Source organism: Dactylosporangium salmoneum (assembly GCF_039532525.1).
GTDB classification, from domain to species: Bacteria; Actinomycetota; Actinomycetes; order Mycobacteriales; family Micromonosporaceae; genus Dactylosporangium; species Dactylosporangium salmoneum.
The window spans coordinates 1-56,615 of record NZ_BAAARV010000073.1 but is presented as its reverse complement, the minus strand read 5'-3'; the positions used below and the strand labels follow the sequence as shown (position 1 = coordinate 56,615).

The window sequence follows — 56,615 nt, the reverse complement described above, 5'->3', positions numbered from 1 at the left end:
GGCCCACACGCGCAGGTCCGCCCCGCCCGTCCAGCCCGCCGCGAGCAGGGTGCGCAGGATCGTCGGCGGCACGTTCATCACGTTGACGCGGTGCTCGGCGATCTGGCGGCCGAGGCGGTACCCGTCCACCGCGCTGTCGCGGTCGACGACCACGCAGCAGGCGCCGACGCCGAGCGCGGACCAGATCTCCGCGCACGAGATGTCGAAGCTGAGCGTGGCCACGGCGAGCATCCGGTCCCCGGGCCCGAAGCCGGGCTCGAAGCGCAGCGCCTCGGTGAGCGCGGCGACGCTGGCCTGCGCGACGGCCACGCCCTTCGGCTTGCCGGTCGAGCCCGAGGTGTAGAGCAGATAGGCCCGATCGCCGGGCCCGACGACGGGGAGCTCGGCCACGGGCGCGGCCGGCGCCCGGTCGAGGTCCAGCGCGCCTGATCCGGCCGCGGCGGCGGTCGTGGACCGGCAGAGCACGGTCTTCGCGCCGCCGTCCGCGGCGAGCCAGGCCAGGCGCTCGGCCGGCAGCTCCGGCTCCAGCGGCAGGTAGGCCGCCCCGGCCCGCCACACCCCGAGCAGCGTCGCCGGCATCCGGTGGTCGCGCGGCAGGCACACGCCGACGACGTCGCCGGGCTCGATGCCCTGGCCGAGCAGGACCGCCGCGATCGCGGCCGAGTCGTCCCACAGCTGCCGGAACGTCATCTCGCCGTCGGCGCCGGCGACGGCCACCTCGTCGGGGCGCTCCCGCACCTGCCGCTCGATCGCCTCGACCGCCGTGGCCGGCGCGCCGGCCGGGATCGGCGGACCGGCGGCCAGGTCGAGCAGCTGCGCCTCCTCGGCCGCGGTGACCAGCGGCAGGCGGTGCAGCAGGCGGCCCGGGTCCGCGGTGACCTCGGCGAGCACGCGCAGGAGCCGGTCCGCGAACGCCTCCACCCACTCGCGATTCGTGAGGCCGGTGTCGTACTCCACCTGAAGCTCGACCCCGTCGGCCGTCTCGTTCACGAAGACGGTCAACGGGTTCTGCGCCCCGCCGCACCCCAGCTCGCCGAGCAGCTCCAGCCGCACCCCGCCCCGCTCGACCCGGACCGGCATCCCGGCCGGCTGCGCGGAAAGCACCACCGGGGTCAGCATCGCCCCGCGCGACTGGGTGCCGACGGCCGCGAACAGGTCCTCCGTGGACGGCCGGGGCCGGTCCAGCGCCCGGGCCGTCGTCGCCGACACGGCCGCGACCGTGTCCCGGACGGTGGCCGCGGGCTCCAGCCGCAGCCGGATCGGCAGCACGTCGACGAGCGGGCCGATGACCCGGTCGAGTTCGGGTCCGGCGCGCCGGGCCACGACCACGCCGACGAGCACGTCTTTGCGGGCGGTGAACCCGGCCAGCAGCAGCCCGAGTGCGGTCAGCCAGTCCGCGAAGACCGCGGTGCCGCTCGCCGGCGGCACCGGGCGGGTGATCCGCTCGCCGCGGAAGCCCGCGGTGCCCGAGAACAGCTCGCTCGGCGGCGACGCGCCGGCCAGTTCGTCCCGCCACGCGTCCGTCGCGCCGTCGGGCGTGAAGGCGAGGTCGCCGACCTGCACCGGCGGCGGCTCGACGGTCCCGGGCGCGGCCAGCTCGGTCGCGAGCTCGTTGAGGAACGTGCCGGTGGACCAGCCGTCGAAGGCGATGTGGTCGGCGACGACCACCAGCTCCGACACCCCGGCGGCGAGCCGGATGAGCTCGACCCGCAGCAGCGGCGCGGCGCCGGTCAGGTCGAAGGCGTGACGGGCGGCGGCCTCGGCGATCGCGTCCGCCTCCCCGGCGCGCCCGGCCGCGGGCCGGTCGCGCAGGTCGTGCTCGGCGACGGGGACGTCCGTCCACCCGCCCACGACCGCGATCGGCTCGCCGTCGCGCTCGACGACCCGGCTGCGCAGCACCTCATGACGCGACACCAGCGCGGCCAGCGCCGAGCGCAGGGCGGGCGCCTCGACCGGCCCGGTGAGCCGGGCCCGGAACGCCACCGTGGTCACGGCCGGCACCGAGCCGACCTGCCGCAGCGTCCACAGGCCGTGCTGGGTCGGGGTGAGCGGGTACTCGAGCACGCCCTCGTGCCGCACTGGGCCGCTCGCGACCGGGGCCGAGCCCGCCTCTGAGCCCGCCTGCACCAGGGTGGCGAGGGCGGCGACGGTCGGCTCGGCGAGGAACGCGGCCAGCGGCACCGTGGTCGCGAACTCGCGGCCGGCGAGCGCGCAGACCCGGGCCGCGGCCAGCGAGTGCCCGCCGAGGTCGGTGAAGCGGTCGTCGACTCCGATCTCGTCGATGCCCAGCACGTCGCCGACGATCGCGGCGAGCCGCTCTTCGGCGGGCGTGCGGGGCGCGACGAACGCGGTCTCGGTCCCGCGCCGGGCGGCGAGCGCGGGCAGGGCGGCCCGGTCGATCTTGCCGTTCGGGCTCAGGGGCAGCCGCTCGGTGATCGCGAACCGGGTCGGCACCAGGTGCTCCGGCACCCGGCGGCGCAGCCACGCGCGCAGGCCGCGCTCGTCGAGGCCGGTCGCCTCCACGTGCCCGACCAGGTAGGACACGCCGTCCTCGTCGGCGGCGGCGACGACACCAGCGCGGCGCACGGCCGGGTGGCGCACGAGCACCGCCTCGACCTCGCCGGGCTCGACCCGGTAGCCACGGATCTTCACCTGGTCGTCGGCGCGGCCGGCGAACCGCAGCACGGTGCCGTCAGCGCGGACCAGGTCGCCGGAGCGGTACCAGCCGTCGCCGAACCCGCCGCTGTCGCGGTTCAGGTAGCCGCGGGCGACCACCGGGCCGCCGATCCACAGCTCGCCCAGCTCGCCGTCGGCGACCGGCTGCCCGTCGGCGTCGCGCACGGACATGACGGCGCCCGCGATCGGCTGCCCGATCGGCGGCTCGCCGGTGTCGTCGCGGCCGACCTCGGCGATCGCGCAGGTCGTGGTGCACTCGGTCGGACCGTAGAGGTTGAGCACCCGGCGCACACCGGGGTTGGCGTAGATCCGGTCGACCAGCGCCCGGGTCAGCGGCTCCCCGCCGGCGAACACGGCCCGCACGCCGCTCGGCAGCGGCTCGCGCAGCAGCGCGGCGAGCGCGGACGGCACGCCGTAGACGGTCGTGACCTCGTCGCGGGCCGGCAGCGCGGGCAGGGCGAGGACGTTCTCGGCGAGGATGACCGTGCCGCCCGTGGCCAGGGGCAGGAACAGCTGGGTGATCGAGGGGTCGAAGCAGATCGACGCGGTGGCGAGCAGGCCGCTCAGCTCCTCGGCGGTGTACGCCTCGGCCTCGTACCGCAGCAGGTTCATCGTGTTGCGGTGCTCGACGACGACACCCTTGGGGCGGCCGGTGGAGCCCGAGGTGTAGATGACGTACGCCGCGTCGGTGCCGTCGCCGGGCCGGTCGAGCGGGGTCGCGTCGGCGTCCGCGGCGATCTCGTCGACCGGCACCGCGACGGCGTCCAGGCCGGGAAGCGTCGTGGCCCGGGTGGTGGCGACGAGCCGCATCTTCGTGTCGACGGCGATGTACGCCAGCCGCTCGGCCGGGTACGCCGGGTCCATCGGCACGTAGGCGGCACCGGTCTTCAGTACGCCCAGCAGCGCCGGGAGCAGGTGCTCGTCGCGGCCCAGGCACACGCCCACGAGCTCACCGGGACCGGCTCCCGCAAGAGACAGCTCTCGGGCGATCCGGTTCGCGCGGGCGTCGAGCTCCGCGTAGCGCGTCCGGACGGTGCCGGCGATCACGGCAACCCGGTCCGGTGTGCGCCTTGCCTGCTCTTCGACCTGATCGTGGACACGCTGAAACACGCGCAGCCCTCCCCAATATCGGACGGCCGTGCGTTAGCCGTTTTCCTTCCGGAAATAATGCCGCACCAATTCAAGGGCAATCTCGGGTAAATCCACTGCAGTCAAAGGTCCGGCGATCACCGGAAACGCGGCCTCACCTCGCAGAACCGGTGCCGATCGGCGTGCGGGAAGGCCAAACCCTATTCAGCACCCTAGCGATGATTTGGTCGGTATCGCCCCACGTGCGAGTCCAAGCACATGGCACGAATTGGGGTTGTGGCGCCGCGGGATCTCCCCGCGGACCGGGTGCTGACGTATGCCCGCCGGGCCGAGCAGTTCGGATTCGAGGAACTGTGGGTGGAGGATCTGGGGTTCCGCGGCGGCGTGGCCCCGGCCGGCGCCCTGCTCGCGCCACGGAGCGAATCACGGTCGGCATCGGCATCCCGCCGGCCGGGGCATGCAACGCCGCCTTCGCCACGATGGAACTGGCGACGCTGACCCGGTCGTTGCCGGGCCGCGTGATTGCGGGCATCGACCACGGCATGCCGAACTGGACGCGCCAGGCCGACGCCCGCCCGGCCAGCCCGCTCACCTTGTCGCGGGAAGACACGATCGCCGTTCACACGCTGCTGCGCGGCGAGCCAGGCCCTGCCCCGGGCCGATACGTCACCGTCGAGGGCGTGGTCATCGGCGAGACCCCGGCGGCGCCGCCACCGGTCGTGCTCGGCATGCGCGGCCTGAAGTCCTGAGCGGGGCCGCGCAGCGCGGCCCCGCTCAGGGACAGAGGCATCGATCAGCCGGCTCTCCAGCGGTCGAACACCGGCGCCAGGTCGACCGGGCTGGCCGCCTGCGCCGCGGTCCGGAAGGCGACCGGCGTCGACACGCCGTATCGGTGGGCCGTGGCGTAGTCGCGCAGGAACGCCAGCCACCGGTCCGGCCCCATCGTCTGCTCCAGATCCTTCAGCAGACACGACCCGAGAAGGTAGACCACCAGGGCGTAGAAGCCGTTGGCGTTGAAGTAGTCCATCCCGTTGGTTACCTTTGCCTCCGGTGACGGCCAGAAGGGATAGGCGCAGAACGGGTTCTCGTCGCCGGTCACCCGCTGTTTCGAGTACTCGGCGAACGCCTCGTCCAGCCACGGGTCGGCGTACTGGTCATTGCCGACAAGCCCGTACCACCACTGGTGCGCCAGCTCGTGCGCGACCGCGGTACGGGCCGGATAGGCCACCACATATGTGGGGTACTCCATGCTCCCCCACTCGAAGTGTGAGGAGACCACGTCGACTTCCGGGTAGGGGTAGCGTCCGTACCAGCCGGTGTAGGTGTCCATGTATTCAACCGCTCCGGCCAGCGTGTCATCCACCTCCTCGGCGCTCACGTCGGCGGCCGACCACAACCGGACCCGGACACCGTTACGGGTCAACGCTTCCCGCTGGGCGAATGGCCCTGCGGCGAACGCGAAGTCCCTGACCCGCGGCGCGACGATCGTGGTGAGGGTGCGGCCGGGCCTTGCGGGCGCGTCGACCGCGGTACCGGTTGCCGGAACCGCGATCCCGCGCGGGTGGTCGAGGCGCACGGTCCAATCGGCGGTCAGCGAGTAGTTGCTTTCCCCACCCTCGCTGTACGGGTCGAGGTGCCAACCTTTGCCGTCGTGCACCGCAAGCACCGGCAACGCGTGCCCGAGCAGGTAGTACGGTCCTTTGTGGCCGAAGCGGAAATCCCGATCGGGCACCACGATGTCAAGGTCGAAGCGCAGGAGTGCGAGACGCCCGGGCCGCAGCGGGTGTGGCATCCGCACCGGCAGGGCAGTACATCCGACTGCCGGATCGCCCGCCGTGCCACCGGACAGGCCGGTGACCTTCACCGCCGGTGCCCCGCAGCCGTCGACCCCATTACCCCACAGCCGAAGCCAGACCGTATCCAACGGGACGCCGGTGGTGTTGACGAACAACACGCTCATGCTGCCGCGCCAACGGCCGCCGGTGTCATCCGCGGTCAGCCGCACGTCATAGTGGATATCCCCTGGCCCGCGCAACTCTTGCGAGAGGACCGGCGACGCGCCCCGAGCTGGCGCATGAGCCGACGCCGGCGTAGCCGACACCAACAAAGCCCCCGCGAGCGCAGTCACAATCATAAATGTGCGCATCGAGTCATCATCAATGTTGAGAGATGCCCCCGTCGAGGGTGTAGATGCCTCCGGTCATGAACCGGCCGGTCGGGCCGAGCAGAAAATGTACGAGCGCGGCAATCTCGTCCGGGTCCGCTTCGCCGGGGATGGTCCCGGCTGCGCCCAGCGTGGTGACGGTCGACTTCCGCTTGGAGATTTCCAGCATCGGGGTGCTGGTGGGCCCGGGTGCCACAGTGTTGCAGCGGATCAGGTCGGCTGCGTAGGAGGCCGCGATCGCCCGGGACAGGCCGGCAATGCCGGCTTTGCTGGAGACGTAGGCCGGGCCGCCGACGCCGCGGACCGAGGCGACCGAGCCCAGGTTGACGATCGCACCGCCGCCGCGGCGGCGCAGCGGATCGATCGCGTACTTGCACATCAGGAACGTGCCCCGCAGGTTGACCGCGTGCGTGCGGTCGAAGGTCTCGACGTCGACGTCTTCGATACGCTGGTCCTCCAGAAAGCTGACCCCGGCGACGTTGGCCACGCCGTCGAGACCACCGAACGCGGCGTCGGCGGCGCGGTAGAGGGCCTGAACGTCCTCCGGTGAGCTGATGTCGGCGGCCTGCGCCTGCAGCGCAGCGCTGCCCTCGTAGGCGGTCAACGCGGCGCGAACCCGGTCGGCGTCGAGATCAGCTGCGCAGACCCGCCAGCCGGCGCCCAGCAGGCGCAGTGCGGTGGCGCGGCCGATGCCGGATGCGGCGCCGGTCACGATCGCGACGGATGACGTCGCCTGCGGGTTCGGGGATGTGGTCATGATGCCGTCCTCGATGGGGAATCAGGCGATGGCGATTGACGGCACCGGGCTGCCGGTCGCGCCGGTGACCGAGGCCATGCCACCACCGTTCATAAGGTCATTGCCCCATCCGCCGGGGCCTGGTGGCGCTCCAGACATCGAACGCCACCCGCGAGGCAAAGTCAACCGGGCGCCCGGTAGGCTGACACGATGAAGATCTCGCTCGCCTGCTGGCCGTCGAGACTGCCCGGCGAGGCGGTGGCTGGGTTTGTCGCCGCGGCCGCGGCGGCCGACCGGGCCGGGCTCTTCTCGATTCACCTCGGCGAGCATGTGCTGATCGGCTCGCGCACCGATCGATATCCGTACGGTCGCTTCGAGTTCGGTCGGGACGTGCCGTGGCCGGATCCGCTGATCTGTTTGGCGGCCGCCGCCGTGGTCACGAGCCGCATCCGTCTGTCGACCGGCGCGCTCCTCGCCCCGTTACGGCCGCCGGCGGTGCTCGCCAAGGAGATCGCCACGCTCGACGTTCTGTCCCAGGGCCGTACGCAACCCGTCTTCGGCGTCGGCTGGCAACGAGAGGAGTACGAGGCCTGCCGTGTCCCGTGGTCACAGCGGTACACGTTGCTGGAGGGCAACCTCGTCTTCTGCCGCAATGCCTGGCAGCAGCCGGTCTTCTCGGTGGCCGGGCTCGAGGACGTCACCTGCGTGCCGCGGCCCTCGCAGCCGCGCGTGCCGGTGCTGCTGGCCTTGGCCCCCACTGACCGCAACGTCGAGCGCATCGCGCGGCTCGCGGACGGCTGGTGCCCGATGCTGACCTCCCCCGAGGAGCTCCGTGCGGCGGTGACGCGGCTTCGGGAGGCTTTTGAACGCCACGACCGGGACCCCGATGACGTCATCGTGCGGGCCCCGGCGCCGCTGTACCTGACGCCCGCCGGCCGCCTCGACGTCAAGGCCACCTATGCGGCGGCGGAGCAGCTGCGAGCCGCCGGCGCCACGGTGGTCGCGATCGGGCTTCCGCCGGGGCTGCGCAGCCCGTCCGAGGTCACCGACACCATCGACGCGATCGCGGCCGGCGCCTGACTCAGGGCTCCACGACAGCTTTGACCGCTTCACCCCGCGCCATGACACCGATGGCCTGTTCCAGCTCGGCCAGGGGGAACCGGTGTGTCACCAGCGCGGCCAGCCGGTCTCGATACTCCGGCCGACCGGCCAGCCGCGCTGGTAGGCGGCCGGTCCGCCGACGTCCGCGCTGTGCGGCCAGAGCCGGGCCGTGCACGCACCGGGGTCCTGGCGGACGTTGCAGTTGTAGCAGCGACGGCAACCGGCGCCGGGGAACCAGTACACGGTGTCACCGACGGACAGGGGTGTCCCGGCCCAGTCGGTGGCGACCGCGTGGCCCAGCTGCTCGACGACGCCGACGCCCTCCATGACCGAAGGCGATCGGTCGGCCGGGCCTCGTCGGCACGTCTCCGGCCAGGCGGTGCGCGTCCGTGCCGCACACGCCAGCCGATTGGACCCGTACGGTCACTTCATGACTGCCGGGCGCGGGCCGGGGCCGGTCGAGGGCGACGAGGCCGCCCGATGCCGCGTCGAAGGCCATCACGCGGTTGCCGGTCGGGCTCATCGCGCGATCCGAGCGTAGTGCTCGCGGACCAGAACCTCATCGCCTTTGGCGTAGGTGCGCACGAAGCGGTAGAGATCGAACGGGCCGCTGCGCGCTTCCTTGTGCAGTTGTTCGATGAAGGTGCGGGTGATGACGATCCGGTCGCCGGCGTGGATGTCGCCGTTCCACTGCACCGATGTCTCGCCCGCGACGACGCGGTGCCGGGCCAGTGGGTCGCTCAGTGCGATGCCGCCCTGGCTGAGCTCGGCGCGGGGACGGTCCTGGTCCATCGCCAGGCCGAGCGAGACGAAGAAGTATCGCGGTGCCAGCAGATCGGGGTGCCCGGCGGCGCGGGCCTCGGCGACGTCGTGATGCAGCGGCGACAGGGCGCCCGTCGCGATGGCGAAGCGATGCACGGCCTCCCGGGTGACCTCGACGGTGACGGCGGCTGGAAGCTGCCATTCGGGCGGTTGGTCAAGGCCTGGCCAGGGGTCAGTCACGATGTCTCCACGTGAGAACGGGCAGGCCGTCGTCGTCGATGGACACCCGGCCGGCGAGCGGGTCGTTCAGGGCGAGGCGCGGCGCCGGTTCGCCCGGCTCCCAGCGGCCCACGAGGCGAATGTCGTCCGGGTCGTCGGCCGGCTGGTCCGGTTGGTCAAGTGTCACGACGACGACCGTGTACGGGGTGGCGGTGGCGAGCGTGGGGGTCGGCGCGCGGTGGGTGGTCGTCCAGGAGTACAGGCGACCCGTGAGGCGGACTTCGACGGTGTCGAAGGTGTCGAGGTGACAGGTCCGGCAGCGGGGCCGGGGCGGCCATTGCCGGTGGGTGCAGTTGCGGCAGCGGGGCAGCACGAAGCGGCCCTCGCGTGCCGCGCTCAGGTAGGGCTCCAGTTCGGGCGCGGTCACCAGGATGCGTTCCACCGTGGTCCGGCTCATCGCTCACGCCTTCCGAACAGGGCCAGCGACCCGTCGCCCCAGTCGCCCCAGCCGGTCACCGCCACCACTCGGGCGCCGTCGACCTGGCGGCGATCGGCCTCGGCGCGCAGCTGGCGGACGGACTCGGCGACGTGACCGAGGCCGAGCAGGTGGCCCTCGGACAGCAGGCCACCGTGGGTGTTGACCGGAAGTTGGCCGCCGAGGCGGATCCGGCCGGACAGCACGAACTCGGCCGCGCCGCCTCGCGCGCAGAATCCGGCTTCCTCCAGTTGGTGGAGCACTTCGAAGGTGAAGCAGTCGTAGATCATCGCGGCGTCGACGTCTTCGGGGCCCAGCCCGGCTGCCTCGAAGGCGGCGGGGGCGGCGAGGGTGAGCCCGATCCGCATCCAGTCCCGTCGGTTGGTGAGGTCGTCGGCGCTTTCCGGGCGGGCGGTCCGGCAGGCCAGCAAGGGGATGTCGCGGGCGCCGTGGCCGCCGCGGTCCCTGCTGGTCAGGATGACGGCGACGGCGCCGTCGGTTTCCAGGCAGCAGTCCAGCAACCGGTACGGTTCGGTGACGTACGGGGAGGCGTCGTAGTCGGCGCGCGTGATCGGCCGTCCGTACATCTGCGCCCCGCGGTTGAGCTGTGCGTGGGCGCGCATCGTGAGCGCGACCTCCGCCAGGGCGGCCACGGGTGTGCCGTGCAGCTCCAGATGCCGGCGGGCGATCATGGCATACCACTGGGCCGGCGCGACCCATCCGTGCGGTTGCTCGAGGGCCTCCCGGAACTGCTGGCCGGGCAGGAGGCCGACGCGTCGGGCGATGCGCGAGCCGGATCGTCCGTTGCGGGCCAGGACGATGAGGACCACCTCGGCGGTGCCGGAGCGCAGCATGACGTCGGCCAGGCCGATCGAGGCGATGCCGGCGTTGCCGCCCGGCGGGGCGTAGGCGTCGAGGACGTCGTCGCGCAGGCCCAGCGCGGCCATGAGGTCCTCGGTGAACAGCGAGCCGCCGACCGGGATGACCGCGTCGACGTCGTGGGCCGCCAGACCCGAGTCCCGCAGCGCGGCGACGGCGGCGGCGGCCCCCAACGCGGCGACGGATCGGCCGCTGCGCCTGGAGAAGTCCGTGCGGCCGACGCCGGCGACGAAGGTTCCGGTGCCGTTCACGCAGGGCCGATCCGGGGCAGGCGGATCTGCCCGGTGCCGCGCGTGACCACCTCGCCGCGGCGGTCGAGGCTGAGCTCAACGTCGATGAGCAAGAATGTGGCGTGGTCGGTGACCGCGGTCGCGGCGACGCCGGCCATCAGCGGGTCGCCGGGAAAGACCGAGGCGAGGTGGCGCACGCTGGAGGCGACCAGGTGTCCCCCGTGCTGCATCGCCCACTCCTCGGCGAGCTGGCAGAGCCAGGCGGCCTGCAGCGGGCCGTGGACGGGGGTGTCGGGCAGTCCCTCGGACAGGGCGAATCCGCGGTCGAAGTGAATGCGGTGCGGCAGCCAGCAGGCCGCGCTGAACAGGAACAGGTCGACCTGGTCGGCCACGATGCTGCTGTGACACAGGGTGTCGCCCGGCGCGGTGAGCACCACTGCGTCGCCGGCGGTCACGAGGCCGGTCCTTGCTCCGCGCCCGCGTCGGCCTCGCCGGTGCGATCGGTGGGCAGCGCCACCGCGCCGGCCTGCACGAGGGCGTCGACGTCGGCGGCGGTCTTGCCGAGCAGGTCGCGCAGGATCGTTTCGGTGTCCGCCCCGGCCGCATGCGGTGCGGCGATGTGCCCGTCGGTCAGGTCGTTCATCTTGATCGGGTTGCCGACCACCTGAACCTTGCCGGCGATCGGGTCGTCGATGGTGCTGAGCATCTGCCGCGCCGCGACTTGGTCGCTGGCGAGGACGCCGGGGATGTCCAGGACCGCGCCGCAGGGCACTTCGCAGGGCGAGAGCGTCGCGACGACCTGATCGGTGGTGCGGGCGGTGGTCCATTCCTTGACGACGGACTCGACCAGGTCGAAGTGGCTGACCCGGCCGGCGGAGGTGGCGAACCGGGCGTCGCTGATCAGGTCGGGCTGCCCGATCGCGGTGCAGAATCGCCGCCATACCGGATCGCCGCCGATGGCGATGTTGACCCAGCCGTCGGCGGTGGGAAAGGCACCATAGGGTGCGCTGGTGCCCGAGCGTCCGCGCGGCGGGGTGCGGCCGAGGACGGAGAGCATGCCGAGGGCGAGTTCGTTGAGGAAGACCATCGAGTCGTGCATGGCCACGTCCACCCGCTGGGCCCCGCCGCCGGTGCGTTCCCGGCGCAGCAGCGCCAGGGCGACGCCGAGGACCGTGAGGGTGCTGGTGACCTCGTCGCCGAGCGCGAGGCCGTTGTAGCCGGGCCCGCCGTCGGAAGATCCGGCCCGGAACTGCAGTCCGGCGAGGCCCTGGGCGATGATGTCGAAGGCGCGCAGGTTGGTCAGCGGGCCGGCGTCCACCACGTCACCGTGACCGAACCCGGACAGCGTTGCGTAGACGATGTCGGGGTTGTGCCGGCGCAGCGAGTCGAAGTCGATGCCCAGCCGCTCCAGCGAGCTGGGTTTCTGGTTGGCCCAGACGACGTCGCTCTTGGCGACCAGTTCGAACAGCACGTCCCGGCCGGCCTGCGTGGTGATGTCCAGGGCGATGCTGGATTTGTTGCCCATGACGCGCAGTTCACCGGCGCTGCGCCGGCCGGCCGGTGATTCGACGAAGGGTCCGACGCCGCGCAGGGTGTCGCCGTGGCCGGGCCGTTCGACCTTGATGACCTCGGCGCCGAACATCGACATCAGCCACGTGCCGTGATTGCCGGCGAGATAGTGCTCGAGGGAGAGGACCCGGTAGCCGGCGAGAGGTCCGCTCATCGGTCCTCCGCCGTGTGCGCGCGGCCGAGGGCCGGGGTGTCGTGGTCGTGCAGCGGCAGGGCGACGGTCGCGGTGCCGGTGCACGTGGTGTCGCCGAGCTGGTTGGTGCCGGTGAGCGTGAGGTGCACGAGACCGCGGCCGCCGATGGGCTCCTTGCCGGTCACCTCGCCGCGGAAGAAGGTCGTGTCGTGCATGAGGTTCGGGCGGATGAGCTTGGCCTCGAAGGTGTCCAGGAAGGCGTGGTCGCCCATCCAGTCGGTGACGGCCTGGCTCATCCAGCTGGTGCGCATCCAGCCGTTGTCGTAGACGCCGGGCATGCCGACGGCCTGGGCGACCTCGCTCTTGTAGTGCCCCATGCCGGGCCACGTGGTCTCGGCGATCCAGCCCGCGTCGCGGGCGTTGGGCAGCCGGTCGGGGGCGTTGCGGGCGAGGTGGCGGTTGCGCCACTGGGTGTCGCAGGGGGCGTAGCCGAACGGCAGGGCGCCGGCGTAGAAGGCGATGATGGTGGTCAGGTCGAGCGGGCCCTTGGCCAGCACCGGGATCTGATCGCCCACGTTCACCTCGGCGAAGAGCCGGCGCTCGGCGCCGCGGCGAGTCCGGCCGAGGGTGAGCCGTTCGATCTCGTCGAACTCCTCGGCGGAGTACCGGTAACTCTCGCGGGCCACGTACTTGAGCCCTTGCCCGGTGGTGGCCCGGGGCACGCGCAGGGCCTTGGAGGTGTAGACGGCGGCGATCTCGCCGCCGACGCGGTACGTCGTGTCGGACACCTGCACCACCATGCGGTCCACGGTGCGCCCGGACTTCTCGTACATGTCGGTGAGCATCGAGGAGGCTTCGACCCGCTCGCCGCGGTGGATCGGTCGCCGCAGGTCCCAGGTGCCGGTGCCGAAGAACACCTGCAGGCCGGGGAAGCCGGGCGATACACCCGCGGCGAAGATGCTGTACGGGAACGTCGGCGCACCGACAATCCCGCCGTGGGGGCCGTCGGCCGCGTACGCCTCATCCACCCAGAGCGGGTTCTCGTCGCCCGCGCCTTCGGCGAAGTGCCGGATGGTGTCCAGGGTGGCCTCGGCGTTGAACTGCTTGATGCGCAGCGGCACGCCGATCATCTGACGCACCCGTTCGATTTCCTCGTCGGTGATGACGTCGATGGAGCTGAACACCTCGCTGGTCACGCTCACTCACTCTCCTCTGCACCACACTCGAAAATCACCCTACCGGGCGCCCGGTTGGGGGTCAATGCACGACCGCCCCCAGACGCGCCGCGTGCCGCTCGAGGCTCAGATCCGCCGTTCGTGACCGTCCCACACCTGCTCGCGCAGGCGGAACTTCTGGATCTTCCCGGTCGAGGTCCGCGGCATCTCGGCGAAGACCACCCGGCGGGGCGCCTTGAAGCGGGCGATGCGGGCCTTCACGAACCCGATCAGCTCGTCCTCGGTGGCCGAGCAGCCGGGCTTGAGGCTGACGAAGGCGATGGGTACCTCACCCCAGCGTTCGTCAGGCCCCGCGACCACGGCGGCCTCCAGTACGGCGGGATGATCGCCGAGCACCTGTTCGACCTCGACGCTGGTGATGTTCTCGCCGCCGGAGATGATGACGTCCTTGCTGCGATCGCGCAGTTCGACGTAGCCGTCGGGGTGGCGGACGCCGAGATCACCGGTGCGGAACCAGCCGTCGGGCGCGGCGACCCGGGTGGCGTCCGGGTCCTTCAGGTAGCCGAGCATCACGTTGTTGCCACGCAACGAGATCTCCCCGACGGTCCGGCCGTCTTCGGGGACGTCCCGGCCGTCCGCGTCGATCACCCGGACCGGGCAGGAGACCATGTTGCCGACCCCCTGCCGGGCCTTGAGCCGGGCCTGTTCATCGCCGCCGAGGCGGTCCCACTCCGGGCGCCAGTCGCAGACGACCGCCGGGCCGAACGTCTCGGTCAACCCGTACAGGTGGGTGAGATCGAAGCCGAGTTCGGCCATCCGGCGCAGGATGGCGGGCGACGGCGGCGACCCTCCGGTCGCGACCCTGATCCGGGTCCCGGCCGGTACACCGCCCTCCGACTCGGGTGCGTAGGCGAGCATCGACAGCACGGTCGGCGAACCGTTGAGGTGGGTGACGCCGGTGTCGCGGATCAGCCGCCAAACCTCCGCTGGCTCCACCTTCGGCAGGCACACATGGGTGCCGGCGGCCGCGGTCACCGCCCACGGGAAGCACCAGCCGTTGCAGTGGAACATCGGCAGGGTCCAGAGGTGAACCGTCGACGGCGCGAGCCCGGTGTGCCCGACCATGGCCAGCGCCTGCAGATAGGCGCCGCGGTGGTGGTACATCACACCGCGGGGCCGCCCCGTGGTACCGGAGGTGTAGTTGATCGACAGCACCGCGCGCTCGTCGGTGGTGCGGTGATCCTCCGGCTCGTACGCGGCGAGCAGCTCGTCGTAGCCGTCGCCCGTGGAGACGACCTCGATGCGCCGTCCGCAGCGGGCGATGGCGTCGTCCAGCACCGCGCGCAACGAGGGGTGGCAGAGGGCAAGGCGCACCTCGGCGTGCTCGAGGATGTACGCGACCTCGGTGGCGGAGAGGCGGGTGTTGACGGCCACCAGCGGCACGCCGGCGAGGGGGACGCCGTAGTGCGCCTCAAGGTGGATGTGGTCGTTGGGCGCCAGGACGGCGACCGGAGCCCCGGCGGCCCGGGCGTGCACCAGCGCCGCCATCCGGCCGGCCCGGTCACGAACTTCGCGATAGGTCCACGTGCGACCTTGATCGATGACGCCGATCCGCTCGCCGTGGGCGGCGGCTGCGCGGTCCAGGAACGCCAGGGGCGTGAGCGGCTCGAAGGAGAGCCGGTCCAGCGGCAGCGGTTGAGAGCTCGTCACGAGCCGCAGCCTACCGGGCGCCCGGTTCGGCGACAATGGCCGTCATCCCGGCCCGCTCGCGGGCAGCGCTCAGCCGGTGAAGACGCCGTCGAAGTAGATGCCGCCCAGCAGCTCGGCAACCTCGTCCGGGGTGAGATCGCCGTCGGCGCGATACCAGAACATCGTCCAGTTCAACATGTTGAACAGCCCGAGCGTCAGCTGCTTGGCCGAGTGCTTCGACTTGACCACCCCGGCCTTCTGCCCGGCGGCGATCAGGCCCTCGGCCCACGTCTCGTAGCGGTCGCGCAGGGCCACCACCTGCTGCAGCCGCTCCCCCGACAGCGAACGCATGTCGGTGAGCATGGTGTGACTGAAGTTGACGTTCGCCAGCATGGCCAGGGTGTGGCCGTGCACCATGGCGCGCAGCCGATCCTGCGGATCGTCGCCGGCCGCCGCGACCGCCTCCTGGGCGCCGACCTCGACGTCTCGCAGCGCGGCCAGGCAGATCTCGTACAGCAGGTCTTCCTTGCTCGAGACGTGGTGGTACAGCGAGGCCTTCCTGATCCCGAGTGCCTCACTGATCTCACGGGTCGTGGTCCGCTCATAGCCCAGGCGCCTGAACAGCGCGGCAGCGTCGACCAGGATGCGTTGGGCGGTGGCGCCGCGATCGTGCGTGGCCTGGTCGCTCATCGTGTGCCGTCCTCCGAATGCCTTCGCCGCCAGCAGGATTGCCGGGACTCACCAAAAATCGTGCCACACCGAACAGTCGAGTTCAGCGCAGGGCGTTGCCGGCGTCGACCCGCAGCTCGCATCCGGTGACGTAGCGGGACTCGTCGGAGACGAGATACACCACCGCGTGCGCCACGTCCTCCGGGTCGATGCGGGCCACTGGCAGCGCATTGGCGAAGATCGCGCCGGTCTCCGGCCGGGCCTCGATGAGCGCGGGAAGACTGTCGAGGTGCTCGACCATCGGCGTGTTGACGCCGGTCGGATGGACGACATTGACGCGGATACCGCGCGTGGCGAACTCGTTGGCGACGCTCTTGGCCAGCCCGACCACGGCGTGCTTGGAGGCCACATACGGGGCCAGGAACGGCAGTCCCTTGACCGCGCCGGTCGAGCCGATGCAGACCACCGAGCCGCCCCCGGCCGTCAGCAGGTGTGGCAGCGCCGCCGAAATCGTGTTCCAGCTACCCGTCAGGTTGGTGCTGATGACCGCGTTCCAGGTCGGCTCGGTCAGATCCTCGAACCGCTGCTGCGAGCCGATGCTGGCGTTGGCAACAACCGCGTCCAGCCGGCCCAGTTCGGCCACGGCGGCGCCGACGCCGGCGAACATCGCGGCGCGATCACGGATGTCCGCGGCGTGCCACACCACCCGCGCTCCGCGCGCACGGGCAAGCCGCACGGTCTCCTGCAGATCGGCATCGCCCGCCATGGCGTAGCCGGCGTCGGCCGGACTCCGGCCCAGGTCGACGGCGATGAGGTCGGCGCCCTCCTCGGCCAGCCGCAGGCAGTGCATCCGGCCCTGACCGCGGCCGGCGCCGGTGACCAGGACAACCTTGCCGGCGACCCGTCCGCGGCGCGTCACGGGAACTCGACGACCGTTCGCACGGCACCGGTCGTACCGAACGCGTCGAGCGCATCAGGAATCTGATCGAGGCCGATGCGCTCGGACACGAAATCGTCGAGCTTGAGCCGGCCGTCGAAGTAGAGATCCACGAATCGCGGGATGTCGAGGCGGAACCGGTTGGAGCCCATGTAGGTGCCCTGGATGCGGCGGTCCCAGGCGAAGTGCCCGCCCGGCAGCTCCAGGGTGTTCCCCCGCTGGACGCCCACCAGCGTGGTGAGGCCACCGGGCCGCAGCATCAGGAAGCTCTGCTGCGCGGTACGGGCGTTGCCGATCGCCTCGAAGGAGAACTCGACACCGCCGCGCGACAGGTCCGTCACCGCGGCGACGACGTCGTCGGTGCCGGTCGGGTTGAGCGTGTGGGTGGCCCCGAGGGTGCGGGCGAGCTTCAGCTTCGCGTCGTCGGTGTCGATGGCGATGATCTGCGTCGCGCCGGCGATCCGTGCGCCCTGCACGATGCTCATCCCCACGCCCCCGCAGCCCGCCACCGCCACCGAACTGCCCGGGGTGACCCTGGCCGCGTGAAACACCGCGCCAAGGCCGGTGGTGATGCCGCAGCCCATCAGCGCCCCGTACTCCAGTGGCAGCCGGGGGTCGACCGCGACGACCGCGTGTTCGTGCACGAGCAGTTCCTCCGCCCAGGAGGCGATGCCCGACATCTGGTGCAGCGGGGCGTCGCCGACGCGCAGGCGGGGTGGCTCGTCGGCGCCGCGGGTCACCCCGGCCTTGAGGCACAGGGCCGGGCGGCCGGTGAGGCAGTACTCGCAGTGGCCGCAGAACACCGACATGCACGTGACCACGTGCTGACCGACCTCGACCTCGGTGACGTCGCGACCGACGGCCGTGACGACGCCGGCCGACTCGTGCCCCATCACCTGCGGCAACGGCCGGGTCTGGCGGCCGGTGTAGACGCCGTGGTCGGTGGCGCAGATGCCGGCGGCGACGGTGCGGACCCGCACCTCGTGAGGGCCGGGGTCGGCGATCGCGACCTCGGTGATCTCGATGTCGCGGGCGCCGCGCATGACTACCGCTCGCATGAGCGTCCTCGCTCTCAACTGAGCTCTCAACTGAAGCTCTCAACTGAAAATCATCTGGGGTTCGAGCCAGGACAGCAGCCCTTCGGGGCCGCCCTCACGGTCGAAGCCGGACTTCTTGAACCCGCCGAACGGCTGTCCGGTGAATGCGCCGGTTGTGTTGATGTAGACGTGCCCGCTGCGGATGCGCCGGGCGATGGCGACCGCCCGGTCGACGTCGCGGCAGAAGACGGCACCACCGAGGCCGTAGTCGGAGTCGTTGGCCAGGGCGACCGCCTCGTCGATCCCGCCATAGGGCACCACGGTCAGCACCGGCCCGAAGATCTCCTGCTGCGCGACCGAGACGGCGTTCGACTCGGCCGCGAACAGCGTGGGTTCGAAGTACCAGCCGCGCGTCTGCGTGGCAGGGCGCCGACCGCCGGTCACCAGCCGCACGCCCTCGGCGACCGCACCGTCGACGATGGCCTGGACCCGGTCCCGCTGCCGGCTGCTGATCAGCGGTCCGAGCTCGGTGGCCGGGTCGAGCGGATCGCCGATGCGGACCTGGCGCATCGCGTCGGCGAGCCGTTGCACCATCTCCTCGTACTGCGGCCGGGCGACCAGGACCCGCGTCGTGGCGTAGCAGATCTGCCCGCAACTGCGGATCGCGCCCCACATCAGCGGCGCCGCGATCGCTTCGAGGTCGACGTCTTCGGTGACCAGGGCCGCGGACTTGCCGCCCAGCTCGAGGGCCATCCTGGTGATGTTCGGGGCACAAGCCTGCATGATGGCGGTTCCGGCGGCCGTACTGCCGGTGAAGCTGACCTTGTCCGTGAGCGGCGAGCCGGCCAGGTACGCGCCGACCTCGGCACGGCCCGGCACGATGTTGAGCACACCCGGTGGCAGGTTGGCCTCCGCGACCGCCTCGGCGAGCAGCATCATCGTGGTCGGGTTCTCGATCGCCGGCTTGAGCACCATGGTGCATCCGGCCACCAGAGCCGCCCCGGCCTTCTGGGCGGCGGTGGAGACCGGTCCGTTGAACGGCTGGATGCCGACGCCGACACCGGCCGGTGCGAGGATCCGGCGGGCCCGTCCGTCGCCGTTCGGCCAGCCGCGCAGCTCCTCGAAGGAGAAGTACGTCGCCAGGTCGGCGGCGCGGGTCCAGTAGCCGGCCACCCGTTCGTGCATGGCGCGGCTGGCCCCGATCGGCGCGCCGGACTCCGCCGTGTAGGCCTGGGTCATGGCCTCGATCCGGCTGTCGAAGGCGGCGGCGAGGCGTCGCACGCCGTCGGCGCGGCGGGCGGCGGACAGGTGCGGCCACGGTCCTTCGTCGAAGGCCTGCCGGGCGGCGAGCAGCGCGCGTTCGGCGTCCTTGACGGTCGCGGCCGGGATGCGGGCGACCACCTCTTCGGTGGCCGGGTTGGTGATGTCCTCGACCTCATCGCCGGCCGGCTCGACCCATTCGCCGCCGATGAAGAACTTGTCGTAGCTCATCCGCCTCGTCCTCTGCTGGTGTGGTTGGCGGTTACAGCACCGCGATGGGATTGACCGGGGATCCGGTCGCCCGGGCGAAGGGCAGCGGGCTGACGGTGAACAAAAACTCGAAGCGGCCCGCCGCCGTGCACGCGGCGTGGAGGTCCTCCAGGTGCATGTTGTCGATGAGGTGCACGCCCATGAACACCAGGCAGCCGACATGGATCGGCATGCGTTCCCGGGTGTGTGGTGAGGGCAGCGCGTCGTTGCCGCCATCGGAGCCCAGCAGGGCGATATCCCGATCGTGCAGCCAGGGCAGGGCGCTCGCGTCCGGTCCGGCCAGGAAGAGGGAGCCGTCGGCGGTGCGTTCACCGGCGACGCCGTGCAGGCGGCGGCGCGGCTCGCGGCCGACCCGCAGCAGCAGGGCGTCGCCCGGGCCGGGTTCAACACCGGCGAGTTCGGCGGCCCGGTCCAGGTCGGTGGCGGTGATCGGGCGGGCCGGATCCCAGAACGGTTCGCCGGCCACGGCCGGCAGGTCGAGCAGGATGCCGCGGGTGGTGACGCCGTCGGCCAGGGCGGCGATCGAGTTGACCTGGGCCCCGTCGGAGCGGACCAGGCTGGCCGGGTGCCCGTTGTACATGCGGCCGTCGAAGTAGATGTGGCAGAACGCGTCGATGTGGGTCGTGCTGGCGCCGTGGGGCGCGATGCCGAGATAGTCGGCGGCGATCCCGCAGCCGTCCTCGGGCAGATCACCGGCCGCGAGCATGTGATGAGCGGCGGGGACCGGGTTGATCACCGACGGCGTCTCGTCGATGCGGCCACAGCCGATGACACGGCCGGATCGCACCAGGGTTGCCGCGCGGGTGACCACCTCGGCAGTGATCAGGTTCAGGGTGCCGCGGGCGTCGTCGGCTCCCCACCGGCCCCAGTTGGACACGGCCTCGTAGCGCCGCTTGACCTCGTCGGTCGTCACGCGACGACCAAACCCGGCATGACGCCGGATGCGCGCCAATCGGCGAGCATCCGGAAGAACACCAGCGGCCCGCCGCCGTACCGGATGTTGTCCAGGCTGTGCGGGTTGTCCGGGTCGCCTTCGCTGTTGCTGTAGCTCGGGGTGCAGTCCTTGACCCGGGCGGCGCCGGAGGCTTTGGCCCGCATCTCCGCCAGCCAGCCCGCGACGCCGTCCTCGGTGGCCTCCACGCAGGCGCTGTCGCCGGCGGCACGCGTCTGGGTCACGACGTAGGCGAGGTGGCGGGACTGCTCGTCGGCGAGGTGGGTGAAGTTGATGGTGGTGGCGTTCTGCACGATGCCCATCATGAACAGGTTCGGGAAGCCCCTGGCGTGCATGCCGTGCAAGGTTCGCGGGCCGGCGGACCACGCCTCGGTCAGGCGCACGCCGTCGCGGCCCACCGGGTCGTAGCCGGTGCGCCGGCCGAGCGAGGTGCCGACCTCGAAGCCGGTGGCGAAGATCAGGCAGTCGACCTCGTACTCGCGGCCCTCGACCACGACACCGCCGGCGGTCAGGCGCTGCACGCCGCGGCCATGGGTGTCGACGAGCTCGACGTTGGGCCGGTTGAAGGCGGCGAGGTATTCGTCGTGGAAGCCGATGCGCTTGCAGTACAGGTAGTACCAGGGCTTCAGGGCCTCGGCGGTGCGCGGGTCGTCGACCGTGCGGGCGATCCGGGAGCGGACCTCGTGCCCCTTCACCATGTCGGAGAGCTGGATCACCGCGTCGTACTCCGCCGGGCTCAGGTCGCGGCCGAGCCGGCGGGCGGCGTGGCGGGCGACGCGGGCGGTGATGTTGCGGTAGATGTCGGTCCAGGAGTCCGCGACGAGGTCTTCGTCGACGTCGGCGCCGCTGAGGATCGCGGTGAAGTTCTCGATGCGCCGGCGCTGCCAGCCGGGGGTGAGCGAGGCCTGCCAGGCCGGGTCGGTCTGCCGGTTGTTGCGCACGCCGACGACGGCCGGCGTGCGTTGGAAGACATAGAGCTGCTGGGCAGAGCGGGCCAGGTGCGGCACGATCTGCAATGCGGTGGCGCCGGTGCCGATGACCCCGACCCGCTTGTCGGCCAGCCGTTGCAGGCCGCCCTGAGCGGTGCCGCCGGTGTAGGTGTAGTCCCAGCGGCTGCTGTGGAAGCTGTACCCGCGATATTCGTTGATGCCTTCGATCGCGGGCAGTTTCGGCTTGCTCAGCGCGCCGTTGGCGATGACGACGAAGCGCGACTGCAGCCGGTCGCCGCGGTTGGTGGAGATCCACCACGAACGGGTGGTCGCATCCCACCGCAGCCCATCGACCTCGGTTTGCAGCAGAGCGTGCTCGTACAGCCCGAAGTGCCGGGCGATGCGCCGGGCGTGCTCGAGAATGTCGGGGCCGTAGGCGTACTTGTCCTGCGGTACGTAGCCGAGCTCCTCCAGCAGCGGCAGGTAGACGGTGGCGTCGATGTCGCACTGCGCGCCGGGGTACCGGTTCCAGTACCAGGTGCCGCCGACGTCGCCGCCGCTGTCGATGAGCCGCACGTCACGCAGGCCGGCCTCACGCAGCCGGGCCGCGGCCAGCAGGCCGGAGAAGCCGGCCCCGATCACGGTGGCCTCCATCTGGTCCCGGACCGGTGCGCGGGTCAAGCCGGCTTCGACGTCGGGGTCCTCGCGGTAGTTGGAGAATTCCGCAGTCACCTCGACGTATTGGTCGTTGGCGTCCTTGCGCAGGCGCCGGTCCCGCTCGGCGGCATACCGCAAGCGCAGGCTGCCGACGTCGAGGTCGTCGGCGCCCACGAGGGCGGCCAGCCCAGGCAGCTCGCCCGGTCCTTCGAGCTCCTCTGCAGCGATCACCATGCGACGAACCTACCGGGCGCCCGGTTTGGTTGGCAAGATGGTGCCATGACGACCGAGGACTCCGAAAAGATCACAGCCGACGACCGCCTCGCGATCACCGACCTGCTCATCCGCTACGCCCGCGCATGCGACGACAAGGACTGGGATCTGCTCGGCGCGGTGTTCACCGCCGACTGCGTGGCCCGGTACCGCACCGTGCACCTCCAGTCGCTTCCGGCCGTCAAGCACCACTTGTGGTCGGTCCTCGGCGGCTGCGGCAACACCCAGCATCTCATCGGCAACGTGGCGGTGAGCCGCAACGAACGAGGTGTCGCCGTGCGCAGCAACGTCCGTGGCTGGCATGTCGGCGCCGGCGCGTACGAGGGCAGCAGCTACGAGGGCATCGGCTACTACGACGACGTCGTGGTGCGCACGGGCGACGGCTGGCGCATCGCGGAGCGCACCTTCGTCCTGGTCGCCGACAACGGCGACCGCAGCGTGCTGCAACCCGGCCCCGAACCCGCGCCGGACTACGAGAGCCGCAGGGCCTGAGCGGCGCGGCGCATCCGGTCGCAGTGCTCCCGCAGCGGCACCGGGGTCGGCCCGAAGCGGGTGTCGACGCAGATGTGGCCGGCGCCGTGCCCGCGCCAGGCCGTCACGAACGAGCGCATGTCGTCACCGTCCATGCTCGCCATGTAGAGCCGGGGCTCGATGCCGATCTGCGCCGGGTCCCTTCCGGCGGCCGCGGCGGCGGCGTGGACCCGGCGCAGGCACTGCTCGGCGCGTTCGCCGGGGGTGACGTGCACGGGCGGGAACCAGCCGTCGCCGGCGCGTCCGAGGCGCTCCAGGACGGCAGGCGCCTCGCCGCCGAACCAGATCGGTATCGGTCGCTGCCGGGGCAGCGCCTGGATGCCAACGTGCTGCAGCTGATGGTGCCGGCCGTGATAGCTGACCGCGTCGCGGGTCCACAGCGCCCGCAGCACCTCGATCTGCTCCTCGAGCAGGCCGGCTCGCTCTCCGAACGGCGCGTTCAGGGCCTCGTACTCAATGGTGCTCCAGCCGGTCCCGACACCCAGGCGCAACTTTCCCCGGCACAGCAGGTCGACCTCGGCCGCCTGCTTGGCCACCAGCGCCGTCTGCCGTTGCGGCAACACCATGATGTTCGTGGCGAAACCCAGCTCGCAGCGGCCGGCGAGATAGGCCATGAGCACAAAAGGTTCCCGATAGACAACCTCGTGCGTGTACGGGGTGGACCCGGCCGGACCGCTCCAGCGGCGGGCCCATTCCCGGTAGACCGGCTCGGACAGTGCCGCCGCGTCCACGCCCAGGACATGGTCACCGAAGCTGATGTGGGCGTAGCCGCAGTCGACGGCAACCCGCAGCCACTCGTCGAGCTGCTCCGGTTCGAGATAGCCGGTCTCGTCGCCAGGGAACATGATGCCGGCCTGCAGGGTGCCGGTCATCGGGTCACCGCCGCGGCGGCTTCCGTGCCGGCGATGCGGCCGTAGGTCAGGCAGTTGGACACCGAGTTGCCGCTGCCGAGGTACGTCTTGCCGAGCACGCCACCGACGACCTCACCGGCGGCGTAGAGGCCCTCGATGGGGGCGCCGGTCGGACGCAGCACGCGGGCGCCGGCATCGATGCGCGGCCCGGTGGCGGTGAGCGACAGCATCGACAGGCGCATCTCCACGGCATAGAACGGCGCCGTGGCGATCTCCCGCAGCACGGCCGGATCCTTGCGGTACAGCCGGTCGCCGCCCGCGGCCAGATCGCCGTTGTACGTGGCGACGGTACCCTGCAGCGTTGCTACGGGAACGGCGATGGCGTCGGCCAGTTCGGCGAGGGTGTCGCGGCGGACCACCTTGCCGGCCTCGAGCATGAGGTCGATCATCGGCTCGACCCAGTCCTCGTGGCTCTGGCCGGGGATGCGCACCTTCTTGGCGTTGCCGGACGTGCGCGGCTGCGCCGCCCGCTTCGCGGCCTCGTCGAAGACGGCGAAGGCCCGGCCGCCGCGGGCCCGCAGGATCTGGTACGTCATGCCGTAGGGCGACATTTCGTTGCAGCAGCGGGTGCCGTCCGGAAGGACCAGCAGCAGCCACCCTGGCAGGTAGGACGCCTCGACCTCATGGCCGAAGTTGGTGCGCAGGCCGCAGTGGCCGCGATCGTGGCCGGTGATGTGGGCGCCGACCTGGGTGGCGAGGTGCAGGCCATCACCGCGGGCGCTGTCGGCGCCGATATACCACGACCAGTCCCCTGCCAGCCGCGAGGACGGGAAATGTTCTTCGAGCAGGCTGGCGTTGGCGCCGAAGCCGCCGGAAGCCAGGATGACCGCCGCGGCGGTCAGTTCGTCGTCGCCGGCGGCGATGCCGCACACGGCGCCCCGTCCGTCGGTCAGCAACCGGTCGACGCGGCGTCCGAGTGCCACCTCGACCCGGCCGGTGCGCTTCGCCATCGCGGTGAGGGTACGGACGATCGCTTCGCCTTCGCCGACCGGTGAGTGCCCGCGCGGGACCGCCTCGCCACCGGCGAAGAGGATCTCCGGGCGGAACTCGAGCCCACCGTCGGCCAGCCACTCGATCGCCGGACCGCACTCGTCTGCCAGCCTGCGCACGGCGCCGATCTCGACGTCCCAGTGATTGGCGGTCATGTAGTCCTGGAACAGTGCGTCCGGACTGTCAGTGATGCCTTGGGCTCGCTGCATGCGGGTGCCGGCGCCCATCATGATGCCGGTCGAGAGCCGGCTCGAGCCGCCGATGCGAGCTTCGGACTCGGCCAGCAGGACCTGCGCCCCGGCCTGCGCGGCTGCGACGGCCGCGCTCAGCCCGGCGATGCCGGAGCCGATGATGGCGACATCGAAGTCAGCTACCACGAATGCACCCTACCGGGCGACCGGTACGGTACCGCTGTCCGGGCCGATGCCCATCGCGGCGGTGATGTCCTCGGCCGTCACCTCGTGCGCGGCTGCGGTGAGCACGAGATGGCCCTGATCGATGACCGCCACCTCGTCGGCCACGCCGGAGAGCAGTTCCTCGCCGCCCTCGCTGACGATCAGGATCGCGAGTCCTTCGCGCTTGAGTTCGCTGACCAATGCGAGGACCTCGTCGACGACGACCGGGGCGAGGCCGGAGGCGGGTTCGTCCAGCAGCAGCAGGCTCGGCCGGTTCACCAGCGCCTGGGCGATCGCCAGCATCTGCTGCTGTCCGCCGCTGAGGGCGCCCGCCGGTTGTTCGAGCTTCTCCGCCAGCGGCGGGAAGCGGGTACACATCTGGTCGATCAGCGCCTTGGCGTCCTTGCGGGACGCCGGCCGGCCGAACGTGCCGAGCACCAGGTTCTCTCGTACGGTGAGCTCGCGGAGGATGCGTTTGCCTTCCTGGACGAAGGACAGCCCGCGGCGGGCCCGGGTGTGGGCCGGCAGTTTCGAGATGTCGTCGCCCTCCAGCAGCACCGAGCCGGACTGGCAGCGCAGCAGACCGGCGACGCCGGACAGCAGGGTGGTCTTGCCCGCGCCGTTTCGGCCGACGAGCGCGACGGTTGTCTCCCTGGGCACGGTCAGGCTCACGTCCCAGACGGCGGTGAGGTCGCCGTAGCCGAAGCGGACTCCGCGGATCTCCAGTGCCGGCGTCATGACCCCACCGTTTCCGTGTCGGCGCCGGCCGCGCCGCGGCGGCCCAGATAGCTGGCGATGACGTCCGGGTGGGCCCGGACGTGGTCGGGTGTGCCGGAGGCGATCACCCTGCCCAGCTCGAGCACGTGGACGTGGTCGGCGAGGCCGAGGACGAAACCGATGTTGTGCTCGACGAGGATGACCGTGCCGCCGGCGTCGCTGGCCCGGCGGATCAGCCGGCCGAGTTCTTCCAGGCCTTCCTCGTCCAGGCCGGCGGCGGGTTCGTCGAGCAGAATGAGGCGAGGTTCGCCGGCCATTGCCCGCACCACCTCAAGCAACCGGCGGGTACCCAGCGGCAGGCTGCGCGCGTCGGTGGTGGCGATCGTGGCCTGGCCGGCGAAGGCCAGAGCACCGTAGCCGGCGTCGAGGTCGGCGCGGCGGGCCCGCCAGAATGACGGCAGGCGCAGGATTGCGGCGAGCTTGCCGGCACCGGCGGAGCCGAGCCGTCCCGAGGTCACCACTTCCAGCGCGGTCATCGACTGCGGGATGAGCGGTGTCTGATAGGTGCGGCGGACGCCGGAGCGGGCGATGCGGTACGGGGGCCGCCCGTCGAGACGCTCCTGACCCAGCTGAACCTCGCCCTGATCCATGGCGACGAATCCGGAGATCGCGTTGAGCAGGGTGGTCTTGCCGGCGCCGTTCGCCCCGATCAGCGCGGTCACCTGGCCGGGTGCCGCGCTCAACGTGACGTCGTTGAGGGCGCGGACGCCGCCGAAGGACTTGGTGACGCCGCGGACCTCGAGGCGTTCGCCCGGGATCGAGTGTTCGGAGAAGTCAGCGGCGGCTGCCTCCGCGCTGACGCCCAGCGGTGTGCTGGTGGAGCCGGCCAGGCGCCGCAGTCCCAGTCGTAGCAGTCCGGCGATGCCGCCGGAGAACACGACGCCGATGACGAGCAGGAACAGCCCGTACACCAGGACTGAGTAGGTGGCGGCGCCGCTGGCCTGCAGCGGGCCCAGGACCAGCAGCGCGGAGCCGATGATCGCACCGTAGATGCTGTCGGAGCCGCCGACGACCGCGGCGGCCAGCAGCGCCACCGCGAGGTCGAAGCGAAACCCATCCGGCGATACGAATCCGTTGAGGTAGGCGATCAGGCAGCCGGCCGCACCGGCGGGAAGGCTGCCCAGCAGGTAGGCGCTGATGCGGACCCGGAAGACGGACAGACCGAGCGAGGAGGCCAGCAGCGGGCTTTCCCGCAGCACGCGCAGTTCGTCACCGAAACGGGACAGGATCAGGTTGCGGAAGATCGCCATCCACACGACGGTCACGCCGAGTGCGAAGCAGAAGAATCCGGTGAAACCCAGCGTGCGGCCGAAGATGGTCGGCTCGAAGGTGGTCGACATTCCCAGCAGTCCGCCGGTCTGTTCCTTGAACAGGGAGAGCACCTTCGGCACGAGCAGTACGACGAAGAACGACGTCAGGGCCAGTGACCAGTGGCTGAGCCGCAGGCCGGGCACGCCGGACACGACGCCGATGACGCCTGCCGCGACCACCGAGGCGACCAGGGCGAGCAGGATGTCCTTGTGTCCGTGGTCGGCGAGGACGGCCGAGACGTACGCTCCGGCGGCAAACATGGCCACCTGGCCCAGCGCCAGTTCACCGCCGTAGCCGAAGCTGATGTTCAGGCCACTGACGATCAGGGTATAGACGGCGATCACGATTAGCTGGCGCTGGCCGTAGATGCCCAGCACGGCCGGTGGCAGCACGATGAGCAGCGCGCCGACCAGCGCGGCGGCGGCCCAGCCGTACCGGCGGTGGCCACTCTGCAGTGCTGTGCCGATCGTGGTGACAAGGTTGGCCATCTCAGATCACCCGCAATCGTTTCGTGCCGAACAGTCCCGACGGACGCACCAGCAGCAGCAGGACCAGCACGGCGAACAGCAGGATGAAGGCCCAGTCGCCGTTGAGGTAGCGGGCGCCGAGCGCCTGGATCAGTCCCACGCCGAAGCCGCCGACCAGGCAGCCGAGGTAGCTGCCGAAGCCGCCGATCGCCAGCGCGACGAAGCCCAGGATGAGCAGGTTGTTGCCCAGGTCGACGCTCGCGGTGACCTGGGCGGCGACCACGGGGCCCAGCCCGCAGGCCAGGCCCCCGGCGATGGCGAAAGACAGCCACCGTACGCCGCGGACGTTGATCCCGCGCAGCTGGGCAGCCTCCGGGTTGGTGGTGGCGGCCCGGTTCGCCAGGCCCCACCGAGTTCGCTGTGAAAGCACCGCGAAGCCCAGACAGGCGACGATCGCCAGGATGACAAGGGTCAGGTCCAGTGCGCCCAGCCGCCCGCCGGCCACGTCGAGCGTGGTGCCGCTGCCGGCCAGCGGCACCACCTTCGGCGTCGTGCCCCAGAACACGTACGCGACACCCTGCATCGCCACCGCGAAGCCGACCGTGGTGACCAGTGCGGCCCGGCTGGTCGTGTTGCGTTCGAAGGGGCGGATGGCCACCCGGTCCTCGACCAGGCCGATGGCCGCGCCGACGGCCAGGCACAGCGCGAAGGTCACGATCACCGGCAGATGCAGCCGGAAGCCTTCGTAGGCGAGGAAGCCACCGAGCATCATGTACTGCGGCTGCGCGAAGTTGAACACGCCGGAAGCCGCCAGCGGGACGTTGAAGGTGAACGCCACCAAGGCATACAGGGCACCCATGCCCAGTCCGGACCAGACGATTGTCATCGGTTTACCTCAACTGGCCGAGGGCAGCAGCATGTCCTTGCGTTGCCCGGGCTTGGCCGCCACGTAGTCGGTCGGGGCGAAGGTCGGCTTGCGGTTGGACTCGGAGAAACCGATCTTCGGGCAGGCGAACCAGCCCTTCACCTGGCTGGCGTCCTTGACGCTTTCCAGAGCGGTCCTCATCTTCTCCGGGTCGGTCGACTTGGCGATGTCGGCGGCGGCCCGGGCCAGCAGGACACACGAGTACGCCGACGCATACGTCTCGGCGGCGAACTGCAGCTTGCCGCCGGACTCCTTGATCATGGCGTCCCGGAAGACGGTGAACTCCGGGCTGGTGGTGACCGACGTGCCGGTCACGTTCAGCGAGATGGAGTTGACGGTGATTCCTTCGTAGGAGGCCGGTGGGATCGAGGCGAAGTCGTTGGCGGCGAGGTCGGCGGTGCCGATCACTGGAATCTGCCAGCCGAGCTTCTTCACCGAGGCCAGCATCACCGCCGCCGATGGGCCGTAGGCGTCCAGCAGCAGCACGTCGGGGTTGCCGGCACGCAGCTTCTCCAGCTGGGCGGTCGCGTCAGTGGCGGTCGGGTCCAGCTTCTGCGACGCGAACTTGATGCCCTCTTTGCCGAGATCCGCGCTGATCGCGTCGTTGACGGAGGCACCCAGCTCGGTGTCGGCGACGAGCAGCGCGACCGACTTCCGGCCCTCCTGCTTGACCTGGTTGACCACGCCGGCTGCAGTGCCGCTGGCACTGGTGGCGGCGCCGAAGAAGTACGGGTACGTTGCGCCCTTGTTGAGGGCGTCGGATGCCGCCTGCGAACAGTTGAGCAGCTTGCGCTGGCTGGCGGCCTGCACCATGGGGATCGCCTCGCCGCTGGTCGAACCGAGGAAGGCGAAGTCGTACTTCGTGCCGGAGTTGAGTTCCTTTTGCAGGACGTTGACGGCCTGGGTGGGGGTGCCGGCGTCGTCGACGTACTTCACCTCGATCTGCTTGCCGTTCGCCCCACCCTCGGCGTTGATCACGTTCACGGCGGCCTTCATGGCGGTCTGGGTGGCGCCGCCGATCGAGGCCAGCTGACCGCTGAGCGGCATGATGGCGAGAATCCGGAAGGTCTTGTCGGACGAACCGCCGGTCGAATCACCGGAATCTGCCGAGCAACCGCCCATCGTGACGGCGGCGGTCGCTAAGACAGCGATCCCGGCCCGTGTCCAAGGCGACGTCGTGCGAAACATCTGGTGCTCCTTGATCATCTTTGATCGATGGGGGTGTGCTGCAGCGCCACGGCACAGTAAAGATGCGCTCCGGGCGCCGGCCCGAGCGTCGAGGAGGTCACCGGGCAGGACCGGGGTGTTGGCCCGCCACGTGGTTTGTTTGCTCAGTTTCGGCGACCCTACCGGGCGCCCGGTTCGGCCGTCAAGAGCGCCCTGTAGCAGCGACGTCGCCCTTCGCTTGGCCCTACAGTGACCGTATGAACGGGCGCGAGTACGGTTCGCCCGGACTGCCGCCGGTACTCGATGCGGCGCTGCGGCGGAGCGATCGATGACTCGGCCGCTGTTCGACGCTTGATTGCGCGGATCGCGTCGACCGCTACCGCTGCGGCAACCGGCTTGGGAGCGCAGTTCTTGGGCTAGGACGGCAACAGGAAGTCAGCCAGCATCAGGGCGAGGTGGAGGTACGTCCGGTCGGTGCCACGCTTGAGGTCGAGTCCGGTTCTACGTTCGACCTGCGCCAGGCGGTGGTAGAGGCTCTGGCGGTGCAGGTTGAGCACCGATGCCGTGTGGGCGGCGCTGCCGGCGGAGTCGAGGTAGACCCGGGCGGTGTGCACGAGCTCCGCGTGGCGCTCGTCGCTCAGGAATGCCATGAGCTGTTCGGAGACGACCGCTTCGGCCAGGTCGTGGTCGGCGGCCGCGGAGAGGAGTTTGAGGACGCCGAGCGACGCCCACTCGGTCGGCTGACCGGGGTCGTTGGCCCGCGCGACCCGGAGCGCGGTCAGGGCGCCCCAGCGGGACTGCCGCAGGTCTTCCAGGGCGCTGACCTGCGGGCCGACTCCCACGAACGGTGCAGCGGTCAGCGGTCGGGACCGGCGGTGGTACCCCAGGCGCGTGAGGAGCTCGATCGAGGACGGGGCCTGCGTCTTGATGCGGCCGCGCACGATGGCGGCGGCGATCGTGGGTGACTCCTGGACCCAGACGACGCCGTCGCGGCGTGCTTGCGCCGAGAGGTTCTCGATGGGCGTCGGGTGCTCGACGAGCAGGCAGGTGACCGGGTCGCCGACCCGCAGGTCGGACGCGAAGGCGATCTCCTTGGCGGCCGCGCGTGCGGTCATCCGGTCACCCTCGACGAGGTCCCGGTAGAAGAGGTTCAGCCGGGTCTGGCGCCGGGTCGACTGGCTCAGCAGCAGCGCGGCGATCTCGGCGATGCGGGTCGCGGCCGGCCAGTCGTGCTCGGAGATGGCCTCGTCGGGGTCCAGAAGCCAGAAGTATCCCTGGACGCGGTTGAGGTGCCGGGCGGGAATGCACAGCCGGGCCGAGATGCCCAGGCCCGGGTCGGCTGGTGTCCGGATCGGCGTGGCCGACGTCCGGATGCCCTGCGCGTGGAACCAGTCGCGCACCTGGCTGGTCGCCCGCCGCTGCAGAATCGAGCGCTGCCGGACATCGTCCACGTCGCTCTGCCCCGAGTAACCGAGCAGATTGAAGTCGGCGTCCTCGAGGGTGCACGGCGCGCCCAGCAGGACGGCCATCTCGTCGACCAGGTCGTCCAGCTCCGTCATCAGACAAATGTAACGACCTTCGGAGCTGTGTTCGTGGCAGTCGTCTCTCGTTGCGGGCGGGCCTGCCCTCCTACGTTCTGCTTGGTGGTGCCGCTGGGGGCACTTCGCACCCGAAGGAGGGCACGTGCTGGGACCCACGTTGCTGCGGGCGTCGCGTAACGAACGGCTGCGCGGCGTGATCGAGCGGAACCGGTTGACCCGGAGGGTCGTCACGCGATTCGTGGCCGGGGAGGACCGGGACGCGGTGCTGGCCGTCGTCCACCGGCTGCAGTCGCGCGACATGACGACGAGCGTGGACTTCCTCGGAGAGGACGTCAGTGACCTGGCCGGCGCTCGTCGCGTCCGGGACCAGTACCTGTCCCTGCTCGACCGGCTGCGCGAGGCCGGCGACGCCGGACGGTCCGAGGTCTCCGTCAAGCTCTCCGCGGTCGGGCAGTCGATCCCGAAGGACGGCCACGAGATCGCCCTGGGGCACGCGCATCAGATCGCCGCCGCGGCGGCCGCCGCCGGTTGCCGGATGACCCTGGACATGGAGGACCACACGACGGTCGACTCCACCCTCGCGATCGGCGACGAGCTGCGGCACGAGTTCCCGCTGACGGGCAACGTGCTGCAGGCCAACCTGCGGCGCACGGCCGGCGACCTCGCCCACCTCGCCGGTACCGGAGCCCGCGTCCGGCTCGTCAAAGGCGCCTACCGGGAACCCGAATCGGTTGCCTACCAGCGCAAGCACGAGGTCGACGCCGCGTACCGGCAGGGCCTGCAGCAGCTGATGGCGTCCACCTGCTACCCGATGGTCGCCACCCACGACCCGGCCATGATCCGCGCGGCGCGCGACGCCGCCCAGCGATACGGCAAGGGCCTGGACGAGTGGGAGATCCAGATGTTGTACGGCATCTCTGCGGGCCTCCAGGCCCAGCTCGCCGGGTCGGGCCACGCGATACGCGTCTACATCCCGTACGGCACCGACTGGTACGGCTACTTCATGCGGCGCCTCGCCGAACGGCCCGCCAACGTCGCCTTCTTCCTGCGCGCCCTCGCCCGCGGCTGACCTCCCCTCCATTCGACGACATCTGGAGCCCGCATGCATGCCATCACCACTCCGCCTGCTCCCAGCAACGAGCCGAACCTGACCTACGCGCCGGGCACCCCCGAACGCCAGGCACTTCTCACGGAGATCGGGAAGCTCGAGCAGCAGCAGAAGGACCTGCATGGCTACGTCGGCGGCCGCTGGACGGCCGGCGGCGGCGCCGAGATCAGGGTCGTCCAGCCGCACGACCACCAGCACGTGCTCGGCACGCTGAAGGACTCGACGCAGGCCGACGCCCGCGCCGCGATCGAGGCCGCGGCCGACGCCGCGCCGGGCTGGCGCGACATGGACTTCGACGACCGGGCCGCGATTCTGCTCAAGGCCGCCGACCTGCTGGCCGGCCCCTGGCGTCAGCGCCTCAACGCGGCGACCGTGCTCGGCCAGTCGAAGACGCCGTTCCAGGCCGAGATCGACTCGGCCTGCGAGCTCATCGACTTCTGGCGCTACAACGTCCACTACGCCCGCGAGATCCTCGCCGACCAGCCGATCGCCAACAGCCCCGGCGTGTGGAACCGCACCGACCACCGCCCGCTGGAGGGCTTCGTCTACGCGATCACGCCGTTCAACTTCACCGCGATCGCCGGCAACCTGCCCACCGCCCCGGCGCTGATGGGCAACACGGTCATCTGGAAGCCCTCAGCGACCCAGCAGCTCGCCGCGTCGCTGACGATGGAGCTGCTGGAGGAGGCCGGCCTGCCGCCGGGCGTCATCAACATGCTCCCCGGCGACGGCCGGCAGGTGAGCGAGGCATTGCTCGCGCATCCCGATCTCGCGGGAATTCACTTCACCGGTTCGACGCCCGTCTTCCAGCACCTGTGGCGCGAGGTCGGCAACAACATCCAGCACTACCGGTCGTATCCGCGTCTGGTCGGGGAGACCGGCGGCAAAGACTTCATCGTCGCCCACCCCTCGGCCGACCCCGAGGTGCTGCGCACCGCGATGATCCGCGGTGCGTTCGAGTTCCAGGGCCAGAAGTGCTCGGCCGCCTCGCGGGCGTACGTCGCTCGGTCGGTCTGGAAGAAGATGAGGGACTCATTCGTATCCGAGGTCGAGTCGATCACGGTCGGCGACCCGACCGACTTCTCGAACTTCATGGGCGCGGTCATCGACGACCGGGCGTTCGCCAAGCACACAGCGGCGATCGAGCGCGCGAAGCAGTCCCCAACGCTCGACATCGTCGTCGGCGGCGAGCTCGACGACTCGGTGGGCTACTTCGTCAACCCGACAGTCGTCGAGGGTGGCGACCCGACCGACGAGATGTTCACGACCGAATACTTCGGCCCGATCCTCGCCGTTCACGTCTACGAGGACGGTGACTTCGAGAAGGTCGTCCGGGGCATGGAGTCGATCGCGCCGTACGCCCTGACCGGATCGATCATCGCTCGGGACCGCCGTGCGATCGCGTGGGCGCAGCAAGAGCTCCGGTTCGCGGCCGGCAACTTCTACATCAACGACAAGCCGACCGGCGCGGTAGTCGGTCAGCAGCCGTTCGGCGGCGGCCGCGCCTCAGGCACCAACGACAAGGCCGGTGCCGCGGTCAACCTGCTCAGATGGGCCAGCCCCCGGTCGATCAAGGAGACGTTCGTCCCCCCGACCGACTACCGCTACCCGTACCTGAATGCGCAAATGAAGCCAGGTACACGAGCGTAAGGGCGCGGCTGCGCCCGATGGCTTCGGCACCGGCTCCTGCTGGACGATTCCAACCACGAACGGCTGCAGGCCGCAAACGACGTTGACCAGCAGATTCAGGCCAACGTCGTGGCGGCCAAGTACGACGTGCAGCGGCTGAGCCTGGCCCCCGCCGCGGCGCTCGACGCGCCGCCCGGGCTGCAGACGTTCGCACCGGGCACGTCGCAGGACACCACCGTGACGTTCACGAACACCACGGGCTCGCGCGCGGTGGGCGTGAAGCTCAGCATCTCGGTGCCGGACAAGCAGTGGACCTCGTTCGTGCCGGGCAGCACGGACACGTCGGTGACGTTCGACTCGGTCGCGGCCGGCCAGAGCGTCAGCGCGACCTTCAAGGTCACCGCAGGCCCGGCGCCGTTCAATGGCGACCTGGTCGGCAACGCGTCGTGGACGAACCCGACCTTCGGTGGCCGGCAGTCCGAGACGACAGCCGAGAAGGTCCGCAACGTCAGCCCGATCAAGATCAACGAGTTCCGCACCGGTACGAGCACCAACTCGACCAACGCGTACATCGAGCTGTACAACGCCGGCGCCGCCGACGTCGACATCTCCAACTGGACCCTCACCCAGCAGGCCGTCTTCTCCACGGTGACCGTCCCGGCCGGCACCACGATCCCGGGCCACGGCTTCTACCTGCTCGGCCTGTCCAACTCTGGCCTGGCGGCCCCCGCCGGCAAGGGCGACAGCACCGTGTACGTCAGAAGCACCACCGGCATGGCCACCGGCCACCAGATCGACATCGACACCGGGTCAGGTGTGGAAACCCGCACCATCACCGGCGTCGGGACGGCGGCCACCGCCAACACGACCCTGTGGCAGCCCCAGCCCGACGGTCCGATCGCGCTCCCGGCCGGCTCGGCCAACGTGCCCGTCACCAGCACCACCGGCTTCACCGTCGGCCAGAAGCTCAGCCTCGGCTACGGCGCCAACTACGACGTGGCCACCGTCACCGCGGTCGGCAAGCCGGGCACCCAGGGCCGCCTGTCGGCCGCGGCGCACCCGGGCGACACCACCATCAAGATGTCCTCGACCACCAACATCTCGGTCGGTGACGTGATCCGGCTGGACATCGACAGCCCTGGCCACGGCGTCGAGAACGTCACGGTCACCGCCGTAGGCACCTCCGGCGCGAACGGCACGGGCCTCTCCGTCTCCGCCCCGCTGCGGTTCGAACACGCCAACAACATGCCCTACAGCGCCCGGGGAACCGGGATCAGCTTCTCCCCCGCGACGAGCTCCGCGCACTCCAGCAACGAGCCCGTGCAGCCACTGGGCACCGGCATCACCCTGGACAAGCCCCTCGACAACGGCCACCCGATCAACGCCGTCGTCCGGGACACCCAGGTCACGAACGCGGGCTACCAGCCTGCGCCGGCTCCCAACCAGTGGTTCGGCGGCCCCGCCCCGTCCTCCAGCGCCGGCAACATGGCACTGCGCGACGGCAACAACCTGGTCGTCGACAGCCTCAACTACGGCCTCCTCGTCGACCCGTGGCTCGGCGAGGGCTACCAGGCCACCTCCGGGTCGGGGCAGAGCGGCTGCCGGGTAACCGCACCCGGTTCGGCCGCCGGCGCCGGGGCCAGTGCGGGCCGGGTTCCCGACGGCTACGACACCGACAGCAACTGCGCCGACTTCATCAGGTCGACCACTCCCACGCCGGGCGGGCCCAACGGCAACGCCACGCTCTCCCCCGGCCCCCGGGTCTCGCTGCAGGCCACGAACGGCACCGCCGGCAGCTACATCAAGCACAACGACACCGATGACGGCGTCGTCCTCGCGCCGGTCACGGCGGGCAGCTCCGCGACCGTCAAGGGCGACGCGACCTGGGTGCAGACGGCCGGCCTGGCCAACCCGAACTGCTTCTCGTTCGAGTCGGTCAACCGTCCGGGCCTCTTCCTGCGGCACCAGAGCTTCCAGCTGCACCTGCAGGCCAACGACGGCAGCTCACTGTTCTCCCAGGACGCCACCTTCTGCCAGACCGCAAGCAACAGCGGACAGGGCGTCTCGTTCCAGTCCGTGAACTACCCGACGCGATACCTGCGTACCTACAACGATGTCATCTACATCGCCAGCAACGGCGGCACCAACGCCTTCGACACCACCACCGCGTGGGCGGCCGACTCGAGCTGGTCGGTGGCGACACCCTGGGTGCCGGCACCGTAAGGCAACCGGCCGGCGGGCGCTGACCCGCAGCGCCCGCCGGCTCCCGACAACACGGCGCTGAGCACGCTTTCGGCGCCAACTTCGGTGCATCGCTTCCGGTGCCCGCGCTGCGGGCGTGGGCATCCGGAAGCGATGGCCAACCTGTTTGAGCTGTCGCGGAAAATCAGGTTGCCTCGGCGTACCACCTGGATAAGGTCGGGCAATGCCCGAGTTGAAGCGGTTGGAAGCCGGTCATGCCCCGGCGGTCCTGGCCTTCGAGTTGGCGAACCGGGCGTATTTCGCCGCCTCGATCTCCGACCGCGGCGACGACTTCTTCGACCAGTTCACCGACCGGTACAACGCCTCGCTGGCTGAGCAGGAGGCCGGCGAGTGCGCCTTCTACGTGCTCGTCGATGAGGACGGCTCGGTACTGGGCAGGTTCAACCTGTACAACATCGAAGACCGCGTTGCCGATCTGGGCTACCGGGTCGCGCAGCATGTTTCCGGCCGTGGCGTGGCGACCGCAACCGTCCGGGAGTTGTGCCGGCTGGCGGCGGCCCAGCACGGGCTGCGCACGCTGCGGGCGGCCGCCTCCCACCAGAATGCGGCGTCCCAGAAGGTGCTGACCAAAGCCGGGTTCGTCCCTGCCGACCCGGCCCACCTCGGGGGTGCGTCAGGCACCTGGTATCAGCGCGACCTGGCGCTCGAGCCGCATATGTAGCGGTGTTCGAACCGGGTGAGTACCACGGCCGCGTTGGCGAGGTTGCCGATTTCCGCTCGGGCCGGCAGTGGCTACCTGCCGAGTCCCACCCCTTCAGCAACAACGTCACCCTCGGCAGGGGTCGATCGGCCTGCTGTCCCGGGCCGTGCGCCCTACGCGAGGCCGACGAGGGCGGCGTCTGATGGAGTGGACAACCCGAAGGGAGCTGTGACATGAGTACCACCAGCAGGCTCTTCCCACTCGATCTGATGCAGCTGCCGAACACGCTGTTCGGTGTGCAGGCCGTCCGCGTCGAGGAGTACACCGACGGCACCACCTACGTGGTGCGCGCGGAGGCGCCCGGTCTCGACCCGGACAAGGACATCGCGGTGTCCGTGGTCGGCAACCGCCTGCACATCCGCGTGGAACGCACCGAGGAGCGCGTCGACAAGGCGCACTCCGAGTTCCACTACGGCACGTTCGTCCGCGCCGTGCAGCTGCCGCCGAATGCCCGCGAGGAGGGCATCACCGCGACGTACGTGGCCGGCATCCTCGAGATCCGGGTGCCCATCACCGGGGCGACGACGCCGGGCCGCGAGATCCCGGTGACCACCGAGCCGCCGGCCCGCACCGCCGAGCAGCAGTGACGGCTGCCCTGACGGAGAAGGGAAGGTGACCTTCCATGACGAGGCTGACGTGGCGCGACGGTGTGGCCACTGTGCTGGCGGCCGTCATCCTCGCGTCCTACGCGGCGTATCCGCCGGGGCCGGCCGCCACGCGCGTCTTGGGCGCGGCGGTGCTGCTGGCCGGGATCGGCATGTGCGTCGTCGGGGCGGCACCGGCGATGGCCCGCCCGGCCGGCGCGGCGGTGTACCTCGCCGGCGCGCTCGGGCTCGTCACGCTGGTCGCGGCCGTCATGACCGTGGCGGCGGCGAGCCGGGCCGCCCTGGCGCTGCAGGTCGGCGCGACGCTCACGCTCTGGCTGTTCACCACGGTGCGGCATGCGGCAACCCGATCCGGCGGCGGGCCGGTCGAGCCGCCGCGCTCCGAGGTGCTCCTGGAACTGCACAAGGATGCGCTGCCGCCCCGCGTCGACGCCCGCTGACGAGACGGCCGTACCGCGCCGGGCAGCCGGGAAGCCGGCCGCCCGGCGCCGTCGGCATCGCCGGCCAGACTGGACGGCACCAGGAGCGCGTAGCCGCCGACGGCCAGCCGGGATCGGGACCGCGTGCGGTCAGACGTCGAAGGTGTAGCGGTGCTGCAGCGTGGTGTCGTCGAAGCCCCACTCGAGGTCCTCGGTGACGCCGACGACACCGTCGAGTCCGCGGGTGAGCCGGGCCGCGATCTGCGCGGTACTGCGCCGGTCGACCTTGCCGGTGAGCGTGACATGGCCGTCGGCGACGGCAACGTCGACCTCGATCGGGTCGAGCCACAGCACCCCCAGCAGCACCCCTTCGAGCACGTCTGCGCGGATGTCCTCGTCGTTGCGCAGATACCGGCGCAGCAGGTCGCGGCGCGCGACGATGCCGACCAGCTTGCCCGCGTCGTCGACCACCGGCAGCCGCTTGGCGTCGTGGCGCTCCATGAGCTGCGCGGCGACGGTGAGCGGCACGGCGGCCGCGACGGTGACGGCCGGGCTCGTCATGAGCTCGGCGGCCGTCTCGCCGACCGCCTTCTGCTTCGCCCGCCGCGACCGCCGGCGCTCGAACAGGCCCGCGTGCACGTCGGCGCCGTTGAACTCGACCTTGTACAGCAGGTCCGCCTCGGACACGACGCCGAGCACCCGCCCGTCGCCGTCGACGACCGGGACGGCACTCACACCCATGTCGACGAGCAGATCCGCGATCTGCTTGTAGCCCAGGTCGGGTGCGACCGTGACCACGATCGGGGTCATCACGTCACGAACCATCAGTGCCCGCATCGCCAGCTCCCTTCTCGGCTGCTTCGGATTCACCGTGGCACCGGCAGCCGTCCCGCATGCGGGGCCGGAGCTGGTGTCGCGTCTGTGGGCGTGGCGCGGATGGTCAATCTCGCCAGCGCGTCGCTCATCGCCACGCCGATGGCGGCGACCGTGGCCGCGAGCGCCATCACCTGCAGGTCCTGCTTGCCCATCGCCGCTGCCCTCCTTCGCCACTGCGTTTCACCTAGACGGTGCGCCGGTGCACGCCACCGCGCCTGAGGCGCCCGGCCCGTAACGGCGGGCCGTTCGCCCCTGGCCGGTCCGGACTCCGGTGCCGGAGAGTGAGGACACGCCGGTCCGGACTCCCGAGCCGGACAGTGAAGACACGCCGGTCCGGACTCCCGAGCCGGACAGTGAAGACACGCCGGTCCGGACTCCCGAGCCGGACAGTGAGGACACGCCGGTCCGGACTCCCGAGCCGGACAGTGAAGACACGCCGGTCCGGACTCCCGAGCCGGGCACTGAGGACACACAGCGACACCGCTGCCGAGGCGAAGGAGCCGCCATGCTGGCCACCGAGTTCAAGACCCAGGTCGAGGCGCATGCGATCGAGCACGCCACCGAGCGGCTGATCCGCCGGTACGCCGGCCGGCACGACACCGAGACCGTCAACGCCGCCGTTCGGCACGCGATGCAGCGGTACGGCAACGCCGACATCCACGCGTTCGTGCCCGTGTTCGTCGAGCGCGACGTGCGCCGGCTCCTGGATGCGCCCCGAGGGTGACCTCGCGCTGTGCGCAGGATGACGTTCGGCCTGGGGCTGCTGCCGCGAAAGGGTGGAACTGTCATCTCCGCGCCGAGCGATAGATCACTGCGGACCCTCTGGCGATCCCGCCTCCCGCACCGGCAGACTGATCCCCAAAAGGGGAGGCGGGATGAGCGACGTCGGGTTCGTGGCGGCCGCGCGGCTCGAGCTAGACGAGCTGCTCGAGCAGCTGATCGAGCGGATCCGCGATGTGCAGCACACCCAGGGGCGGCTGCGTGGCCTGCTTCGGGCCAACCTGGACATCGCGCAGGGCGTGGACCTCGAGCAGGTCCTGCGGCAGATCGTCTCGGCCGCCCGGAGCCTCGTGGACGCCCGCTATGCGGCCCTCGGCGTCATCCAGGACGGGCAACTGGTCCGATTCCTGCACGAGGGCATGGCGCCCGACGTGGTGGACCGCATCGGCGACCTGCCCCAGGGCAAGGGCCTGCTCGGAGCCCTGGTGGACGACCCGCATCCGATCCGGCTCGCAGACATCGCCGAGCATCCCGCGTCGTCCGGATTCCCGGACGATCATCCACCCATGCACAGCTTCCTCGGCGTGCCGATCCGCGTCCGGGACCGGGTCTTCGGCAACCTCTACCTGTCGGAGAAACAGGGCGCGACGCAGTTCAGCCGCGACGACGAGGACGTCGTCAAGGCGCTGGCCGGCGCGGCCGGCGTGGCCATCGAGAACGCCACCCTGTTCGAGGAGGCCCGCCGGAACCGCCGCTGGCAGGAGGCCATGACCGCGGTCACCACTGAGCTGTTCCGCGGCGCCGACAGCGACCAGGCCCGCCGCTGCCTCGCCGACTGCGCGCTACAGGCCGCCGGCGCGGCCGGTGCGGCCTTTGCCGCCCCGCCGGACGGCGCGACGCCGGACCTGCGCGTCACCCTCGGCGTCGGGCTGCTGGAGCCGTGGCACGGCCGCTCCGTGCCGGTCGCCGGCACGCCGGCCGACAGCGTGCTGGTCAGCGGCGAGCCGGTCCTCCTCGCCGACCCGTCGAACGACCCGCTGACCGCCACGGCGGTCGCGGTGGTTCCGGAGCTGGGCCCGATCATGGTCGCCCCGGTGGTCGGCAACCATGGCCTGCACGGCGTGCTCACCGTCGCCCACCGCCGCGGAGAGGCCCGTTTCGATCACGGCGACCTCGAGCAGTTCAGCGCGTTCGCCACGCACGCCGGCCTGGCCCTGGACGTGGCGGCGCTGCGGCGGGACAACGAGCAGATCAAGACGCTCGAGGAGCGGCAGCGCATCGCCACCGATCTGCAGGAGAACCTCATCCGGGATCTCTTCGCCCTTGGGTTGTCGCTGCAGGGGGCGGCCGCGCGCAGCACCAGCCCGGACACCCGGGCGGGCATCTCCGCCGGCATCGACGAGCTCGACCGGATCATCCGGGGGGTGCGCACCGCCGTGTTCGCGCTGGAGCCCAGGCCGCCGCAGGGCTGACGGTCGCCGGACCGCTACCGGGCGGTGCGGACGGCCGTGGTGTTCATCGTGAACCGTGGAAGGTTCGGCCGATGACGTCGCGCTGCTGCTCCGGCGTCAGCTCGACGAAGTTCACCGCGTAGCCGGAGACCCGGATCGTCAGCTGCGGGTAGCGCTCCGGGCGCGCCATCGCGTCCAGCAGCGTCGCCCGGTCCAGGCCCATGTCGGCGTCCAGCAGACCGAGCGTTGTCCGATTCGCAATGGACGGGGAGGGCCGAAGTCCCTTCCGGCCTGGGCCGTCGGCCCTACGCGCCGCGGTGCGCGCCGCCTAGCTTCGGCCGTGGAGGTGTGCCATGACCAAGTACGTCTACGACTTCGCCGAAGGCGGACGAGACCTCAAGGACCTGCTCGGCGGCAAGGGCGGCAACCTCGCCGAGATGGCGAACCTGGGCCTGCCGGTGCCGCCGGGTTTCACGATCACAACCGACGCGTGCCGTGCCTATCTGCGCACCGGCCGCGAGCCGTTCGGCCTGGCCGACGAGATCGCCCTGCACCTGGAGGGTCTGCAGCGGCAGGCCGGCCGCCGCCTCGGCGACCCCGCCGACCCCCTGCTGGTCTCGGTGCGTTCCGGCGCCAAGTTCTCGATGCCGGGCATGATGGAGACCATCCTCAACGTCGGCCTGACCGACGCCACCGTCGGCGGCCTGGCGGCCCGGGCTCGCGACGAGCGCTTCGCCTGGGACTCCTACCGCCGGCTCATCCAGATGTTTGGCAAGACCGTCCGCGGCATGCCCGGCGAGGTGTTCGAGGACGCGCTGCGGGAGGCCAAGACGCGGGCGGGCACCGCCGACGACACGGGCCTGGACGCCGCGGCGCTGCGCGGGCTCGTCCAGCGGTACAAGGACATCTTCACCGCGCACACCGGCGAGGAGTTCCCGCAGGACGCCCGCGAGCAGCTCGACCAGGCGGTCCGCGCGGTGTTCGACTCATGGAACGCCGAGCGGGCGGTGCTGTACCGCCGTCAGGAGCACATCCCCGACAGCCTCGGCACCGCGGTCAACGTCGTGGCAATGGTCTTCGGCAACCTCGGCGCCGACTCCGGAACTGGCGTCGCGTTCACCCGCGACCCGGCCACCGGCGAGCGCGGGGTGTACGGCGATTACCTCGCCAACGCCCAGGGCGAGGACGTCGTCGCCGGCATCCGCAATACCACGCCGCTGCAGGAGCTCGAGCAACGCGACAAGGCGAGCTACGACGAGCTCCTGAACATCATGGCCACGCTCGAAGAGCACTACAAGGACCTCTGCGACATCGAGTTCACCATCGAACGCGGCAAGCTGTGGATGCTGCAGACCCGCGTCGGCAAGCGCACCGCGGCCGCCGCGTTCGTCATCGCCGGCCATCTCGTCGACGAGGGGATCATCGACCTCGACGAGGCGCTGACCCGGGTGAACGGATCCCAGCTGGCCCAGCTCATGTTCCCTGCCTTCGACCTCTCGCGCGGAGCCCGGCCCGTCGCCGCCGGCGTGCCCGCCTCACCGGGCGCGGCCGTCGGCGCCGCCGTCTTCGACGCCCACCTCGCCGCGGAGGCGGATACGCCCGTCATCCTGGTACGCCGCGAGACCAACCCCGACGACCTGCCCGGCATGATCGCCGCCCGGGGCATCCTCACCAGCCACGGCGGCAAGACCTCCCATGCCGCCGTCGTCGCCCGCGGCATGGGCAAGCCTTGCGTCTGCGGCGCCGACGCGATCGACGTGGACCTCCACAAGCGACAGTTCACAGTGGACGGTCACGTGGTGTCCGAGGGCGACGTCATCTCCATCGACGGCACGACCGGCCGGGTGTACCTCGGCCAGGTCCCCGTCCAGCCCTCGCCCGCGGTGCGCTACTTCGAAGGCACGCTGTCCCCCGAAGCCGATCCGCTGATCCGCGCCGTCGACCGGCTTCTTACCCATGCCGACAAGCGACGGCGGCTCGCCGTGCGCGCCAACGCCGACACCGCCGAGGACGCCGCCCGGGCCCGGCGCTTCGGCGCGCAGGGCATCGGCTTGTGCCGCACCGAGCACATGTTCCTCGGCGACCGCCGCACCCTCGTCGAGCGGCTCATCCTCGCCCGCACCCCCGAACAGCGCGACGCCGCCCTCGCCGAGCTGCTGCCGTTGCAGCGCGACGACTTCACCGGCCTGTTCCGCGAGATGGCCGGCCTGCCGGTCACCGTGCGGCTCATCGACCCGCCGCTGCACGAGTTCCTGCCCCCGCTGGAGGACCTCGCCGTGCGGGTCGCCCGCGCCGAGGAGCGCGGCGAGGATCCCGGCCACGACCGGGAACTGCTCGACGCCGTGCACCGGATGCACGAGGAGAACCCGATGCTGGGGCTGCGCGGCGTGCGCCTCGGCCTCGTCATTCCGGGGCTGTTCGCGATGCAGGTGCGGGCCGTCGCGGAGGCGGCCGCCCAGGTGCCCGGCGCGCGCGCCGAGATCATGGTGCCGCTCGTCGGCGCGGTCCAGGAGCTCGAGGCCGTCCGCGACGAGGCGCAACGGCTGCTGCGGGAGATCGGCGTCGACGCGCGCATCGGCACCATGATCGAGGTCCCGCGGGCTGCGCTGACCGCCGGCGAGATCGCCCGCGCCGCCGACTTCTTCTCCTTCGGCACCAACGACCTGACCCAGATGGGCTGGGGGTTCTCCCGGGACGACGTCGAAGGAGCATTTTTCACGCGGTACCTCGAACTCGGCATCTTCGGCGTCTCGCCCTTCGAGTCCATCGACCGCGACGGGGTCGGCCGGCTCATCCGCATCGCCGTCGCCGAGGGCCGCGCCGCGCGCCCGGACCTGCACATCGGCGTCTGCGGCGAGCACGGCGGCGACCCGGCCTCGATCCGCTTCTTCCACGATGCCGGCCTCGACTACGTGTCCTGCTCGCCGTTCCGGGTGCCCGTGGCCCGGCTCGAGGCCGGCCGTAGCGCGGTCAGCGCCACCGGCTCCGACACCCGCTGATCCGCGCTTCGCGGCGGGACGAACGTCCCGCCGCGGACCGTCCCATCGCCTCTGCCGACCCGATGCGCGTCGATCCATCCTGAGGGTGGAACCCATTGAGGAGGGACGAGATGAAGCCCACGACCAGCGCACACCGGATCGTCGTCGGCTACGACGGCTCCGACGAGGCTCGCGGGGCCGTCGACTGGGCTGCCGCCGAAGCCGAGCGCACCGCCAGCCGACTGCAGATCCTCGACGCCTACCAGATCGCCTGGCCGGGCGCCTACTACGCCGTCGCGGCCGAGCAGTTCGAGTTCGCCCGCACGGCCGCCGAGCAGCGCGTCGCCGAGATGGTCGCCCGAGTCCGCGAGCGCGGCACCGGGGTCGACGTCTTCGGCACCGCCGTCGACGGTCTGGCCGCCGCCACCCTGCTCGAGGTCGCCGACGCCGGCGCCCGGATGATCGTCGTCGGCAGCCGCGGCGCCGGCGGCCTGACCAACCTGCTCATGGGCTCGGTCAGCCAGCAGGTCGCCACCCACTCCCCCGTCCCCGTCGCCGTGGTCCGCGGCCGTTCCACCGCCATCGACGGACCGGTCGTGGTCGGCGTCGACGGCTCCGCGTCCAGCGACGACGCCCTCGCGCTCGCCTTCGAGGCCGCCCGGGCCCGCGGCACCACCGTGGCCGCCATCCGGGCCCACGCGACGCCTCCCCAGCCGTCGCTGCCGCTCCCCGCCGTCGATGCGTTCGAGCGGGACGCGCTGAACACGTCGCTGGCCCCCTGGATCGCCAAGTACCCCGACGTCAAGGTCGAGGCCCTCGTCGCCGCCGGCCGGGCGGCCAAGGTCCTCATCGGTGTCTCGCACACCGCCCAGCTCGTGGTGGTCGGCAGCCGCGGCCATGGCGGCTTCGCCGGGCTGCTGCTCGGCTCGGTGGGCCAGGAGCTCATGCACCACGCCGAGTGCCCGGTGCTGATCGCGCACGAGCACAAGGCCGCATAACCGACTGCGCAGGGAGCACCGCGATGACCACCGAGACCAACCAGCTCGCTGCCACCGACGTCGCCGGGCTGCCGTCCACGGAGGCAGCGGCGCGGCTCGAGCGAGACGGGCTCAACGCGTTGCCCACGGCGCAGCGCGTTCCGGTGTGGCGGCGGGTGCTCATGCAACTGCGGGATCCGCTCGTCATCGTGCTGCTGGTCGCGATCACGCTGACGATCTTCACCGGCGACTGGACCGACGCCGCCGTCATCGCGCTCGTCATCGTGGTCAACACCGCCGTCGGTGTCGTGCAGGAGGTCAAGGCCGATCAGGCCATTACCGCCCTGGCCACGATGACGGCGCCCGAGGCACGGGTGGTGCGCGACGGGCAGCAGCGCCTCGTCGCCGCGACCGAGGTCGTCGTCGGTGACCTGCTCGTCCTCGCCGAGGGCGACATCGTGCCCGCCGACGCCACCGTCGTGGAGGCCGCGGCGCTGCTGGTCGACGAGGCCGCGCTGACCGGCGAGTCCGTGCCGGTCAACAAGACCGCGGCGCCGCCGGACGGCGACGGCCGCGGGCACCCCGACGCCGTCGTCTCCTCCGGAACGGTGGTGGTCCGCGGCCGGGGCCTCGCCCGGGTGACCGCCACCGGGCCGCGCAGCGCCATGGGTCGCATCGCCGCCCTGCTGGCCACCGGCGCCGGCCTGACCCCGCTGCAACGGCGGCTGGTCGGCGTCGGCCGTGCCCTGGCGATTGCCGCCGTGGTGCTGTCCACCGTGGTGCTGGCGCTGGGACTGCTGCGCGGCGAGCCGCCCGAGCTCATGGTCATCACCGCGATCAGCCTCGTCGTCGCCGCCGTGCCGGAATCGCTGCCCGCCGTGGTGACCCTCGCGCTGGCCCTGGGCGCCCGCCGGATGTCCGCCCGCCACGCCCTCATCCGCCGCCTGCCCGCGGTGGAGACCCTCGGCTCGGTCACCGTCATCGCCACCGACAAGACCGGCACCCTCACCGAGGGCCGCATGGTCGCCCGCCGGCTCTGGACCCCCACCGGTGACGCCGAGGTCGACGGTCACGGCTACGCCCCCGCCGGGACGATCCGCCGCGACGGGCGACCGGTGACCGCCCGCACCGCCCCCGACATCGCCGACCTCCTCACCAGCGCCGCCCTGTGCACCGACGCCGCCCTGCTACCACCCGGCACACCGGAAGGCGACTGGGCCGCGCTCGGCGACCCCACCGAGGCGGCGCTGCTGGCCGCCGCCGCCAAGCTCCGCCCGGATCCCGCCGCACCGCCGCCGCGCGTCGGCGAACTGCCGTTCGACAGCGACCGCAAGCGCATGACCACCGTCCACCGCCGGCCCGACGGCGGCGCGGACGTCGTGTGCAAAGGCGCGCCCGAGATCCTGCTGCACCCGGCGTACCTCGACGAGCCCGCCGACACGATCGCCCGGGCCGTCGCGCGCGCCGAGACGCTCGCCGCCGACGGGTACCGCGTCCTGGCCGTCGCCCGGGCCCACCACCCGGCCGTCCCGCCACCCGAAGCCTGGGAACACGGGCTGCGGCTGCTCGGCCTCATCGGCATTCACGACCCCGCCCGCCCGTCGGCCGCCGCCACCATCGCCGCCTGCCAGAGAGCCGGCATCACCCCGGTGCTCATCACCGGCGACCACCCCGCCACCGCCCGCGCCGTGGCCGCCGAGGTCGGCATCATCGACCCGGGCGACGCCGTCGTCGACTGCCGCGAGGCCTGGACACCCGGGCAGCCGGGCGACGCGCGGGTGTACGCCCGGGCCACGCCCGAGCAGAAGCTCGACATCATCGCCGCCCGCCGCGAGGCCGGCGACGTCGTCGCCATGACCGGCGACGGCGTCAACGACGGTCCCGCCCTGCACCGCGCCGACATCGGCGTCGCCATGGGCCTGCGCGGCACCGAGGTCGCCCGTCAGGCCGCCGACCTCGTCCTCGCCGACGACGAGCTGGCCACGGTGGTCGCCGCCGCCGAAGAGGGCCGCCGCGTGTACGCCAACATCCGCCGCTTCCTGCTCTACGCCCTCGCCGGCGGCACCGCCGAGATCACCGTCATGCTGGCCGGGCCCTTCCTCGGCCTGCCGCTGTTCCTGCTGCCCGCCCAGATCCTCTGGGTCAACCTGCTCACTCACGGCCTGCCCGGCGTCGCCCTCGGCAGCGAACCCGCGCCACCCGATGCGATGCGGCGCCCGCCCCGCCCGCCGGCGGAATCCGTGCTCGGCGCCGGGCTGTGGCAGCGCATCCTCCGCGTCGGCGCCGTCATCGCCGCCGTCACCCTCGGCATCGCCGTCTGGGCCCACGCCACCGACCGGCCGTGGCAGAGCATGGCCTTCTTCGCCCTCGGCGCCACCCAGCTCGCCGTCGCCCTCGGCTCCCGCGCCCGGCCCGGCACCCGCGCCAACCCCGTGCTGCTCGTCGCGGTCGCCGCCGCACTTGCCCTGCAGTTCGCCGGGCTCTACCTGCCGATCCTCAACAACCTCCTCGGCACCGAGCCGGTACCCGTCCTCGACCTGCTCGCCATCTGCGCCCTCTCCAGCCTCGGCTACGCGGCGATCCGCCTCGACCGCGTCGTGCACCGCGGCCCGCGCGGGGATCGCGGCACGGCCTGATCCCCGGCCGGGGGTGCATCGTCACGGCCGGGCGATATCTGTTGCCGGCCCGCCACCAGGCGTCCAGCGTGCGTCGTCGTCGCTGAGTTGACCGTTCGCGTTACAGCTGTCCCGGCAGTCCGACCACGTCGGTGCCGGAGCGGCGCATGGCCGCTGGAACCGGTTCAGCCTCGGCGACGGGAACCCCGACGCGCATCGCGATCGCTGGGCTACCGACGCCGCCGAGCACCCGCCGCAGCGCGGTGCGGACGGCGTCCACCTCGATCACCTCGCTGATCGGCGAGGCGGCCAGGCCGCGCGCCGTGAGCGTCAGCCACACGTCGGAGAGCGCCTCACCGGCGGCGACCCAGTCGTGCGGCTCGTCGGCATCGGTCGCCAGCACGACGTACACCGTGCCCTGATCGGTGCCCGGGCCGGGCTCCAACGCTGCCGGCCTGGCCACGGCGAAGTTCCGGGGCGCGACGGTGCGGGGTGTCGACGGGACCACGCTGCGCGCCGACACGCCGTCGCGGTCCGGGCGCGACCGGGTTGTCCAGGCGAGCACGTCGTCGCGGAAGCGCGGGTCCGCGTGCTCGATCGCCCCGGCGCGCGCCACCGCCGCGGCGAAGGCGGTCACCTGGTCCTCGCGCACCACGTGCAGGTGCACGCCGTGCCGCCCGGCGGCCGCGCGCAACTCGTCGAGCGCAGCGGGCCCGGGCCGTTCGTCGTCGAATGGGCGCCGGTCGGTGCGCCGGCGGTAGATCGCCCGGTACAGCCGGTCGTCGGGCTCGCACGCCGCCCCCTGCCGGAGCCGGGCCACCAGGTCCGGCCGGTCGGGGTCCGGCAGGCGCACCACGTCCGCGACGTACCCGGCGGCGTGCATCGCCACCGTCGCGTGGTGCAGGGCCGCGCCGCAGCTGAGCAGCAGCAGGTGCCCGGCGGGGTCCAGCCCGGTGAGCTGCCGAGAACGGTCGGCCCACAGCTCGCCGTGGTGGCCGACCAGGCGCCAGCGCCAGGGCTGGCTGTTGAACAGGGACGGGGCGCGCAGCGCGGCGATCGAGGCCTCGGCGATCTGATCGATCTCGGCGCGCGGTGGCTGAGTCATGACCTGCTCCCCTCGGCGGTGTGCCCGGCTGCTTCTTGCTCCACGATCGCCGTCACCCGCACCGGCCGGCAGGGCCGAACGTCACAACCTCACGGGACCGAGGCGCCCATGAGCGCCGCCGCCGGGGAGACCGGTCAGTGCGTCCCTTGCCGAGTGATGGTGTCGGCGATGCCGTGGGCCCATTGGCGGACGGCCTCCCAGTCGCGGAAGTCGCCGTACGGGGCGCGCAGGGCGGCGATGAGGGCACGCTCGGCGAAGCCCAGCCGCGCACGGTGCAGCGCGCCGGCGAAGACCCGGTGCTCGACCGGACCGGCGATCGCCTCCACGCGGCGGGCGTCGACCGCGTGGTCGGCCGGGATCGGCGGGTCGCCGATCGGACCGCTGGAGAAAAGCCAGACCGGGCGGTCGGCGAGCCCCGCGGCGTGGCGTTCGGCGAAGCGCTGGGCCGGGTCGAGCCAGTGCCCGGCGTACACGGCGCTGCCGAGGACGACCGCGTCGTAGCCGTCCACGCCCACGACATCGTCCGGGGCACACACCGTCGCACCGAGCCCCTGCTTGGTGAGCACGGCGCCGATCAACTCAGCGATCTCCGCCGTCGACCCGTGCTTGCTCGCCGCGGTGACCAGTACGTGCATGCCGTACCTCCAAAACTCGACACCCCACCGTGGCACCGGAGCCCGGCCGGACGCACGGGCCGGACGTCCCTTCGCGGCGGGACCGCCTACCCGGCGGACGCGAGCTGGTATCCGGTCACCAGGTCGCAGTCGATGCCGATCACGCAGGCCATCGGCTCGTCCGCCCAGGGCTCGATCGCGTGTTCATAGCGGGCCAGCCGCTCCTCGTCGAGGATCAGCCGGGCGGCGCCGGTCACCACGACCGTCCACCCGGACCGGCGGTCCGGATCGATCTCGTCGGCCTCGTAGGCGACCACCACGGCCCCGTCGGCGATGGCCGCCGAGGCCAGGCTCGTCGTCAGGCTGCTGCGGATCACAACCGTGTCGCCGTCGACGAGATGGTTCACCGGCCGGATCGCAGGCAGCGCCCGCAGCGTGAACACGACCCGGCCAACCGGCACCGAGGCCAGCAGCTCCAGGCAACGTTCCCGGCCCAGCGGTTGTAGTGGCGCCATCGATTCCCTCCTTGCGTACCCCAGCACACTCCCCACCCCTCGTCGGCCCCGCCAGGGGCGAAGGTCCCGCCTCGGGCGGGTCGAGGCACCGGGCTCCCGGCTCCTCACTCGGTGACGTCGTTGGATGCCGGTGCGCTGCGCTCGGTGACCTCGGCGATCCCGCGCGCACCTCACCGCTCCTGACCGGCTTCGATGTACTACCGTGCGGGCGACCCCACCCGCAGCGAAACCGGTGCGACGCCGGCGCTGTCCCGCAACTGTGATGCCCCGCCCGATTCGGACCGGCCGGGGACTAGCCAGGTCGCCTGCCGGGCGGGTCGCGAAACCGCGCTCTCGAGGAAGGGTGCCTTTGCGGGCGGGGCCATGCTCATCACCCCTGTCGGCGAAGCACCGACTCCTCGACCGACAGGAGGACAGATGAGCAGACGCACGCCGACAATCGTCGGTGCCACCCTGGTCGCCATCGCGCTCACGCTCGGCGCTTGCGCCAGCCACGCGAACGACAACCCGCAGCCCGCCTCCAGCGGCGCCGCCGCCGCATATCCGATGACGGTGGGCAACGTCACGCTGGAGCAGCGTCCGACGAGGATCGTGTCGCTGTCGCCGAGCACCACCGAGATGCTCTTCGCGGTCGGCGCGGGCGCGCAGGTGACGGCGGTGGACGACAACTCCGACTACCCGGCCGAGGCGCCGAGGTCGCAGCTGTCCGGGTTCCAGCCGAACGCCGAGGCGATCGCGGCCAAGAACCCGGACCTGGTGGTGCTGACCCTGGACGCCAACAAGGTGGTCGACCAGCTCGCCAAGTTCAAGATCCCGGTCTATGTGGCGCCGGCGGCCGTCACGCTCGACGACACGTACCGGCAGATCGACGAGCTGGGCCGGCTCACGGGCCACGGCACTGAGGCGACCGACCTGGTGGGCCGCATGCGCCGCGACATCGACAAGCTGATCAAGGAGCTGCCGGCGCGATCGGCCAGGCCGAAGTACTACTACGAGCTCGATCCGACGCTGTACACGGCGACCAGCCCGACGTTCGTCGGCTCACTGTTCACGATGGCGGGCCTGCAGAACGTGGCCGATCCGGCGGATCCCGGCGGCGCGAAGGGCGGCTATCCCCAGCTCTCCGTCGAGGTGCTGGTCCAGGCCGACCCGGACCTGGTGTTCCTGGCCGACACGAAATGCTGCAAACAGTCGGCCGAGACGGTCGCCGCCCGCCCGGGTTGGTCCGGCATCACCGCGGTGAAGACCGGGCGGATCGTCACGCTGGACGACAACGTGGCGTCCCGCTGGGGCCCGCGCGTGGTCGACCTGCTCCGTGCGATCGTCGAGGCCGTGGCCAAGGTACCCGCGTGAGACCCGGCCATCAGGCCGCCGGCCGGCTCCGCCCGCGCTGGGTCCTGGCCGGCGGGCTGGCGGTGCTCGTGGCGCTGGTGGCCGGCGTCGCCCTCGGCCCGGTGAGCCTGCCGCCCGGCAGCGTCGCCGTCGAACTGCTGAACCTGGTGCCCGGCGTGCACCTGAAGAGCGGCCTCAACGAGCGCGAGATCGCCATCGTCACCGAGATCCGGCTGCCCCGGGTCGTGCTCGGGCTGCTCGTCGGCGCGATGCTGGCCCTCGCCGGCGGCTGCTTCCAGGGCGTCTTCCGCAACCCGCTGGCCGATCCGAGCCTGCTGGGCGTGGCGGCCGGCGCGGGCCTCGCGGTCACCCTCCTCATCGCGTACCGCGGCGCGCAGGACACCCTGCTCGGCGGGGTCCCGCTGACCACGCCGGTGGTCGCATTCGCCGGCGCGATGGCCGCGGTGCTGCTGGCCTATCTGCTGAGCGCCGGCGGCGGCCGGGAACGCTCGCCGACGACGCTGATCCTCGCCGGCGTGGCGGTCTCGGCGTTCCTCGCCGCCGCGCAGACGTACGTCATGCAGCGCAACATCGACGCGATCCGCGAGGTGTACTCCTGGCTGCTCGGGCACCTGTCCACCGCCGGTTGGTCCGACGTGCGGGTCGTCCTGCCGTACGCGGCCGTCACCTCCGTGGTGATCCTGCTGCTGCGCCGGGAGCTGGACGTGCTCTCGGTCGGCGACGAGGAGGCCGCGAGCCTCGGGCTGCACCCGCAGCGGTCGCGGTACGTGCTGATCGCCGCGGCCAGCCTGGCCACTGCGGCGGCGGTCTCGGTGTCCGGCCTCATCGGCTTCGTCGGCATCATCGTGCCGCACACCGTCCGGCTGCTCGCCGGCGCCGGATACCGGGTGATCCTGCCGCTGTCGATGCTCTTCGGCGGCGCGTTCCTGGCCCTCGCGGACGTGGTGGCCCGCACCGCGGCCAGCCCCGCCGAGATCCCGATCGGGGTCGTCACCGCGTTCTTCGGCGCGCCGTTCTTCGTGCTCGTCCTGCGCACCTCCGGGCGGGTGGCGACGTGACCGCGGTCGAGGTTCGGGACCTGCGGGTGACGCTGGGCGGCGCGGCCGTCCTGGCCGGCGTGGACCTGACCGTCGAGGCCGGCGAATGGGTCACGATCATCGGACCGAACGGTGCCGGCAAGTCGACCCTCTTGCGCGCCATCGGCGGCCTCGTGCCCAGCACCGGATCGATCGCCCTGTTCGGCACGCCGGCGGCCCGCCTGCCCCGCCGCCAGCGGGCCCGGACCGTCGCGGCCGTCATGCAGTCGCCGGTCGTCCCGCCCGGCATGGCCGTGTTCGACTACGTCCTGCTCGGCCGCACGCCGTACGTCCCGCCGCTGGGCCGGGAGTCCAGCGCCGACCTGGCCGCGGTGGGCGAGGTGCTGACCCGGCTCGACCTGGACCGCTTCGCCGGCCGGCTGCTCGACACCCTGTCCGGCGGGGAGCGGCAGCGGGTGTTCCTGGCCCGGGCGCTCGTCCAAGGCGCCGGCCTGCTGCTGCTGGACGAGCCGGGCACCGCGCTCGACATCGGGCACCAGCAGGACGTCCTGGAGCTGGTGGATCAGCTGCGCCGGGACGCCGGGCTGACGGTCCTGGCGACGATGCACGACCTCGCGATCGCCGGCGAGTACGCGGACCGGATGGTGCTGCTCGCCGGCGGCACGGTCGTCGCATCGGGCGCTCCGGTCGACGTGCTGACGGAGGAACTGCTCGCCACCCACTACCGGGCCCGCGTGCGCGTGGTGCACAGCGAGCACGGCCCCCTGGTGGTGCCGGTCCGCAGTACTCGCCGTTGAGGCATCAGATCCCGCTTGTCCGGTGGTCGCCTGATCTCATGGTTCCGCGACGTGGATGACGATCTTGCCGCGCTTGTGCTCGGTCTGCAGCGCCTCGTAGGCGGCGCGCGTTTCGGGCAGCGGGACGACGCGGTCCACCACCGGGGCGAGCCGGCCCTTCTCGATGAGCTGCCCGACAGTCCCGAGCTGGTCGCCGTTCGGCTCGACGATGAAGAACACCCCACGGACTCCGTGCGCGGCGGCCTGCCGGGCGTCCGGCGGGGTCGCGACGCTCACCAGCACACCGCCCGGCCGCAGGACGTCCCACGAACGGGCCTGCGTCTCACCTCCCACCAGGTCGAGCACCACATCGACGCCGTTGACGCGATCCTCGAAGCGCTCCTTGGAATAGTCGACGACCTCATGAGCGCCCAGCTCGGTCACGAAGTCCCTGTCGCGTGCCCCGGCGGTCGCGGTAACCCGCGCGCCGAGGCTGGCGGCGATCTGCACGGCGAACGAGCCGACACCCCCGGCCGCGCCGTGGATCAGAATGTGCTGCCCGTCCCGCAGGGAGGCGTGCTCCACCAGCGCCTGCCAGCCCGTCAGCGCGGCCATGGGCACGGCCGCGGCCACATCGTGGTCCACGGTGGCGGGCTTGGGGGCCAGGATGTCCACCGGCACCGTGACGTACTCGGCGGCGGCTCCGTCGCGCACGAACGGGATGAGCCCGTAGACCTCGTCGCCGACCTCGGTCTCGCTGACTGCGGGACCGAGCGCGGCGACCACGCCTGACATCTCGTGCGAGGGGATGATCGGTGTCCGGTCGCGGCCCCCCGGCGCGAGGCTGTCGGTCCAGGTGGCGTCCCAGGTGAGCTCCCCGGCGGTGATCGAGGCGGCGCACACGGCCACGAGCACCTCACCCGCGGCCGGCTCGGGACGCGGCGCCTGCTCGTACACCAGCCGCTCGGGCCCTCCGCGGTGGTGTGCCCGCACCGCGCTCATCGTGTCCATCGGTGCTCCTCCAGCATCAGGGCCTTCGGCGCTGCCGCGGTTGGCCCGTCGGCACGCGGCATGCGCCGGCCGCACGCGCGTCATGCGGAGATGCCGAGCAGCCCGAGCGGGCCTCATCGGCAAGCGGGTGCCGCCTCCCGTAACCGGCGAGCCGAGCTGTTCCGTGCCCACCGTACCGTCGGTTCAGCGCGCACCGTGGATGAAGACTCGGGCGACCATCGCCGGACTGACCACCCGTCACCCGTTGCCGTTTCCCTCACCCGGCGACCCCAGCGGCGTTCGCCCTACGCCCGCCCGGATGGCGGCCGTCGTCCGCATCCGCAACTCCCGCGGCCGGTGGAGCACATCGTCATCGGGGTACTGCTCCCGATTCCACCGGCCTATCGACAGCATTGGTGGAACGATGGAGGCGTGGGAACTGCGAAACCTGCTATGCCTGTTATCTCGCCGCTTGTCGGCGAGCCGATCAAGCGTGCCGATGCCGAACGGCTCGCGGGAGTACTGAAGGCATTCGCCGACCCGGCCCGGCTGCGACTGCTCAGTCTGATCCAGTCCGCTCCGGAGGGCGAGGCGTCCGTGAGTGACCTCACCGCGCCGCTCGGCCTCTCCCAGCCGACCGTGAGTCATCACCTTCGGATCCTCACCGAGGCCGGCGTGCTCGAGCGCGAGAAGCGCGGCGTGTGGGCGTACTACCGCCTGGTGCCGTCGGCGATCGCGGCGATAGCCGACCTGTTGACGCCGCCTCGCAAGCGGGCGACGAAGAGGGCCCGCTGAGCGCAGCACGTGCTGAGGTGGACTACTGGGCGGCGTGCACCCGGGACAGCTCGGTCGCGTAGTCGGTCTGCGGCGGCTCGACGGTGCCCTCCGTCGAAGCCGACCGCTCCAGGAAGCGCAGCAGCTCGACCGGGAACGGCAGCACTACCGTCGAGTTCTTCTCGGCTGCCACCTCGACCACCGTCTCCAGCAACCGCAGCTGCAGCGCGGTCGGTGTCCGCGCCATCGTGGCCGCGGCGTCGGCGAGCTTTCGCGACGCCTGCAGCTCACCGTCCGCGGTGATGATCCTGGCGCGCCGCTCCCGCTCCGCTTCAGCCTGCCGGGACATCGACCGTTTCATCGACTCCGGCAGCGAGACGTCCTTGATCTCCACGCGGTCGATGTGGACGCCCCAATCGATCGCCGGGCTGTCGATCATGACCTCCAGGCCCTGGTTGAGCCGCTCCCGGTTGGTCAGCAGCTCGTCGAGGTCGCTCTTGCCGATGATCGAACGCAGCGACGTCTGCGCCACCTGGAGGACTGCGAACATGTAATCCTGCACGTTGACGACGGCCCGGCGCGCGTCGGTGACCCGGAAGTACACCACCGCGTCCACCTTGACGGTCACGTTGTCGCGGGTGATGCCGTCCTGTGCGGGTATCGGCATGGTGACGATCTGCAGGTTCACTTTCTGCAGCCGGTCCAGAATCGGGACAATCAGCGTCAGGCCTGGCCCGCGTGTCATCTCTTGCAGACGCCCGAACCGGAAGACCAGCCCGCGTTCGTACTGCCGGACGATCCGAGCGCTGGCCAACAGCCCGGCCACCGCCACCATCAACACGACGATCAGCATCAAAACCATGGCAGCTCGCGCCATCCTTGCATCTCCGCCCAGCCTAACGCGGCGCAGCCGCGTAAGGCTCACCGCGAAGTATCGGGAGGACGCGGACCCGGCGGGCGGCGGCGCGATGCGGCGTTGCGAGGTGTAGCCAAGCCCGTCTCATTCGCGGCAAAGCAACATGTTCGAACATTGACGCCCTCCCGGCAAGCCGCTATTGACAACCTTCTTTTCAGTAGGCGAGCATGCTGAAAGCGCTCTCACGTCCGCCACGTGGGGGTTGAACAGGCATGTCCCACTCCCCCGCCCACGCTTGAGAAGGGGCACAATCGCTGTGGAGAGTCAACACAAACAAACATGGCTGCGAGGTAGGGCGCGGACCGCGCTGCTTGCCACGGCCGGGAGCGTCGTGATCGTCGCCGCCTCCGTCGCGGCGCTGCCCGACGCCGGAGCCTCCGTGCCTTCCACGCCGGCCGGGTGGACCCAGGTGTTCGCCGACGACTTCAACGGGACCTCTGGCACCGGCGTCAACACGGGCAACTGGCTGTACGACCTCGGGCACGGTTACCCCGGCGGTGCCGGTAACTGGGGCACCGGCGAGATCGAGAACATGACCAACAGCACCGCGAACGTCTACCTGGACGGCTCCGGGAACCTGGCCATCAAGCCGATCCGTGACGGCTCCGGCAACTGGACCAGCGGCCGCATCGAGACCCAGCGCACCGACCTCGCCGCCCCCGCGGGCGGCAAACTGCGCATCGAGGCCCGCCTGCAGCAGCCGAACGTCAACACCGGAAACGGCGCCGGCTACTGGCCGGCCTTCTGGGCGCTGGGCGCGGCGGCGCGCGGCACCGGCGCGTCCGGCTGGCCCGGCATCGGCGAGATCGACATCATGGAAGACATCAACGGCCGCAGCTCCGAATTCGCCACCCTGCACTGCGGCACCTCACCAGGCGGCCCCTGCAACGAAACCACCGGCATCGGCAGCGGCGAACGCGCCTGCAGCGGCTGCCAGACCGGCTTCCACACCTACGCCGTCGAACAGGACCGCAGCACATCACCCGAGCAGATCCGCTGGTACCTCGACGGCAACAACTTCTTCACCGTCAACGCCAACCAGGTCGACGCCACCACCTGGAACAACGCCACCCACCACGGCTTCTTCATCATCCTCAACGTCGCCATCGGCGGCGGCTTCCCCGACGCGTTCGGCGGCGGCCCCAACGGCTCCACCGTCTCCGGCCAGCCGATGCTCGTCGACTACGTCGCGGCCTACACGTCGGGCGGAGGTACCTCGAGCACCCCACCGACCGCGGGCACGATCACCGGTCCGGGTGGCAAGTGTGTCGATGTCGCGGGTGATGACACGGGCGGTAA

General features: G+C 71.4%; 51 protein-coding genes (1 of these 51 running past the window's edge). 19 read left to right on the top strand and 32 right to left on the bottom strand.

Annotation, left to right across the window (positions count from 1 at the left end; all coding sequences use genetic code 11):
* Nucleotides 1-3,786: the 5' portion of an amino acid adenylation domain-containing protein gene (locus ABD352_RS37500; protein WP_344617308.1), read on the bottom strand. It extends 966 nt beyond the left edge of the window; only the first 3,786 of its 4,752 coding nucleotides appear in the window; its start codon is at nt 3,784-3,786; its stop codon lies beyond the left edge, outside the window.
* 458 nt (nt 3,787-4,244) lie between these two features.
* On the opposite strand from ABD352_RS37500, the gene ABD352_RS37495 reads away from it, so the two are divergent.
* Complete coding sequence (locus tag ABD352_RS37495; RefSeq protein ID WP_344617307.1) at nt 4,245-4,514, top strand: hypothetical protein; 270 nt, start codon at nt 4,245-4,247, stop codon at nt 4,512-4,514.
* Between the two features lie 44 nt (nt 4,515-4,558).
* On the opposite strand, the gene ABD352_RS37490 is transcribed toward ABD352_RS37495, so the two are convergent.
* The gene (locus ABD352_RS37490) at nt 4,559-5,911 is read right to left on the bottom strand and encodes a M1 family metallopeptidase (protein WP_344617306.1); all 1,353 of its coding nucleotides are present in this window, start codon (nt 5,909-5,911) and stop codon (nt 4,559-4,561) included.
* Nucleotides 5,912-5,921: 10 nt separating this feature from the next.
* Entirely contained in the window at nt 5,922-6,641 is a 720-nt protein-coding gene (locus tag ABD352_RS37485) for an SDR family NAD(P)-dependent oxidoreductase (RefSeq protein WP_344617305.1), read from the bottom strand.
* A 234-nt stretch (nt 6,642-6,875) separates the two neighbouring features.
* Here ABD352_RS37485 and ABD352_RS37480 point away from each other — a divergent pair, with 234 nt between their 5' ends.
* Entirely contained in the window at nt 6,876-7,745 is an 870-nt protein-coding gene (locus ABD352_RS37480) for a TIGR03619 family F420-dependent LLM class oxidoreductase (protein WP_344617304.1), read from the top strand.
* Between the two features lie 87 nt (nt 7,746-7,832).
* Here the strand turns inward: ABD352_RS37480 and ABD352_RS37475 are convergent, their stop codons facing one another.
* From ABD352_RS37475 to ABD352_RS37410, 14 genes are all read right to left on the bottom strand, one after another.
* Nucleotides 7,833-8,093 (bottom strand): alcohol dehydrogenase catalytic domain-containing protein, encoded by a 261-nt coding sequence (locus tag ABD352_RS37475; RefSeq protein WP_344617303.1) that lies wholly within the window; start codon nt 8,091-8,093, stop codon nt 7,833-7,835.
* Between the two features lie 192 nt (nt 8,094-8,285).
* Entirely contained in the window at nt 8,286-8,768 is a 483-nt protein-coding gene (locus tag ABD352_RS37470) for an FAS1-like dehydratase domain-containing protein (RefSeq protein WP_344617302.1), read from the bottom strand.
* On the bottom strand, nt 8,761-9,204 hold the full coding sequence (locus ABD352_RS37465; protein ID WP_344617301.1) for a Zn-ribbon domain-containing OB-fold protein: 444 nt from the start codon (nt 9,202-9,204) through the stop codon (nt 8,761-8,763). Before ABD352_RS37465 ends, ABD352_RS37470 begins: the two co-directional genes overlap by 8 nt.
* Nucleotides 9,201-10,352, bottom strand: coding sequence for a thiolase C-terminal domain-containing protein (locus tag ABD352_RS37460; RefSeq protein ID WP_344617300.1), 1,152 nt, complete (start codon nt 10,350-10,352; stop codon nt 9,201-9,203). The genes ABD352_RS37465 and ABD352_RS37460 overlap by 4 nt, the downstream gene beginning before the upstream one ends.
* On the bottom strand, nt 10,349-10,786 hold the full coding sequence (locus tag ABD352_RS37455) for a hotdog family protein (protein WP_344617299.1): 438 nt from the start codon (nt 10,784-10,786) through the stop codon (nt 10,349-10,351). Before ABD352_RS37455 ends, ABD352_RS37460 begins: the two co-directional genes overlap by 4 nt.
* Nucleotides 10,783-12,054 (bottom strand): CaiB/BaiF CoA transferase family protein, encoded by a 1,272-nt coding sequence (locus ABD352_RS37450; protein ID WP_344617298.1) that lies wholly within the window; start codon nt 12,052-12,054, stop codon nt 10,783-10,785. The genes ABD352_RS37455 and ABD352_RS37450 overlap by 4 nt, the downstream gene beginning before the upstream one ends.
* Entirely contained in the window at nt 12,051-13,235 is a 1,185-nt protein-coding gene (locus ABD352_RS37445; protein WP_344617297.1) for an FAS1-like dehydratase domain-containing protein, read from the bottom strand. The genes ABD352_RS37450 and ABD352_RS37445 overlap by 4 nt, the downstream gene beginning before the upstream one ends.
* A gap of 99 nt (nt 13,236-13,334) precedes the next feature.
* Nucleotides 13,335-14,918: an AMP-binding protein gene (locus ABD352_RS37440; protein ID WP_344617296.1), complete on the bottom strand. Its 1,584-nt coding sequence runs from the start codon at nt 14,916-14,918 to the stop codon at nt 13,335-13,337.
* A 69-nt stretch (nt 14,919-14,987) separates the two neighbouring features.
* Nucleotides 14,988-15,587: a TetR/AcrR family transcriptional regulator gene (locus ABD352_RS37435; RefSeq protein WP_344617295.1), complete on the bottom strand. Its 600-nt coding sequence runs from the start codon at nt 15,585-15,587 to the stop codon at nt 14,988-14,990.
* A gap of 82 nt (nt 15,588-15,669) precedes the next feature.
* A complete protein-coding gene (locus ABD352_RS37430; RefSeq protein ID WP_344617294.1) occupies nt 15,670-16,485 on the bottom strand; it encodes a mycofactocin-coupled SDR family oxidoreductase in 816 nt (271 codons plus the stop codon).
* A complete protein-coding gene (locus ABD352_RS37425; RefSeq protein WP_344617293.1) occupies nt 16,482-17,561 on the bottom strand; it encodes a Zn-dependent alcohol dehydrogenase in 1,080 nt (359 codons plus the stop codon). Before ABD352_RS37425 ends, ABD352_RS37430 begins: the two co-directional genes overlap by 4 nt.
* 39 nt (nt 17,562-17,600) lie before the next feature.
* Nucleotides 17,601-19,031 (bottom strand): aldehyde dehydrogenase family protein, encoded by a 1,431-nt coding sequence (locus ABD352_RS37420; protein WP_344617292.1) that lies wholly within the window; start codon nt 19,029-19,031, stop codon nt 17,601-17,603.
* A 31-nt stretch (nt 19,032-19,062) separates the two neighbouring features.
* Complete coding sequence (locus tag ABD352_RS37415) at nt 19,063-19,983, bottom strand: cyclase family protein (RefSeq protein WP_344617291.1); 921 nt, start codon at nt 19,981-19,983, stop codon at nt 19,063-19,065.
* Nucleotides 19,980-21,842 (bottom strand): flavin-containing monooxygenase, encoded by a 1,863-nt coding sequence (locus tag ABD352_RS37410; RefSeq protein ID WP_344617290.1) that lies wholly within the window; start codon nt 21,840-21,842, stop codon nt 19,980-19,982. Before ABD352_RS37410 ends, ABD352_RS37415 begins: the two co-directional genes overlap by 4 nt.
* 45 nt (nt 21,843-21,887) lie before the next feature.
* Here ABD352_RS37410 and ABD352_RS37405 point away from each other — a divergent pair, with 45 nt between their 5' ends.
* On the top strand, nt 21,888-22,373 hold the full coding sequence (locus tag ABD352_RS37405; RefSeq protein ID WP_344617289.1) for a nuclear transport factor 2 family protein: 486 nt from the start codon (nt 21,888-21,890) through the stop codon (nt 22,371-22,373).
* Here ABD352_RS37405 and ABD352_RS37400 read toward each other — a convergent pair.
* From ABD352_RS37400 to ABD352_RS37370, 7 genes are all read right to left on the bottom strand, one after another.
* Nucleotides 22,352-23,284: a TIGR03619 family F420-dependent LLM class oxidoreductase gene (locus tag ABD352_RS37400; RefSeq protein WP_344617288.1), complete on the bottom strand. Its 933-nt coding sequence runs from the start codon at nt 23,282-23,284 to the stop codon at nt 22,352-22,354. The genes ABD352_RS37405 and ABD352_RS37400 overlap by 22 nt on opposite strands.
* Complete coding sequence (locus tag ABD352_RS37395; protein ID WP_344617287.1) at nt 23,281-24,690, bottom strand: FAD-dependent oxidoreductase; 1,410 nt, start codon at nt 24,688-24,690, stop codon at nt 23,281-23,283. The genes ABD352_RS37400 and ABD352_RS37395 overlap by 4 nt, the downstream gene beginning before the upstream one ends.
* Before the next feature lie 9 nt (nt 24,691-24,699).
* On the bottom strand, nt 24,700-25,446 hold the full coding sequence (locus ABD352_RS37390; protein ID WP_344617286.1) for an ABC transporter ATP-binding protein: 747 nt from the start codon (nt 25,444-25,446) through the stop codon (nt 24,700-24,702).
* Complete coding sequence (locus ABD352_RS37385) at nt 25,443-27,284, bottom strand: branched-chain amino acid ABC transporter ATP-binding protein/permease (protein ID WP_344617285.1); 1,842 nt, start codon at nt 27,282-27,284, stop codon at nt 25,443-25,445. Before ABD352_RS37385 ends, ABD352_RS37390 begins: the two co-directional genes overlap by 4 nt.
* Nucleotide 27,285: 1 nt before the next feature.
* Complete coding sequence (locus ABD352_RS37380) at nt 27,286-28,149, bottom strand: branched-chain amino acid ABC transporter permease (protein ID WP_344617284.1); 864 nt, start codon at nt 28,147-28,149, stop codon at nt 27,286-27,288.
* A 9-nt stretch (nt 28,150-28,158) separates the two neighbouring features.
* Nucleotides 28,159-29,310 (bottom strand): ABC transporter substrate-binding protein, encoded by a 1,152-nt coding sequence (locus ABD352_RS37375; protein ID WP_344617337.1) that lies wholly within the window; start codon nt 29,308-29,310, stop codon nt 28,159-28,161.
* Between the two features lie 461 nt (nt 29,311-29,771).
* Nucleotides 29,772-30,914, bottom strand: a complete 1,143-nt coding sequence (locus tag ABD352_RS37370) for a PucR family transcriptional regulator (protein WP_344617283.1) — start codon at nt 30,912-30,914, stop codon at nt 29,772-29,774.
* Between the two features lie 124 nt (nt 30,915-31,038).
* On the opposite strand from ABD352_RS37370, the gene ABD352_RS37365 reads away from it, so the two are divergent.
* The 6 genes from ABD352_RS37365 to ABD352_RS37340 all read left to right on the top strand — a co-directional run bounded on the left by ABD352_RS37365 (nt 31,039) and on the right by ABD352_RS37340 (nt 37,640).
* Nucleotides 31,039-31,965 carry a proline dehydrogenase family protein gene (locus ABD352_RS37365; protein ID WP_344617282.1) on the top strand — a complete coding sequence of 309 codons (927 nt, stop codon included), beginning with the start codon at nt 31,039-31,041 and terminating at the stop codon, nt 31,963-31,965.
* 33 nt (nt 31,966-31,998) lie between these two features.
* Entirely contained in the window at nt 31,999-33,654 is a 1,656-nt protein-coding gene (gene pruA, locus ABD352_RS37360; RefSeq protein ID WP_344617281.1) for an L-glutamate gamma-semialdehyde dehydrogenase, read from the top strand.
* A gap of 108 nt (nt 33,655-33,762) precedes the next feature.
* The gene (locus ABD352_RS37355; RefSeq protein ID WP_344617280.1) at nt 33,763-35,856 is read left to right on the top strand and encodes an AbfB domain-containing protein; all 2,094 of its coding nucleotides are present in this window, start codon (nt 33,763-33,765) and stop codon (nt 35,854-35,856) included.
* Nucleotides 35,857-36,058: 202 nt separating this feature from the next.
* Nucleotides 36,059-36,556, top strand: a complete 498-nt coding sequence (locus tag ABD352_RS37350; RefSeq protein ID WP_344617279.1) for a GNAT family N-acetyltransferase — start codon at nt 36,059-36,061, stop codon at nt 36,554-36,556.
* A gap of 212 nt (nt 36,557-36,768) precedes the next feature.
* Nucleotides 36,769-37,182, top strand: coding sequence for an Hsp20/alpha crystallin family protein (locus tag ABD352_RS37345; protein WP_344617278.1), 414 nt, complete (start codon nt 36,769-36,771; stop codon nt 37,180-37,182).
* A 35-nt stretch (nt 37,183-37,217) separates the two neighbouring features.
* Complete coding sequence (locus ABD352_RS37340) at nt 37,218-37,640, top strand: hypothetical protein (protein ID WP_344617277.1); 423 nt, start codon at nt 37,218-37,220, stop codon at nt 37,638-37,640.
* Nucleotides 37,641-37,769: 129 nt separating this feature from the next.
* Here ABD352_RS37340 and ABD352_RS37335 read toward each other — a convergent pair whose 3' ends face one another.
* Complete coding sequence (locus ABD352_RS37335; protein WP_344617276.1) at nt 37,770-38,456, bottom strand: CBS domain-containing protein; 687 nt, start codon at nt 38,454-38,456, stop codon at nt 37,770-37,772.
* A 29-nt stretch (nt 38,457-38,485) separates the two neighbouring features.
* Nucleotides 38,486-38,647 (bottom strand): hypothetical protein, encoded by a 162-nt coding sequence (locus ABD352_RS37330; RefSeq protein ID WP_344617275.1) that lies wholly within the window; start codon nt 38,645-38,647, stop codon nt 38,486-38,488.
* Nucleotides 38,648-39,000: 353 nt separating this feature from the next.
* On the opposite strand from ABD352_RS37330, the gene ABD352_RS37325 reads away from it, so the two are divergent.
* Nucleotides 39,001-39,219 carry a three-helix bundle dimerization domain-containing protein gene (locus ABD352_RS37325; RefSeq protein ID WP_344617274.1) on the top strand — a complete coding sequence of 73 codons (219 nt, stop codon included), beginning with the start codon at nt 39,001-39,003 and terminating at the stop codon, nt 39,217-39,219.
* 151 nt (nt 39,220-39,370) lie between these two features.
* On the top strand, nt 39,371-40,687 hold the full coding sequence (locus ABD352_RS37320) for a GAF domain-containing protein (protein ID WP_344617273.1): 1,317 nt from the start codon (nt 39,371-39,373) through the stop codon (nt 40,685-40,687).
* Between the two features lie 43 nt (nt 40,688-40,730).
* Here the strand turns inward: ABD352_RS37320 and ABD352_RS37315 are convergent, their stop codons facing one another.
* Nucleotides 40,731-40,889, bottom strand: a complete 159-nt coding sequence (locus ABD352_RS37315) for a glycine radical domain-containing protein (protein ID WP_344617272.1) — start codon at nt 40,887-40,889, stop codon at nt 40,731-40,733.
* A 130-nt stretch (nt 40,890-41,019) separates the two neighbouring features.
* Here ABD352_RS37315 and ppdK point away from each other — a divergent pair, with 130 nt between their 5' ends.
* The 3 genes from ppdK (at nt 41,020) to ABD352_RS37300 (ending at nt 47,257) form a co-directional block, all read left to right on the top strand.
* Nucleotides 41,020-43,665: a pyruvate, phosphate dikinase gene (gene ppdK, locus ABD352_RS37310; RefSeq protein WP_344617271.1), complete on the top strand. Its 2,646-nt coding sequence runs from the start codon at nt 41,020-41,022 to the stop codon at nt 43,663-43,665.
* A gap of 110 nt (nt 43,666-43,775) precedes the next feature.
* Nucleotides 43,776-44,642, top strand: a complete 867-nt coding sequence (locus ABD352_RS37305; protein WP_344617270.1) for a universal stress protein — start codon at nt 43,776-43,778, stop codon at nt 44,640-44,642.
* A 23-nt stretch (nt 44,643-44,665) separates the two neighbouring features.
* Nucleotides 44,666-47,257 carry a cation-translocating P-type ATPase gene (locus ABD352_RS37300; RefSeq protein WP_344617269.1) on the top strand — a complete coding sequence of 864 codons (2,592 nt, stop codon included), beginning with the start codon at nt 44,666-44,668 and terminating at the stop codon, nt 47,255-47,257.
* A gap of 100 nt (nt 47,258-47,357) precedes the next feature.
* Here the strand turns inward: ABD352_RS37300 and ABD352_RS37295 are convergent, their stop codons facing one another.
* The 3 genes from ABD352_RS37295 to ABD352_RS37285 all read right to left on the bottom strand — a co-directional run bounded on the left by ABD352_RS37295 (nt 47,358) and on the right by ABD352_RS37285 (nt 49,470).
* Nucleotides 47,358-48,341, bottom strand: a complete 984-nt coding sequence (locus tag ABD352_RS37295) for an Acg family FMN-binding oxidoreductase (protein WP_344617268.1) — start codon at nt 48,339-48,341, stop codon at nt 47,358-47,360.
* 134 nt (nt 48,342-48,475) lie between these two features.
* Nucleotides 48,476-48,976 (bottom strand): flavodoxin domain-containing protein, encoded by a 501-nt coding sequence (locus ABD352_RS37290; RefSeq protein WP_344617267.1) that lies wholly within the window; start codon nt 48,974-48,976, stop codon nt 48,476-48,478.
* 86 nt (nt 48,977-49,062) lie between these two features.
* Nucleotides 49,063-49,470 (bottom strand): pyridoxamine 5'-phosphate oxidase family protein, encoded by a 408-nt coding sequence (locus ABD352_RS37285; protein WP_344617266.1) that lies wholly within the window; start codon nt 49,468-49,470, stop codon nt 49,063-49,065.
* 417 nt (nt 49,471-49,887) lie between these two features.
* Between ABD352_RS37285 and ABD352_RS37280 the strand changes: the two genes are divergently transcribed.
* Genes ABD352_RS37280 through ABD352_RS37270 form a run of 3 tightly spaced genes read left to right on the top strand, consistent with a single transcriptional unit; the run spans nt 49,888 to nt 52,657 of the window.
* On the top strand, nt 49,888-50,823 hold the full coding sequence (locus ABD352_RS37280) for an ABC transporter substrate-binding protein (protein WP_344617265.1): 936 nt from the start codon (nt 49,888-49,890) through the stop codon (nt 50,821-50,823).
* Entirely contained in the window at nt 50,820-51,881 is a 1,062-nt protein-coding gene (locus ABD352_RS37275) for a FecCD family ABC transporter permease (protein WP_344617264.1), read from the top strand. Before ABD352_RS37280 ends, ABD352_RS37275 begins: the two co-directional genes overlap by 4 nt.
* Nucleotides 51,878-52,657 carry an ABC transporter ATP-binding protein gene (locus ABD352_RS37270; RefSeq protein ID WP_344617263.1) on the top strand — a complete coding sequence of 260 codons (780 nt, stop codon included), beginning with the start codon at nt 51,878-51,880 and terminating at the stop codon, nt 52,655-52,657. The genes ABD352_RS37275 and ABD352_RS37270 overlap by 4 nt, the downstream gene beginning before the upstream one ends.
* Nucleotides 52,658-52,693: 36 nt before the next feature.
* On the opposite strand, the gene ABD352_RS37265 is transcribed toward ABD352_RS37270, so the two are convergent.
* A complete protein-coding gene (locus ABD352_RS37265) occupies nt 52,694-53,647 on the bottom strand; it encodes an NADP-dependent oxidoreductase (RefSeq protein WP_344617262.1) in 954 nt (317 codons plus the stop codon).
* Nucleotides 53,648-54,079: 432 nt separating this feature from the next.
* Here ABD352_RS37265 and ABD352_RS37260 point away from each other — a divergent pair, with 432 nt between their 5' ends.
* Nucleotides 54,080-54,421: an ArsR/SmtB family transcription factor gene (locus ABD352_RS37260; RefSeq protein WP_344617336.1), complete on the top strand. Its 342-nt coding sequence runs from the start codon at nt 54,080-54,082 to the stop codon at nt 54,419-54,421.
* A 22-nt stretch (nt 54,422-54,443) separates the two neighbouring features.
* Here the strand turns inward: ABD352_RS37260 and ABD352_RS37255 are convergent, their stop codons facing one another.
* The gene (locus ABD352_RS37255) at nt 54,444-55,277 is read right to left on the bottom strand and encodes a slipin family protein (protein WP_425553818.1); all 834 of its coding nucleotides are present in this window, start codon (nt 55,275-55,277) and stop codon (nt 54,444-54,446) included.
* A 370-nt stretch (nt 55,278-55,647) separates the two neighbouring features.
* Between ABD352_RS37255 and ABD352_RS37250 the strand changes: the two genes are divergently transcribed.
* A partial coding sequence (locus ABD352_RS37250; protein ID WP_344617261.1) for a glycoside hydrolase family 16 protein occupies nt 55,648-56,615 on the top strand: 968 nt, incomplete at its 3' end.

Excerpts from the sequence above, each read along its gene's own strand:
- ABD352_RS37495 (WP_344617307.1), top strand. The coding sequence starts at position 4,245 with ATGGAACTGGCGACGCTGACCCGGTCGTTGCCGGGCCGCGTGATTGCG.
- ABD352_RS37490 (WP_344617306.1), bottom strand. The coding sequence starts at position 5,911 with ATGCGCACATTTATGATTGTGACTGCGCTCGCGGGGGCTTTGTTGGTG.
- ABD352_RS37480 (WP_344617304.1), top strand. The coding sequence starts at position 6,876 with ATGAAGATCTCGCTCGCCTGCTGGCCGTCGAGACTGCCCGGCGAGGCG.
- ABD352_RS37475 (WP_344617303.1), bottom strand. The coding sequence starts at position 8,093 with ATGGAGGGCGTCGGCGTCGTCGAGCAGCTGGGCCACGCGGTCGCCACC.
- ABD352_RS37465 (WP_344617301.1), bottom strand. The coding sequence starts at position 9,204 with ATGAGCCGGACCACGGTGGAACGCATCCTGGTGACCGCGCCCGAACTG.
- ABD352_RS37450 (WP_344617298.1), bottom strand. The coding sequence starts at position 12,054 with ATGAGCGGACCTCTCGCCGGCTACCGGGTCCTCTCCCTCGAGCACTAT.
- ABD352_RS37435 (WP_344617295.1), bottom strand. The coding sequence starts at position 15,587 with ATGAGCGACCAGGCCACGCACGATCGCGGCGCCACCGCCCAACGCATC.
- ABD352_RS37425 (WP_344617293.1), bottom strand. The coding sequence starts at position 17,561 with ATGCGAGCGGTAGTCATGCGCGGCGCCCGCGACATCGAGATCACCGAG.
- ABD352_RS37420 (WP_344617292.1), bottom strand. The coding sequence starts at position 19,031 with ATGAGCTACGACAAGTTCTTCATCGGCGGCGAATGGGTCGAGCCGGCC.
- ABD352_RS37410 (WP_344617290.1), bottom strand. The coding sequence starts at position 21,842 with ATGGTGATCGCTGCAGAGGAGCTCGAAGGACCGGGCGAGCTGCCTGGG.
- ABD352_RS37405 (WP_344617289.1), top strand. The coding sequence starts at position 21,888 with ATGACGACCGAGGACTCCGAAAAGATCACAGCCGACGACCGCCTCGCG.
- ABD352_RS37400 (WP_344617288.1), bottom strand. The coding sequence starts at position 23,284 with ATGACCGGCACCCTGCAGGCCGGCATCATGTTCCCTGGCGACGAGACC.
- ABD352_RS37390 (WP_344617286.1), bottom strand. The coding sequence starts at position 25,446 with ATGACGCCGGCACTGGAGATCCGCGGAGTCCGCTTCGGCTACGGCGAC.
- ABD352_RS37385 (WP_344617285.1), bottom strand. The coding sequence starts at position 27,284 with ATGGCCAACCTTGTCACCACGATCGGCACAGCACTGCAGAGTGGCCAC.
- ABD352_RS37380 (WP_344617284.1), bottom strand. The coding sequence starts at position 28,149 with ATGACAATCGTCTGGTCCGGACTGGGCATGGGTGCCCTGTATGCCTTG.
- ABD352_RS37375 (WP_344617337.1), bottom strand. The coding sequence starts at position 29,310 with ATGGGCGGTTGCTCGGCAGATTCCGGTGATTCGACCGGCGGTTCGTCC.
- ABD352_RS37370 (WP_344617283.1), bottom strand. The coding sequence starts at position 30,914 with ATGACGGAGCTGGACGACCTGGTCGACGAGATGGCCGTCCTGCTGGGC.
- pruA (WP_344617281.1), top strand. The coding sequence starts at position 31,999 with ATGCATGCCATCACCACTCCGCCTGCTCCCAGCAACGAGCCGAACCTG.
- ABD352_RS37350 (WP_344617279.1), top strand. The coding sequence starts at position 36,059 with ATGCCCGAGTTGAAGCGGTTGGAAGCCGGTCATGCCCCGGCGGTCCTG.
- ABD352_RS37345 (WP_344617278.1), top strand. The coding sequence starts at position 36,769 with ATGAGTACCACCAGCAGGCTCTTCCCACTCGATCTGATGCAGCTGCCG.
- ABD352_RS37340 (WP_344617277.1), top strand. The coding sequence starts at position 37,218 with ATGACGAGGCTGACGTGGCGCGACGGTGTGGCCACTGTGCTGGCGGCC.
- ABD352_RS37335 (WP_344617276.1), bottom strand. The coding sequence starts at position 38,456 with ATGCGGGCACTGATGGTTCGTGACGTGATGACCCCGATCGTGGTCACG.
- ABD352_RS37330 (WP_344617275.1), bottom strand. The coding sequence starts at position 38,647 with ATGGGCAAGCAGGACCTGCAGGTGATGGCGCTCGCGGCCACGGTCGCC.
- ABD352_RS37325 (WP_344617274.1), top strand. The coding sequence starts at position 39,001 with ATGCTGGCCACCGAGTTCAAGACCCAGGTCGAGGCGCATGCGATCGAG.
- ABD352_RS37320 (WP_344617273.1), top strand. The coding sequence starts at position 39,371 with ATGAGCGACGTCGGGTTCGTGGCGGCCGCGCGGCTCGAGCTAGACGAG.
- ABD352_RS37315 (WP_344617272.1), bottom strand. The coding sequence starts at position 40,889 with ATGGGCCTGGACCGGGCGACGCTGCTGGACGCGATGGCGCGCCCGGAG.
- ppdK (WP_344617271.1), top strand. The coding sequence starts at position 41,020 with ATGACCAAGTACGTCTACGACTTCGCCGAAGGCGGACGAGACCTCAAG.
- ABD352_RS37305 (WP_344617270.1), top strand. The coding sequence starts at position 43,776 with ATGAAGCCCACGACCAGCGCACACCGGATCGTCGTCGGCTACGACGGC.
- ABD352_RS37300 (WP_344617269.1), top strand. The coding sequence starts at position 44,666 with ATGACCACCGAGACCAACCAGCTCGCTGCCACCGACGTCGCCGGGCTG.
- ABD352_RS37295 (WP_344617268.1), bottom strand. The coding sequence starts at position 48,341 with ATGACTCAGCCACCGCGCGCCGAGATCGATCAGATCGCCGAGGCCTCG.
- ABD352_RS37290 (WP_344617267.1), bottom strand. The coding sequence starts at position 48,976 with ATGCACGTACTGGTCACCGCGGCGAGCAAGCACGGGTCGACGGCGGAG.
- ABD352_RS37285 (WP_344617266.1), bottom strand. The coding sequence starts at position 49,470 with ATGGCGCCACTACAACCGCTGGGCCGGGAACGTTGCCTGGAGCTGCTG.
- ABD352_RS37280 (WP_344617265.1), top strand. The coding sequence starts at position 49,888 with ATGAGCAGACGCACGCCGACAATCGTCGGTGCCACCCTGGTCGCCATC.
- ABD352_RS37265 (WP_344617262.1), bottom strand. The coding sequence starts at position 53,647 with ATGGACACGATGAGCGCGGTGCGGGCACACCACCGCGGAGGGCCCGAG.
- ABD352_RS37260 (WP_344617336.1), top strand. The coding sequence starts at position 54,080 with ATGCCTGTTATCTCGCCGCTTGTCGGCGAGCCGATCAAGCGTGCCGAT.
- ABD352_RS37255 (WP_425553818.1), bottom strand. The coding sequence starts at position 55,277 with ATGGCGCGAGCTGCCATGGTTTTGATGCTGATCGTCGTGTTGATGGTG.